Below are 55,804 nucleotides of genomic sequence, written 5' to 3' on the forward strand. Positions count from 1 at the left end.
TGGTCCACCCGCACCGGCCACGGCGACGCCCAGCACCTCGGCGACTTCGACCCCGCCAGGCCGGGCCTCGAATACTTCAAGGTCAGCGAGTCCACCTCCCAGCCCGGCTCCCTCTACATCAACCCGCGCAACGGCGGCATCCTCTGGTCCACCGCCTCGGGCAACGACAACGGCCGGGGAGTGGCCGGCGACATCTCGGCGGCGAGCGGGGCGGGCGAGTTCTGGTCGGCGGCAGAGTCGAACCTGCGCGGCGTCACCGGCGGCAACGTCGGCCGCAAGCCGTCCTCGGCGAACTTCCTGGCCTGGTGGGACGCCGACCCGGTGAGAGAACTGCTGGACCAGACCCGCATCGACAAGTACGGAACCGGCGGCGACACCCGCCTGCTCACGGCCTCAGGCGTGCACTCCAACAACGGCACCAAGGCCACCCCGTCCCTGTCGGGCGACATCCTGGGCGACTGGCGCGAAGAGGTCATCTGGCCGACGAGCGACGACCGCGCCCTGCGCATCTACGCCACCCCGCACGCCACCGCCACCAAGATCCACACGCTGCTGCACGACCCGCAGTACCGGGTGGCGCTGGCCTGGCAGAACACCGCCTACAACCAGCCGCCGCACCCGAGCTTCTTCATCGGCGCCGGCATGAGCACCCCGCCCAGGCCCGACGTGTACGTACGCTGAGCCGCTACGACGCCTCGCCGCCCACCGCAGCAGGGGTGGTGCGGCGGGTGTCGACGGCGGAGGCGAGGAAGGCGGCACAGGCGACGAACGCGAGCACGACCAGCATCGCCGGCCGCAGCCCCCAGTGATCCCCGAGGAAGCCGAGACCGGGCGGTCCGACGAGGAAGGCCACGTAGCCGATGGTGGCGACCAGGCTGACGCGGGCGGTCTCGTCGGGCCCGGTCTCGCCCGCCGCCGACAGCGCGACGGGGAAGCCGAGTGACGCGCCGAGCCCCCAGAACAGCACCGCCGCCCCGGCCAGCACGGCGCTGTCGGAGAAGATCACCAGCAGCAGGCCGACCGCACCCGACACGGCGCTCGCGCGGACCACGAGGGTGCGGCCGAACCGGTCGAGGACGTACGTGCCGCAGAACCGGCCGATCGTCATCGCGGCGGCGAACCCCGTGTAGACGAGCGACCCGGACGCGGCGTCCACGCCGTGCCCGTCCACCATGAGCAGCGGCAGCCAGTCGTTGGCCGCGCCCTCGGCCAGCGCCATCGCGAGCACGATCGCGCCGATCATGAGGAGCTTCGCGTCCTTCCACAGCTTCGGCCGCTCGCGGGGCCCGCCGTCCTGCGCGGCGGCGCGGCCGGTGCCGGCGGGGATGGCGCGGACGGCGTACAGCATCAGCACGACGGCGATCACCGTGACGGCGGCCAGGTGCCAGTGCACCGGCAGCCGGGCGGCGGTGGCCGCGATGCCGGCCCCGGCGCCGGCCACCGTGCCCAGGCTGAAGCAGCCGTGCAGCATGGGCATGGTGGTCCGGCCGGTGGCGCGCTCGATGTCGGTGGCATCGACGTTCACCGCGACCTCGCCGGCGCCCACTCCCATCCCGAACGTGAACAGCCCCGCCACCACCAGCGGCACCGACGACAGGAGGGTGCCGCCGCTCAGCATGGCCAGCGCGGCGACGAGCAGGGCGGTGCCCACCGCGATGACCGGGCGGGTGCCGAAGCGGGAGGTGAGCCGCCCCGAGCAGAGGATGCCCGCCATCGAGCCCAGCGAGAGCCCGAACAGGATCCACCCCATCTCGCCGGTGGAGGCCTCCAGCCGGTCACGGATGTCGGGGGTGCGGGTCACCCACGACGACAGGGCGATGCCGGGGAGGAAGAAGAGCAGGAAGAGGGCCTGCCGGCGCCGGCGGGTGGCGAGGTCCATACAGCGGGGGTCTCCTGTCCGTGGCCGGGGATACCCCTGCATGCTAAGGGTGATCTCTTTGGACAATTCGGGCGGGGTGGTCAGGAGGGCGCCGGACTCGTCGCGCGGGCCCGCAGCAGGTCCGCCACGTCCGCCAGGGCGAGCTCGACGCGTCCGTGGACGCGCGGGTTGAGGAGGAGTGTGCCGTCGAAGTCGCCGGCCGAGGCGAAGATCGCCACCGGGACGGTCAGCGCCTGGAAGAAGCCGAACAGCGGGCGCAGCGCGTGCTCCAGCATGAGCGCGTGGTGCTCGCCGCCGCCCGTCGCGGCCAGCAGCACCGGCTTGCCGGCCAGCGCGTACTGCTCCACGAGGTCGAAGAAGTGCTTGAACATCCCCGGGTACGAGCCCCTGAACACCGGCGCCGCCGCCACCAGCAGGTCGGCCTCCTCGGCCAGCCGCAGTTCGGACTCGACCTCCGGCGTGACGTCGTCGCGCTCGACCGCGCCGGTGAAGCCGGGGCCGAGCCGGTAGACGTCGATCCGCGCCACCTCGATCGGCATCATGCCGTCCAGCGTGGCGAGGACGACGTCCACCAGCCCCATCGTCTTGGACGGCTCGTTCGGGCTGCCGTTGACCACCACGACGCGCAAGGTCATGCCGCGCTCCTCTCCACCTCGCGGCGCACCAGGGGAGCCACCTCGGTGCCGAGGCGTTCGATGGCGGCCAGGTGCTCCTTCTGCGGCATGCCGCCGAAGCCCATCTGGATGATGGCCCGCGTCACCCCGTACAGCTCGTGGTAGGCGAGCAGCTTGTCGGCGACCTCCTGCGCGCTGCCGACCAGCAGCCCGGCCGCGGGCGTCGCCTGCGCGTCGAACACCGGCCTCGACAGCGGGAAACCGGCCCCGCGCTGGTGGTTGTTGTCCAGCATGCCCCTGGCGAAGTAGGGGTACATGGTGTCGCGGGCGGCCTGGCTGGTGCGGCCGACGTACCCGTGGGCGTTGATGCTGACGGGCATCGCGGCGGCGTCGTGGCCGGCCTCCGCCGCGGCGGCCCGGTAGAGCCGTACGGTCTCCTCGTGCGTCGTCATCGGCCCGAGCAGCAGGGCCAGCGCCATCGGCAGGCCGAGCCTGCCGGTGCTGATCGCCGACGCCGGTGACCCGCCGACCCCCACCCAGATCGGGATCGTGCCGCCGTCGGCGCGCGGCGCGACGTCCGCCTCGTACAGGGGCGGACGGAAGCGGCCCCGCCACGTGAGCGGGTTGCGGTCGCGGATGGCGAGCAGCAGGCCGAGCTTCTCGCGGAACAGCTCCGCGTAGTCGTTCAGGTCGTAGCCGAACAGCGGGAACGACTCCGTGTACGAGCCGCGCCCCGCGATGATCTCCGCCCGCCCGGCCGACAGCAGGTCGATGGTGGCGAACTGCTCCCACACGCGTACCGGGTCCTCCGAGCTGAGCACGGTGACCGCGCTGGTCAGCCGGATCCGCTCGGTGCGCTCGGCGGCGGCGGCCAGCAGGATCGACGGCGCCGAGCCGACGAAGTCGGACCTGTGGTGCTCGCCCACGCCGAAGACGTCGAGGCCCACCTGGTCGGCGAGCTGCGCCTGCTCGATCGTCTCGCGGACGCGCTGCCTGGGGGAGGGGAGCCGCCCCGTCGCGGGGTCCTCCGTCAGCTCGCCGAACGTCATGATGCCGATCTCGAACGACATGTCGTTCTCCTAGTCTCTGGGTTCGGTCATTGTGCTCTAATCTGCTTGCGCAAGCAATTATTCCGGGTGATTCCGCTGGTGGTCGCTTGGGCCGGTGGTGAGGCTCCTTGGTTGAGCTTTGCTGTGCAGGCAGGCAAGTGCGGCTGGCGCGGCCGCACGCGGGCCGATACGGTGCTGCCCATGGCGACGGAGAGGCTGTCAGAGCTCGAGGACTCGGCGTGGCGCGGGTTCCTGGTCACCCACGACCGCATCTGGCGCGAGATCGAGGCCGGGCTCGCGCCCCTCGGGGTGAGCATGGCCGAATACAGCGTGCTCGCGCTGCTCGGCGAGGCGGGCCGCAAGGGCATGCGCATGTCGGAGCTGGCGCAGCAGCGGCTGATGTCGAGCGGCGGATTCACCCGGCTCGCCGACCGGCTGGAGCGGCGCGGCCTCATCGAGCGGCGGCGCTCGGCCGACGACGGGCGCGGCTTCGAGGTCTACCTGACCAAGGAGGGCCGCGCCCTGACGCGCAAGGCGTGGCGCCGCCAGCACAGCGACCTGCGCCGGCTCTTCTTCGACCGGCTCGACGACGACGACCTCGAAACCCTCGCCGCCATCTGGACCCGCCTCACCCCGCCGGACGACGCCCGGTGACGCCGACGGGGGGAACATTCGTCCAATACGCCGCCACCCGGCCGGCGACACCGTGACGGCATGACTGTTTCCGACAGCGGGCCGCGCGTGCAGGGCGCGGGCCCCACCGAGAGATGTACGCCGTCACAGGACGCCGGATCCAGCGAGAGACATGCGCCGTCACAAGACGACTCCGGCGAGGGACATGCGCCGTCACAGGACGCCGGCACCACCGGGAGCCGCACGCTGTCGCTGGACGACGGGGACATCCACGTCCGCCAGGACGGACCGCGCGACGCGCCCGCGCTCCTGCTCGTCCACGGCTCGGCCTCCTCGCTCCGCTCGTGGGACGCGATGGTCCCGCTGCTGGCGGGGCGGCACCACGTCATCAGGATCGACCTGCTCGGACACGGCAGGTCGGGCAAGCCGGACGACCGCAGTTACGCGACACCCGACCAGGCCCGCCGCGTCGGCGAGGCACTCGACCGGCTCGGCATAGAGCACGCCGTCGTGGCCGGCCACTCCAGCGGCGGCGTGGTGGCCACCGCCCTCGCCGAGCTGCGGCCCGGCCTGGTGGACGCGCTCGCGCTCATCAACACGGGGCCGAGCCTGGAGGCGTACATCCCGCAGGAACCGCTGCCCCTGGATCCGGCGCGGTGGCCACCCGAGGACGAGCAGATCCTCCGCTTCGGCCGCACCGCGTTCAGCCGTCCCGGCTTCGAGGTGCCCCAGGAGCTCGTGGACGAGGTCCGCCTGATGACCTTCCACACCCTCACCACGACGATGCGGGAGACCACGGAGTACCTGCGGCAACGCGCACTGCCCGAAAGGCTGGCGAGCCTCGGCGAACCGCTGCTGGTGCTGTTCGGCGCGGACGACGGCAGATGGCGCTCGTCCTCCGCCGCCGACTACCGGAAGGTGCCGGGCGCGACGGTCGAGCTGCTGCCCGGCCTCGGACACACCCCCATCCTGGAGGACCCCCAGCGCACCGCCGCCCTCCTGCTGGACTTCACCACACGGAGGCGCTGAGAGGGCATAACACGCGCCTGCCGGGCAGGAGGACGGAGGCGACCGGCCACGCCGCCGGTCCACGAGGGGGACCCGACCGTCCGAAGGCTAGGAGGAGACACATGAATCCGTCAGGCCAGGAGACCGGCAAGGTCACCGGCACCCAGGACAAGGACTACAACCTCATCTGGTTCGTCGAGCAGTGCCTGAGCAACGTGCTGCGGCTGGAGAACTACATCGCCGACGCCGAGCGTACGGGCGACGACGAGCTGGCCGGCTTCTTCCGCCGCGCCCAGGCCGAGAGCCACAAGGGCGCGGAGCAGGCCAAGGAACTGCTCCGCAAACGCCTGGTCGCCTGACATTCCGCAGACGCCCCCGGCCGCGCCCGGGGGCGTCCTCATGCCGGCGCCGCGAGCAGGAGGTCACGCTCGGCGGCCCCATGCGTGCTTCTCGGTCACGCTTCAGCACGGCCGATGAGTTTCCGGGGCGTCGCCGGTCCGTACGGGTATGACGACTTTCGCTCTCATCCACGGCGGCGGTGGCAGCGCGTACGACTGGCACCTGCTCGAACCCGAGCTGCGCGCCCGCGGCCACGACACCGTCGCCGTCACCCTGCCCATGTCCGACCCAGAGGCGGACCTGTGGACCTACGCCGACGCCGTCGTCGAGGCGGTCGGTGAGCGGCGGCCACTGGTCGTGGTGGCGCACTCGTGGGGCGGCTTCGTGGGGCCCCTGGTCTGCGCCCGCCTCGAAGTGGCCGCGCTGGTGCTGGTCACCGCCATGATCCCGAGCCCGGGGGAGTCGCCAGAGGACTGGTGGGAGCGCAGCGGCCGGCCCGCGTCCGGCACCGACGACGAGTACGAGCTGTTCTGGAACGACGTCCCGCGCGACCTGGCCGACCGGGTGACCGCCGAGGACGCGGCGGCGGCCGGCGACCTCAGCATGGACCGGGCCACCGGCGCGCCGTGGCCGCTGCCCGCCTGGCCGGACGTCCCCACCCGGTACGCGCTCTGCCGCGACGACCGCCTCTTCACCCCCGACTTCGTCCGCCGGCACGTCAAGGAACGGCTCGGCATCGTGCCCGACGAGCTGCCCGGCGGCCACATGGTGATGGTCTCCCGCCCACGCGAGCTGGCCGACTACCTGGCCCAGGTCAGTGGCGAGCCGGCTCGCCCGGTGAGCGCCACTTGAGCGGGTCGTGGCGAGCCGGGTCGCTGGGTGCGCGCACTTGAGCGGGTCGTGGCGAGCCGGCTCGTTCGGTGGGCGTCACTTGAGCGGGTCGTGCCCCCAGTTCATCAGCGAGTAGCGCCACTTGGTCTCCTTGACGTCACCCGAGGGCCGCTGCGCCAGGTGCCGGTGGACGTAGCCGACCACCTTGCGCATGTGCGCGAAGTCGTCATCCGTCAGGTCGGACTTCTTGGCGCGCAGCAGCTGGACGATCCGCCGGCCCGACTCGTGGCCGGTGGACTCGCCGCCACCGTCCTTCTGCCCGACCGCCTTGGAGTCGTCGCTGTCCAGCCAGTGCTCCAGCTCCTTGGCGGTCATGTTCACCGCCTCGCCGAACTCCTTGGCGACCGTCTCGTGATCCTCGCTCACCGCGACCCCTTGCCCTTGCGCAGCGCCGACGGCTTGTGCACCGCCTTCTTGCCGCTCTTCTCGCTGCGGACGACGTACTGGGGCTCATCGGGCGAGGCGGCGACCGTGCGGCCCGCCTCCTCCTGCCTGCCGGTGACCTTCTTCTCGACCTTGCCGTGGGCGGTGGAGCCGTGGCTCTTCCAGGTGACCTCGTCGCCGACGGACGGCTCCTGCTTCCGCTTCTTCGTCATGAGCTGCGCCCTACCCGGCCAGACCTGCGCAGGCCCCACGGCGGGCACGGATACCGCCATGGCGAGGTCAAGCCCCCTCAGAACCGGACTCGGGGGCCGGGCTCGGGGGCCGGGCTCAGGGCCGGACTCAGAGCCGGACCATGACGGTCTTGGTCTCGGTGTAGGCGTCCAGGACTTCGAGGCCGTGCTCGCGGCCCAGCCCCGACTGCTTGAACCCGCCGAACGGCAGGCTCCCCGCGCTCATCTCGCCGAAGGTGTTGATCCACACGGTGCCGGCGCGCAGGCGGGCGGCGGCGCGGTGGGCGCGGCCGAGGTCCCTGGTCCACACCGACGCCGACAGGCCGTAGATCGTGTCGTTGCCCTGGGCGACGGCGTCGTCGAGGTCGGTGAAGGTCAGCAGCGCCGCGACGGGGCCGAAGATCTCCTCCCGTACGACGCGGGCGCCGGGACCGGCCTGCTCCACCAGCGTGGGCGGCATGTAGAGGCCATGGCCGAGCTCGCCGGCGGTGTGCAGGACGCCGCCCTCCTCCCTGGCCACGTCCAGGTACGCCGCCACCCGGTCGAAGTGCTCCCGCGTGGCGAGCGGCCCGGCCTTGGTCCCGGGATGGAACGGGTCGCCCAGCGCGTACGAGCGCATCTCCCGTACGAGCAGCTCCCGGAACCGCTCACGGACCGGCTCCTGCACGAAGATGCGGCTGCCCGCCACGCAGCCCTGGCCGCTGCCCTGCGCGAACCCCGCCACCGCGCCCTTCGCCGCCGCCTCCAGGTCGGCGTCGTCGAAGACGATGGTCGGCGACTTGCCCCCCAGCTCTAGCGTGACGCGCTTGAGGTCCCTGCTGGAGACCTCCAGGATGCGCCGGCCCACGGCGAGCGAGCCGGTGAAGGAGATCTTGTCGACGTCCGGGTGGCCGGTCATGGCCTCGCCCGTCGGGGCGCCGCCGGTGACGATGTTCACCACGCCGGCCGGCAGCCCGGTCTCCGCCAGCAGCTCGCCGACGCGCAGCGCGGACAGCGGCGACCAGGCGGCGGGCTTGGCGACGACCGTGTTGCCGGTCGCCAGCGCGGGGGCCAGCTTCCAGGCGAGCTGCAGGATCGGGCCGTTCCACGCGGTGATGGCGGCGACCACGCCGAGCGGCTGGCGGACGGTGTAGGCGAGGGTCGAGGGGTCCGACGGCCCGGACCGCCCGTAGATCTTCGTCGGCCAGCCCGCGTAGTGGCGGAACACCTCCACCGCGTGCTCCACCATCCAGCGCGTCAGCCACAGCGGCCCGCCCATGTCGAGCGAGTCGAGCACGGCCAGCTCCTCGGTGTGCGTCTCGATCACGTCGGCGATGCGCAGCAGCACTTTGCTGCGCTCGTACGGGGTGATGTCCGCCCACGAGGGCGCCTCGAAGGCGCGGCGGGCGGCGGCCACGGCGGCGGCGACGTCGTCGGGGCCGGCGGCGGACACGTCGGCCAGCACCTGACCGGTGGCCGGGTCGCGGGTCTCGAACGTCTCGCCCGACCGCGCGGGCACCCAGGCGCCGCCGATCAGCAGCCGCTTGGGGGTGCCGTCGCCGAGGAAGGCGGGCGCGGGACGCTCGGAGGGGCTCAGGGTGAGGGGAGCAGTCATCAGGGTTGTCTCTCCAAAACGAACTAGTTTGTTCTGATGCGACCGACCGTAACCCCATCCGGGCGGTTCGCGCAAACGAACCAGTTCGTTCTAGAATCGCCCGCATGGGGAGAGGAGAGGCCAGCAGGCGGCGCCTCCTCGACGCCGCCGCCGCCGAGTTCGCCGCCTACGGCATCGCGGGCGCCCGCGTCGATCGCATCGCCGCCGAGGCCAAGGTCAGCAAGGCCGTCATGTACGCCAAGTACGGCAGCAAGGAGGACCTGTTCGACGCCGTCCTGGCCGACCAGGTCCAGGGCGTGCTCGACGTCGCGCCGCTGACCCCCGACGACCTGCCCGGCTACGCCGTCCGGCTCTACGACGCCTACCTCGACCGGCCGCAGCTCGTCCGCCTGGCCACCTGGGCCAGGCTCGAACGCACCCCCACCGGCTACCTGTTCTCCGCGGCCGATGAGGTGCCCAAGGCCGGCGCCATCGCCGAGGCCCAGGCCGCCGGCCACATCGATCCCGCGTTCGACCCCGCCGACGTGCACGCCATGGTCATCGCCCTGGCCATGACCTGGTCGCCGGCCGGCATCATCTACACCGCGACAGAAGACGACCCCGAGGCGGAACACAACCGCCGCCGCGCCGCCCTCGCCGCCGCCGTCCACCGCGCCTTCACCCCCACCAAGAGGCCCTGACCAGCACCGCCCGCCGCGCCTTCGCCTCCGCTGGGGCCCTGATTCGCACTGCCCGCCGCGCCTTCACCCCCCATCGGGAGGCCCTGACCCGCGCTGCCTGCCGTGCCTTTGCATGCGCCGGGAGGTCCTGACCCGCACCGCCCGCCGCCCCTGGCCGGCCGCTGATTGCCTCAGCGCTCTCCCGCCGGCTCGCACGTGAGCCGAGGCCCGCGTCTCCTGCCGGTCGGCGTTCGTCATGTCGTGACGTGCGCCTCTGAGCAGGTGAGGCCGATGGGTCAGGTGTCGTGGCGGGCGGCCCACTGGAGGCGGTGGCGGGTGGCGGCGCGGTGGGCCAGCGCCGACGCCTCCGCCGGGACGCGTTCCGCTCGCCAGGCCGCGAGCGTCTCCAGCATGCCCTCGACGAAGCGGCGGCCGAGCGCCGTGACCGTGCCGCTGGTGAGCAGGGTCAGGCAGGCCTCGTGCGCCGCGTCCCGCCAGCGGGCGAACTCGCTGTGCGCCACCTCGGGATCGGCTGCCACGTGGCGCTCGGCCCGCCAGAACCCGGCCACCCCCATGTGTGCGTACGCACCCTGCAGCAGCGCCGCCGCCGGCCTCGGGTCGTCGCGCCAGGGCGCGTAGTAGTGGCCCCGCGCGCCCGGACGTACCAGGTCGAACAGGTCCATCAGCATGGTCAGCTTGGCGTGCTGCACCTCGTGGGCCAGCGTGAGCGCCGCCGACCGCGCGTCGTGCGGCCACGACATCGCGACACTCCCGTACGCGGTGCGCGCCGTCGCACTCCGCGTGCCCGCCTCAGGCGGCGCGATCGGCACCACGACCTTCGTGATGCCTTCCAGCGCCCGCGCCACCCCCGGATGCCGAGCCTTGAGCACTCCCCGGGCTTGATCGAGCACCGCCCCCCAAGCCTCCGCCTCGACGTCGGAGAGCCGCCCCAACGGCTGAATCGGCCCAGGAAACCGCCAGGGATCCACATCATCCAGCAGAAACCCGACGTCCCGCACCCCTTCCCACCGCGCCCCACCGACCGCCACGGTCACGCGTAGGTCATGAGGGAGAGGAAAGCGCTCACCGGCCACCTCAAGGCAGGCGGAAGGGGGACCGACCGGTCCGCCGATGGTGCTCGGCTGGTGGCGAGAGGTGGGGTCGGCTGGCCCGCTTGCGGCGGCCGCCGGCTGGTGGTGAGGGGTGGGGCTGGCTGGGGAGTCTGCGGCGGCGCGTGGCGGGCTGGGGGTGGGGATGAGCAGGGTGACCGGTTCGTTGGCGGGGACTCCTGGGAGGAGGAGGCGGCCGAGGCCGGGGAGCTCGGCCATTTCCGTGCTTGTGGTGAAGGAGGCTGTTACGGGGATGCCGGCCATGAGGGCGGCGGTGGCGGCGAGGGCGGCGAGGCGTTGGGGAGTTGCGTCTTCTCCGCGGTTCAGGGCTGCCACTGTGGTGGAGGCCCAGGTGCCGAGCAGAGGGTAGCCCAAAGCTTCCGCCGCTGCGGAAGGGGCGGCTTGCTGGATGCGGGCCAGGAGCCGGTAAGCGTCCGCGGTGGCCGGGGCGCCTGGGTGGTCCAGGGCGCGGCTGCGGGCGACGACCGCGTGCACGAGCAGGATGTTCTTGCCGCGCTCCATCGCGGCCGGGTCGCCGGGGACCGGGCCGCCGCGTGCCAGGTCGTCGAGTGCGGCGGGGGAGAGGGCGAAGCCGCGGATCATCCGCCGAGCCGGGCGAGGTCGCCGGTCACCCTGGAGCCGATGTGCCCGATCAGCCGGTACAGGTCGGGGCAGTAGACGCTGGGCCGGTCGAAGCCGGCCCCGTCGCGGTAGCGGTGCGCGACGTGCCCGCCGCCGCACACCCGTACGCGCGGGCAGGCCAGGCAGGCGGACGGAGGCGGCCGGCGGACGGCCACCCCGGGCAGGCCGAAGACGGCGTCGAAGGGGTCGGTGGCGACGTGCAGCCCGGTCGCGGCGGCCCCCTGGTAGGCGGACTTGAGCGCGTCGCTCTGCTCGATCGACCCGTCGCTCTCCACGACCACGACGGCCGCGGGCTCTGGCCCGATGCCCTCGGTGCCCGACCGGCCGCCCAGGTGCAGCACGAGGATCCCCTCCAGGAAGCGTACGGAGGTCTCCGGCGGGACCGCGCCGTACCAGCGGTCGAAGACGGCGATCAGCCAGTCCGCGTACGGGGTCCCGCCCCTGGGCACCCGTCCGGGCGGCGGCTGCGACCAGTTGCCGTGCGGCAGCAGGAAGTCGACGGCGGGCGGCCGGAGAGAGATGAGCTCCTCGTACACCTCGACGGGGTCGTTGCGCAGGTCGATCGTGCACAGTAGCCCGGCGAAGCGCCCCTCGCGGGCGGCCAGCGTCTCGACGGCGGCCCTGACCCGGTCGTAGCTGCCGCGCCCGGCACGCGTCCTGCGGTGCCGGTCGTGGGCGGCCCGCCCGCCGTCCATGCTGACGCCGACCCGGACGCGGAACTCGTCGAACAGGTCGAGGAAGGCGGGCCCGAGCCGCAGCCCGTTGGTCTGGACGGTGAGGTGGGCGCGGACGGACATCCCGGCGAAGGTGGCGAGCAGGGTGCGCAGGTGGGCGGGCCCGCACAGCAGCGGCTCCCCGCCGTGCAGGACGACGTTGACCGAGCGCAGCCCGTGGGCCGCCGCGTGCTCCTCGATGCGGGCCGCCGTCGCCGCGGCGGTGCGGGCGCTCATCATGAGGGGACGGTCACGCCAGCTCTGGTCAGCGGATTCGTAAATGTAACAGTGATCGCAGGCCAGATCACACCGGCTGTGGACTTTGAGAACGAATGTGCGAAAACTCTCCGGCATGGCTGCGGGAAATAAATGCACTGCTGTCCAATGCTCCGGGAAACGCTCAACGGATAATATCCGAGTAACCGGAAATTGACTACGATTTCGGTCCTGGGGGACAGGTGGATGAGATTCTCCGTTCAGAGCTGCCGGACCTGTCGGACCTCGACCTGGAAGCGGTGGCGCAGCTGCCCGACAGCGCACTCAGCCGCGCCGTGCGCAGGCTGCTGGCGGACACGGACGATCCATCGGAAACTTATTTCCTCGGCCACGACACATGCCTGCCCGGCGCAGGTAAGGATTAGGTCCGAGGGCGCGATGTCGGCATAGAGCGAAGGCGCGGGCGGTGGACACGATGACGAAAGCTCGTGTGATCGGTTTTTTCTCGACCCGGGCCGGCCTCGGCCGCACCATGGCGCTGTGCAACTGCGCACTTCTTCTCGCCGAGGCGGGAAAACGCGTCCTCGTGCTCGATGAAGAGCCGCAGGCGCCCGCGTTGCGCCATTACCTGAGCCGTTTCCTGCCGGAACGCCCTGGTGAGCCGCGTACGGCGGGCCCCGGCGACTGGTCGGGCCTGGAGATCGCCGTCGACCTGCCCGGCCAGGTCGTGCGGCACGCGGTGCTGACCGGCGAGGAGATCGACGCCGCCGCCCCCTACGACTACGTGCTGGTCAACCTCAGGCCAGGGGCGGAGCCGTCGCCGGTGATCCGGTCCTGCGACAGCGCCGTGGTGTGCTTCTGGCTCAGCCCGTACGGCATCGACGAGGCGGCGGCCACGGCCCGCCAGATGCGCGCGGCCGGCACCCCGGTCGTGCCGCTGCCCACGATGGTCTCCCACGAGGGCGAGGACCTGCTGCGCACGGCCAGGCAGCGGGCCACGGCCGGCTTCGGCACGGACATCGCCGTCGAGGTGCCCTACGACAGCGCCGCCTACTTCTCCGACGACCTCGCCGTCCTCACCGAGCCGCCGGGTTCGGGCGGCACTCAGCGGGCCGCCTACGAACGCCTGGTCGAGCTGCTGAGCGGCGGCGCGGTCACGACACTGCGCCACGTCTCCATCGTGTACGTCCCCGGCTACGACGTGTGGGCCGAGTGGATCGCCGCCCAGCTCGACCTGTGGGGCGTCAGGGCCGACAGCCTCACCAAGGCCGACTACCTCTCGCGCACGCCGGTCGACCTGCTGGCCGGCGACGCGCACACGGCCGTGCTGGTCGTCGGCCCGCCGGGCGAGCCGTCGGGCCTCGACTGGCAGCGCAGGGGAGGCCGGGCCGCGCCGCTGCCGGGCCGCGGCCTGATCCGCGTGCTGGTCGACGGCAAGGGCGCCGGCGCCGCACCGGCGGGCGAGGTGGAGCTGGACCTGCGTGGCCTGCACGAGGCGGAGGCCGCCGCCGAGCTGCAGGCCGCGCTCGGGGTCGGCGGCGCGTACGTCGCCGGCGGCGAGGGCACGGGCACCGCCCGCTTCCCCGGCCGCGGCCCCGCCCTGTCGGAGCTGCCGCAGCGCGACGAGGGTTTCACCGGCCGCCAGGCGCTGCTGACCCAGCTGCGCGCCCAGCTGGGACCCCGGTGGGACGGCACGGGACGCTGCGTGGTCACGGGCCCGGCAGGTCGCGGCAAGAGCGCGCTGGTCCTGGAGTACGCCCACCGCTTCCGCGGCGCGTACGACGTCGTGCACTGGCTGCACGCCGAGGACGTCTACTCCGCCCGCGAGGGGCTGCGCAGGCTGGGCCAGGAGCTGGGCCTGCCGCCCCGCGAGGACGCGGTGACCGTGCTGAAGGAGCACCTGGCGAGCCCCGAGTCCGGCCGCTGGCTGCTGGTGTTCGACGAGGCCGATCGCCCCGACGCCATCGCCGGCCTCGTCCCGCAGGGCCCGTACGGCCATGTCATCGTCACCTCCCGCGCGGCCGGCTGGCCCGGCGACTTCAGCCCCGTCGAGGTCGGCAAGCTCGCCGCCGCCGACGCCGTCGAGCTGCTGACCTCGGGCGACGAGCTGCTCAGCGAGAGCGGCGCGGCCAAGGTCGCCGCCACCGTCGAACACCTGCCGCTGGCCCTGTCCATGGCCAGGGCGTGGATGGAGCGCGAGCTGACCAGCGCGCAGCGCCCCCGCCGCACGATCGACGACCTGCGGACGATCACTGTCGACCGCTTCCTGTTCACCTACCAGCGGATCAGGCGCGACCTGCGCGAGCAGGGCCGCCCCGACGACGTGCACGCCGTCATGGTGGAGCTGATGCTCGACCTGCTGCGCGGGGTGCCGGGCGGCGAGGGCGCCCCGTGGCTGCTGGAGGCGCTGACGTTCGTCTCCTCCGACGGCGTCCCGCTGAGCCTGGCCCACTCCACCGCCTCGCGCGACTACGCGGTCGCGCTGATCGGCGAGTACGGCGACGGCCTCATGGTGGACGCCCTGCTGCGCCTGCTGCACGAGCACGCCCTGGCCAGGGCCGAGCCCGGCCCCGGCGGGCGGCTGCGCGTGCACCGCGTGACCGCGAGCCTGGTCCGCGCCCGCATGCCGGCCGCGCAGGTCGAGGAGCGCCGCCGCCAGGTGCTCGCGCTGCTGGCCAGGCACGCGCCCGCCGACACCGAGGGCCCCGACGCCGGGATGTACCTGGAGCTGGGCAGGCACGTGTTCCCGTCGGGCGCGATCGAGTGCGGCGAGGAGATGGTCAGGCGCTGGATCATCGGGCAGGTCCGCTTCCTGTTCCTGCTCGGCGACCGCAGCGCCTGGGACAAGGCGGTCGCCATCGGTGACCGCGCGCTGCGCAGCTGGACCGCGCCCGGCGCGGAGGCCAGGCCCGATCTGGTCAACCGGCTGCGCATGGAGCTGGCCAACGTCCACCGCGTGCTCGACCGGCCCGAGACCGCCTACGCGCTGTCCGGGCAGGCGCTCCAGGAGCTCAGCGGCGACCGGCGCGGCCATCCGCTCCGGTACATCGCCGCCCAGGTCCACGCGGCCGACCTGCGTGCCGTCGGCGACTTCGACGAGGCCTACCACTGGGACTCGGTGGCGTACGAGGGCATGCACCGCGTGTTCGGCCCCGACCACGAGTGGACGAGCAAGGTGCTCAACAGCCTGGCGCTGTCGGCCTCGCTCAACGGCCGGCCGCACCGGGCGTACGAGCTGGCCAGGCAGCGCATGGACCGGCGGCGGGCGCTGTTCGGCGAGAGCGACCTCGGGCTGTGGCGCACCGCGCTGACCGCCGGGGTGCTGCTGCGCGACCTCGGCCGCTACCAGGAGTCGTACGACCTGCTTCGCGCCGGGCTCGACCAGCTGGCGAGCAGGAGCGCCAAGGGCGACCCGCGCACCCTGCTCATGCTGCGCATGCAGAGCAGCCTCGCCGCCGCCGAACGCATGCTCGGCCGCCCCTTCGAGGCGCTGGCCCGCGACCGCGAGACGCTGGAGGAGCTGCGCTCCCTGGTCGGCGGCCGGCACCTGTACGCGCTGCTCTGCCAGGCCGGCTTCGCCGCCGACCTGCACGCGCGCGGCGAGCACGCGGAGGCGGCGGGCAACGCGCGGCACGTGGCCGACGGCCTGGCCGCCATGCAGGCCGAGCACCCCTTCACCCACGCCGCCCGGGTCAACCTGGCCACCTACCTGGCCGCCGCGGGAGCGGACGCCGAGGCGCTGGAGCCGGCCAGGCAGGCGCACGAGGCGCTGCGCAGGCGGCTCGGGACGCGGCACCCGTACACGCTGGCCGCCGCCGTGACGCTGGCCGGCCGGCTGGTGGCGCACGAGCCGGCCGAGGCCCTGGTCCTGGAGGAACGCGCGTGGGACTGTCTGTCGAGGACCTTCGGCCCCGAGCATCCGCGCACGCTGGCCGTGCAGGAGAACCTGACCAACACCCGGCGCCGCCTGGTCGGCCACCCGGGAGCCGAGGCGGGCGTCCGGCACGCCGTCGAGATCGAGATCCTCGGGAACTGACATGCGGGAGGCGGACTTGAGGACGACTCGCTCGCCCTTCGCCCACATCGGGCACGAACGACTGGTCACGCTCTGCGAAGAGGCGCTGCCCGGCCTGCCGGACATCGAGGTGCTCGCCTTCTACGACCGCGGCTTCCACGTGTTCACGATCGCCGAGGGCGACGACGAGGAGCGCAGGTCGCTCGAGCGGGCCTTCCGCCAGCTCGTCACCGAGAACGTCCGCCTCGACGGCCTGGTCCGCGACTTCGGCACCGGCGAGCTGATGCGGACGTTCGTCATGACCGAGGACGCGGCCGTGCAGTGCGGGCACGTCTTCGAGGAGGAGTTCCTCATCGGCATGACCCGCGACCTCGCCGCCGCCGAGGAGATGGACGAGCAGGTCGCCCGGCTCGTCAGCCGCATCAGGACCGAGGTCTACCTGCAGGCCGACCAGCTGCCCGGCGGGCGGCGCAGCCCGCGCGAGACGCCCGGCATCGAGCCGGCGGTGCTCAGGACGACGGCGGGCGAGGCGGCCGACCCCACACTGGTCGCCGACCTGGTGAGCTGCCTCGGCTCGCTCGTGGACGTCAACGACCTGCACTACGTGGCCGTCTACCGCGACTGGCGCTTCCTGTGCGCGGCCGACGTCATCGACAGCCCGGCGCTCGCGCCCTGGTTCGGCGGCGCCGAGGGCGGCGAGGGCGCGCGCAAGCTGTACCAGGACTTCGCCGCCCGGCTCCGCTCCGACCTGCCGGAGCTGGCGTACTCGCTGCGGCAGCTGTCGGAGGCGCCGATCACGCGGCTGGTCCTCGACGTCGTCTCCGGCGCGATCTACGTCTACCCGCTGCCCGGCTCCCGGGGGTTCGCGGTCGGGCTCACGGTGTTCCAGCCGGAGGTGTTCGTCGCCGAGAACCGGCTGCGTGAAGGGCTGGCCAGACTGTCGGAGCTGCTGGGGACGGGCTGATGTGGCGGCCCCGCTCATGGCCCGATGATCGGCAGGGGCTTATCGTCGTCCTTGACAGCCGCTGTGAGGAGGGGCCGTGCGCCCGTTGCTGACCGACCCTGCCGCCGACCGGCTGGCGAAGGGCGTCGGCGTGGCGCTGGCCGGCTGGGCCGTCGCCGCTCTGGGCCTCGGCAGCCCGAGCGGCCACCCGATCTTCCTGTACGGCGTGACGGCGCTGCTCTGCGTCGGCCTGTACGGCAGCGTGCACGGCATCGACAAGGAGTCGGCCTCCGGCGATGTCAGGACGGTCGTCATCGCCGTCACCGTGGGCGTGCTGCTGAAGACGGCGCTGATCGCGGGCGTGATGTGGCTGTTCTTCGGCCATCCCGCGGTCATCCTGCTGGCACTCGCGGTGGCCCAGATCGACCCGCTGTCGGTGGGCGCGCTGATCGGCCGGGCCCGCATGTCGCCGCGCGCCAAGTCCCTGCTGCTGGCCTGGGCCTCCTTCGACGACCCGATCACCGCCCTGCTGACCGTCTACCTGTCCTCGCTCGTGCTGGGCACGACGGGCGGGGGCTACGCCGGCTACCTGACGAACCTGGGGCTCAACCTGGTCTTCGCCGGCGCGGTTCTGGCCGCCGTCCTGCTGACCAGGCGCTGGGGGGCCGGTCACCGGGTGCGGCCCGGCATGGTGCGTACCGGCTCGCTGCTGCTGCTCATCGCGTTGCTGGCGGTCGCCACGGCGCAGTTCCTCGTCCTCGGGATGGCCCTCATCGGGCTGTTCTTCCGCCCCGAGCTGGGCAGGCTGCTGGACGGCGCGCTCACCGGCGCCTTCTACCTGGCCACGTTCGCGATGGGCACGCTGCTGGTCGCCGGCATCGAGCCGGTCATGGCGCTGGTGCTGGGCGTGGCGGCGTTCGCGGCGCAGGCCGTGGTCGGCGGCCTGCTGATCACCCGCGGCCTGCCGGTGCGCGACCGGGTGAGTCTCGCGCTCGGCCAGCAGAACGGCATCACCGCGATCCTGCTGGCACTTGCCCTGGCCCCGGCCTATCCGCAGGCGGTGGCGGTGATCGCGCCGGCCGTGCTCGTGGTCAACGTGCTGCACGTGGCCGCCAACACCGGCTGGCAGCGCGTGCTCACGGGCGGACTGCGGAGACCACTCCGTTCAGCACCCGACGCCCCAGCTCGTCCAGCACCTGGGAGCGTTCGTCCGGCCGTGGCGGATGCGCAGGACCCCGTTGGGGAGCCGCCGCGCTGAGCGGCGCCGACGGCAGCGACTGCACGGTCACCTCGAACGTGCGGCAGATCGCCTGCAGCTCCTCCTCCTGGCCTGGGCTCAGCCGCCCCGCAGGCGTGCCGGCCAGGAACTGCGCCACCCGCTCCTGGAACGCCCGCACCAGCAGCCGCCGCACCATCGCCGCGCCGGCCGCCTCCATCAGGTCACGCGAGGCCAGCCGGCGCCTGGCGCGCAGGCTGTGCTCGCTGCCCGCCGGGTTGTCGAAGACGTCGTGCAGCAGCCGGTCGAGCTCGCCGGTGGCCTCGGTGAGCGCGCCCGCCCGCTGGAACTGCTCGGCCACGGCCGGCGGCAGCACGCTCAGGTCGGGCTCGGCGGCGCCGGACGGCGGGGCCGACCTGAGCCCGGCGACCGTCTCGTGGAGCTGGTCGATCATGTTCTGGGTGGCGCTCTGCTGCCTGCTCAGCCGGTCCATCCGGCGGCGCAGCCCCTCCAGGACGTTCTCCTCGGCCGAGGCGGCCAGCCGGTTGAGCGCGACCTCCAGCGTCTGCCTGAAGCGCCCGCCGAAGTCCTGGACGTTGAACAGCAGAGGCTGGCGGCCGAGCAGGCTGGACACGCCGGCCCGCATCGACGTGGTGAGGTGGCCGTTGACGACCGCGATCAGCTCGCACGGCACCTGACTGGCCCGCGCCGCCGCCACCCTGCGCTCCAGCTGGGCATCGTCGCCCGCGCTGAGCAGTGACCTGGTGACGAGCACCGCGACCGCGGCCCGGCCGTCGGCGTAGCGGACCCAGAAGTCGATCGGGTCGGTGTCGGCGGCGAGCACCACGCCGGTGCGGAAGTCGAGCCCGCTCTCCTCCAGGATGCGCCGCACGGTGGTGCTCACCTCCCACTGCTCGAACTCGTGGCGCTGCCTGACGGCCTCCCTGATCGTGGCGGTGGTCACCGGCCTGCCGGTCGGCTCGACGATCGCCTGCGCCCGCCGGAACAGCGAGAGGATCTCGCGCGGGTTGCCGTCGGTCATCTGGACCAGCGCCTCGGCGACCGGCCCGCTCACCTCGTCGCCGCGCTTGCCGACGAGCTCGATCGCCTCCTCCCGGTCGAACGGCGAGGGCGTGATGACCCGGGTGCGTTGCAGCGTGCCCCGGCTGACCAGCGGCAGGCTGTCGGTGGGCCCGCAGTAGACCAGCAGCCCCCTGGCGTCGATGAACACCTTGACCAGCTCTTCGAGCGAGTTGATCGCGTCCTCCCTGGCCTGGCCCTCGCCCCCGAGCAGCTTCTCGAACTCGTCGATCACCAGGACCATGCGGCGGCGCATCCGGCCGCCGAGATAGACCAGCACCGACAGCGTGTGGTAGGCGTCGGCGGAGGTGACGAGCTGGCGGTGCACGCCCCTGGCCCGCAGCTCGGGGCTGGGCGGCGCGCCGCCCAGCCACTCCCAGACCGCGTCGGTCAGCTCGTCCATCACCATGAGAGCCAGCGCCGTCGCCCACACCGAGTGCTCGGTCAGGTGCCGCAGCATGTGGCGCAGCTCCTCCTGCAGCGCCCGCTTGGCCAGGTGGAAGTGCTCGACCACCTTGCGCGGGTCGAGCGTGCCGTCGCGCAGCCGCGACCTGATCTCGCCGGCCAGCTCGGGCCCCGCCTGCTCCTCGCCGATCTGCTCGGCGGTCACCCGGCCGTAGTAGTCGATGACCAGGTCGTGCAGCCGCTCGCGGCCGAACTGCTCCAGCAGGATGTTGCGGAACAGGTAGCCGAACTCGGAGTGGGGCGTGTCGAGCTTGAGTATGACGGCGTCCTCGTGGCTGCGCGCGATGCGGTGCAGCACCGACGTGGCCAGATGGGTCTTGCCCGACCCCAGGTCGCCGATCAGGGCCAGGGCCCGGCCCGACTCGCCGAGCTCGCCGCCGCCCGTCGACAGGTAGCCGTCGACGAACCGGTGGGCGCTGTCGAAGGCCGGGGTGACCACGGTGATCGCGGTGGGGTCGGCGTCGTCGCCAAGGCGCAGCGTGTAGGTGACGGGGACCTCGGGCTCGTGCGGTCCTTGGCTGCCCTTCATGACTTCTTGTCTTTCTCCAGCCGGGTGAGAAGGCGCATCACGATCTTCTCGCCGAACGCCTTGAGTTTCGCGGGAGTTATGTCCCTATGGCCATAATCCTCGAAGAAAAGGGCCAGCTGTTCGAGCGCCTGACTGGGTGTCTTGAAGGGGCGTACCGCTTCGGAGAGCTCGTGCATTTCCGCGTCCCCCAGGGAGACTCGACGTTTGACCAGAATTTCGCGGATGTCGCATCCCCCGCCGTCCAAAAGGCCGACCGGCAGGAAAATTGTATGGCAGGTGGGGTGCCTGCCGAACTGACCGGCGAGCTTGCCGGGGTCGTCCGTCAAGGACTCGGCGAAGAAGACCATCCGCCTGCGCGCCAGCTCCTGGAAGTTGCGCACCCACTTGAGCTGCAGGTGCTGCGGGAGGAGGACGACGGCCACGCCGCCGCGTTCGTTCAGGACGTCCCTGATCCGGCCGAACGCCACATACGGATCATCGGTCGCCTCCCGCAGCGATTCCACATCCTCGTGGAGGGTCCATTCCTCCTCCTCCAGGAGTACGGTCATCTGCCGGGCCAGCCACAGCGCCATCTCGGCGAACTCGGTGCAGTCCTCGTGGCCGGTCGACTGGCTGTAGTCGGCGACGCAGACCCGCTCGATCTCCCGCTCGCGGGCCAGCAGGTGGGCGCAGCGCTGGATGAACGTGCTCTTGCCGACCCCGCGCGGGCCGTGCACCAGGATCAGGTGGCCGCGGGCGGCGACCCGGTCCTTGGTGACGGCGGTGTCGAAGCGCTCGTACAGCAGGTCGTGCATGCCGTCGATGAACGCGAACAACGGCAGGTGGTCCACCCGCTCGTCGAAGAAGAGCAGCGGCCCCGTGTAGGGGGAGCCGTCGGGGCTCGGCGGATGGATGGGGTTGGTCATGCGCGCCGCACCCTCGGATGGGGCCGCCACGGCCGGCGCAGTGCCCTGTCGAAGCCCGCCAGCCGCTCCGACAGGGTGGTCAGGGCCGGCTCGATGTCGCCGTCGTGGGCCTGCTCGCGGGTGAGCCGCTCGGTGAGCAGGCGCCGGGCCTCGGGCACCTGGCGCCAGCCGGGACGGAACCTGCTCACCCTGGCGAGCTGGGCGGCGAGCTTCTCGTACGCCTCCTCGTACGGCCCGGCCTGCGGCGTCCTGCCCGCCTGCCGGGAGGCCCGGTATTCGCGGGCCGTCACGAGAAAGGCGTCGGCGGCGTCGCCCAGGTCGTCGGCGTGCTTGACGGCCACCGTCGAGGCGTTGCGCCACTCTGTGGAGACGAGCGCCACCAGCCCGCCGGCCAGCACCGGCAGCAGGATGGACACCACGGTCGGTAACGGGCCGTCGGCCGGTTTGGGCGGGGCGACGTACGTCATCGCCTGGCAGGCCCGGGTGAACGCGGCGCGGTTCTCCTTCGCCCACCGGCTCGGGTCGAGGGTGGCGGTGGGGGTGACGACGCGGCCCTGGGCAACGCTCAGCCGGTCGTCGAGCGCCGCCGCCGCGGCGGCCAGCTCGGGCTGCCGGGAGGGGGAAAGGCACTGGACGATCTGGTCGTCGCGCAACGGCGGGGCGGAATGCGAACATGCGGTCAGTGCTATGGGTGCGCCGAGGAGGAGTAACCAGCCGAACACCCACAAACGTCGCATACCAGGATTCCTCGCCTCGCCGGTAATTGCCACGATAACCGGCCCCTCCAGCGTTAGTGCGCGGTGGTCACAAGCTCGTCATATGACAGCACAGGAAACCCGCTCGCCGGAAGGCGGAATACGGACGAGGAGCCGGTGACCGCGACTTTTCGCACCGGGCGGAAGGCGCGAGCGGGAAATGGCGCCTTTCCCGGCGGTCAGGACGCGGTGGCGGTGGCGGGCTCCCTGTCGTCCCCGGGCACGGCGGGCCGCTGGGGGCCGCGGGCGAGCACGTACACGAACAGCACGGCCATCACCACGACGCCCGCCCACATCGCCTGCTGCCAGCCCGCCACGAACGACTCCCTGGCCGCCAGGACCACTGTGTCCGCGTACGGTCCCGCCGCGTCGATCGCGGTCGCGACGCCCTCGCGCGCCCGCCCGGCCACCTCCTCGGGCACACCGGACAGCCGCGCGCCGACCGCGTCGCGGTAGCCGGCCGACAGTAGCGCGCCGAGCAGCGCGACCCCGAGCGCGGTGCCGAACTCGCGGGTCACGTCGTTGAGCGCGGACGCGACACCCTGCCGCTCCCGTGGCAGCGCGGCGGTGATGGCCTCGGTGGCGGGCGTCATCGACAGCCCCATGCCGGCGCCCATCGCCAGCATGCCGGGCAGCACGGACAGGTAACCGCCGGGAACGGAGACGATGGAGGCCATCAGCGCCAGCCCGGCCCCGGCCAGCAGGATCCCGGTGGCCATGGTCGCCCGCGGCCCCACCCGCGCCGCTAGCCGCGCCGCCAGCCCCGAGCTGAGCATCATCAGCACCGCCATGGGCATCAGCGCCACCGTGGACAGCAGCGCCGTCCAGCCGAGCACCGCCTGCAGGAACGGGAAGAGCACCACGAAGATCCCCGCTTGGACGCCGAACACCGCCAGCAGCGTGACCGACCCTCCCGCCAGGCCGCGCTCCCTGAACAGCCGCACGTCCAGCAGCGACGCCTCCCGCCGGCGCAGCTCCCACGCGACGAACCCGGCCGCCGCCACGAGACCGGCGGCGAGCGCGGCCAGGATCTCGGGCGCCGCCCAGCCGCGTACGGGACCCTCCTGGAGCGCGAAGATCAGCCCCGCCACGGCCACGACGGAGGCCACCGCGCCCACCCCGTCGAAGCGGTGCCCGTGACGCTCGCGCGAGTCGGGCACCGACCGCACGGTCATGACCAGCGCCACCACGACCAGGGCCAGCGGCAGGACGAACGACCACCGCCAGGTCGCGACGTCCACCAGGGCGGCCGACAGGAACATGCCGAGGATGCCGCCGCCGCCCGCGACGCCCGTCCACACGCCGATCGCCCGGCCGCGCTCCTGGGCCGGGAAGGTGGAGGTGATGACGGCGAGCGTGATCGGCATGATCATCGCGGCGCCGACGCCGCTCGCCAGGCGGGCGGCCAGCAGCACCTCCGCCGTCGGGGCCAGCGCCGCAGCCGCGCTCGCCACCCCGAAGACGGCCAGCCCGGCGATCAGCATGCGCCTGCGGCCCCAGCGGTCGCCGATCGCACCGAGCGGCAGCAGCAGCGCGGCCAGGGTGAGGGTGTAGACGTTGATGATCCACAGGATCGTGCTCTGCGCGGCGTCCAGCTCGACGGCCAGCTCGGGCTGGGCGACGTTCAGGCCGGACACCGAGGCGATCACCGCCATCAGCGCGACGCAGACGGCCACGAGGATCGCGCGCAACCGGCGCGGCTCGTACGTGCTCATGAAAGGGTCCTTTCGCAGGTGGTCCTGCGAACGTAGCCGCGACTTGCCGCTGACGCATAAGCTGTTGCCCATGACGCAAGACGATGACGACCTCGACAGCCTGGTACGCAAGAGGATCCGCGCCCTGCGCGTCGCCCAGGGCTGGTCACTGGAGGAGCTGGCCGCCCGCGCCAAGCTCAGCCAGTCCACGCTCAGCCGCATCGAGAACGGTCAGCGCCGCCTCGCGCTCGACAGCCTCGTCACCCTCGCCCGCGCCCTCGACACCTCGCTCGACCAGCTCGTCGAGACCGCCGGCGACGACGTCATCAGCAACCCCATGATCGACGCTCCCCACCAGCTGATGCGCTGGCCGGTCAAGGCCGACCCCGGCCTGAGCGTCGTACGCCAGCGCATCACCGAGCCGCCCCCCGACAACCCCGCGCGCATGCGCGCCCACCCCGGCCGCGAATGGCTGGTCGTCCTGTCCGGCACCGCCGTGCTCCTGCTCGGCAACCGGCGGCTGCGCGTCGAGACGAACCAGGCGGCCGAGTTCCCCACGATGCTCCCGCACGCCATCGGCGCCGAGGGGCGGCCCTGCGAGATCCTCGGCATCTTCGACCGCGACGCCCGCCGCGGCCACCGCCCAGCCCAGGAGACCTGAGCCCCTACGAGGCGGGCGTCAGGCGGTAACGGATCGGCAGGCGCTTCAGGCCGCCGACGAACGTCGTCGCCGTCCACGCCGGCTCGCCGTCCAGCTCGACGCTCTCCAGCCGGGGCAGCAGCTCGGCGAACAGCGCCGCCACCTCCATCCTCGCCAGCGCCGCCCCCAGGCAGTAGTGCACGCCGGTGCCGAAGGCCAGGTGCCGGTTCGGGTCGCGGGCGACGTCGAAGCGGAACGGCTCGTCGAAGACGTCCTCGTCCCTGTTGGCCGACGGGTACGACAGCAGCACCGACTCGCCCGCCGCGATCGGGACACCGCGTACGTGGGTGTCGGCGCGGGCCGTGCGCATGAACGACGTGACCGGGCTCACCCAGCGGATCATCTCCTCCACGGCCGTGGGCAGCAGGCCGGGGTCGCGGCGCAGCAGGCCGAGCTGATCGGGGTGGCGGATGAGCGCCTCCAGCCCGCCCGCGACGGTGGAGCTGGTGGTGTCGTGGCCGGCGGTGGCGATGAGGATGTAGTAGGAGGCGATCGTGGTGTCGTCGAGCAGGCGGCCGTCGATGCGCGCGCCCGCGACGCAGGAGGCCAGGTCACCGGTCGGCCGCGCGCGGCGGGCCGCGGTCAGGTCGTGGAAGTACGCGAACAGCTCCTCCAGGGCGCCCATGTGCGCGCCCGGCGTGCCCGCCGCCGGGCTCCCCTTGTCGCGGTCGTCGTGGCCGAACAGCTGCTGGGTGAGCCGCAGCATCAGCGGATAGTCGGACTCGGGCAGGCCGAGCAGGGCGAGGATCGCGTACAGGGGGTAGGGCGCGGCGATCTGCCGGGCGAAGTCGCAGGTGGAGCCGTGCTCGGCCATGAGATCGACGTGCCTGCGGGCCAGCTCCCGCACCCGGTCCTGCAGCGCCCGCATGGCCTTCGGACGGAACCAGTCGGCGGCGATCGCCCGCAGCGGCCGGTGCTCGGGCTCGTCGAGGTGCACGAGACTGGCCAGCGCCTTGCCCTGCGCGCGCCGCTCCTGCAGGGCCGCGTCGAGCGCGGCACTGCGCAGCACGGGACGCGGCGCGTTGAGCCAGAGCGTGTGGTCACGTTCGACGGCCTGCACGTCGTCATGCCTGGTGACCGCCCAGAACGGGTTATAGCCGTCAGCCTGCACATAGTGGACGGGCGCCTCCCGCCGCAGCAGCGCGAGCGCCGCGTGCAGCAGCCCCTCATCGGCGTACGCGGCGGGCGTCGCCAGCACCCGCCCCGCCTCGGCGACGGTCAAACCGTGGACGCGTTCGTGTGTGAGCGGGTCGGTGGGTGATGGCGATGGCATGATGGCGGGCTCCTGGTCGGCGGGTGTGCGGACGGTGGTGCGCCGCCTGCTGGGGAGGACGCTCCCGAGCCGCGGTGGAGCCCGCCCCCCGGCGGACCGGCCCCCGCCTGCATTATGACCCCCAGAACGCCGGGCGCGCCGGAGCCCGAGGGCCCCGGCGCGCGCTTTCCCGCTGCCGACTCAGCGGTTGGAGACCTCGGCCACCAGGCGGGCCAGCTCCAGGCGGTCCACGTTCGGGCCCGGGGCGGTGGCGTTGCCGATGGTCAGTGCTCCGTCACCCGTCTTGAGGGTGAGCGGGGTGGCCTGGGGCCAGAACTCGTCCCAGGCGTAGTTGTGACGGAACACGCCGCGTGTCGTCGTGCCCCCTGCTTCCGCGATGTCGAGGTGCCGGCTGATCACATCCGTGTTGTAGGGGTGTCCGGTGTTCCTGTCGGCGTTGGCGTAGTGGACGACCAGCACGTACGCGCCGGGGCCGAAGCCGTCGGGGCGGGCCAGGGTGAGGGTGCCGGCGGAGGCGCCGCCCAGGTCGGTGACGTACGCGCCGCCCGAGGCGTTGGACGCGCTCGTCCCGGGGACGGTCACCGTCTTCGCGGCCCCGCCGAGCGGCGCCCGCTCGGCCTCCACCCGGTGCACGGTCCCGTCCGACGCGGTGGCCCTGACCGTGGTCAGCGCGCGCAGCTCCAGCCGGGCCGGGCCGCCCACCTCGACCTTGGAGATCCCGGCAGGCAGGTAGACCCGCGCCCGCGACGCGCCCTCACCGGGCCGCGTCGCGCGCAGGCCGGGGATCTCCCGGCCGTCCACGGAGACCCGCAGGTCACCACGCCCGCCGGCGTGGTAGGAGAAGGTCAGGTCGTGGTAGCCGTCCGCACGTGCGGCCACGAAGTACGTCGCCCGCGCCTTGCCGCCGAGCACCACGGCCGGCCCCTTGCCGCCCCTGGTGATCCGCGCGCCGCCGGACAGCCGCGCCTCGTCGGCCCCGTGGACCGCCCGATGCGGCCCGCGCACCTCCGTCAGGTCGAACCTGTCGAGCGTCACGTCACTGCCCGGCAGCCGCGTCCCGTCGCCGGTGCTCGTGCGCAGCGACAGCTCGTGCGTGCCCGCCTTCAGCTCGATCTCGACGTCGGTCCTGCCCCGGTAGGTCCACCCGAGGTCCGCCGAATACTGGACGATCCGGTCGAGCTTGCCGTCCACGAAGAGCGCGTGCCGTCCAGGCGCCTTGTTCGTGCCCTGGTAGACGCCCAGCCGGTAACGCCCGTCGCGGGGCACCGTGACCGGGAACGTCACCGCGGAATCGTCCTGGTTCATGCCGCCGACGTCGCGCTTGCCGGACGTGGCGTACAGCTGCGGGTCGGCCGTCGTGTCCTGGTCGAAGACGCGGGCGGCCGTGAGCGTGGCCGACTCGGCCTCCACCGACACCGACCACGGCGCGTCCGCGGCGGGCGCGGGGCCGCTCGACGGCACGACCGTCACCCGGTACGCCGCCATCACGTCACCGCCCGGCACGTCCACCGTGATCGCGCCGCCCGACACCTTGGCCCGCGTCGCGGCGACGACCGGCGGCTCGGCCGCGTCGCCCTCGTACCCGGTCCAGGTCGTCTTCGACACCACGACGTCCACCCGGTCCCCGAAGACACGGCGGTCGAGCCCGGACACGTCCAGCCTGACCGGCGCGGCGCCGCCGCCGACCAGGATCGTGCCGCGCCGCGCGGACTCGTCGAGCGCCGCGACCGCCTGCACGGTGTCGGCGGCGTTCAGGCGCGGCGGGGTCACCTTGACGGTCTGGCCGGTCAGGTCCGCGTACCACTTGAGCAGCCACCAGCCGCCGTTCGCCTGCCGGGTGCGCACCGCGTGGTCGCCGAGGTTGCCGGCGTACGTCCAGTACGCCATGTCCGCGTCCACCTTGGTGTCCTCGAACAGGGAGATCCACTGGATCATCTGGCCGGGCACCGACATGTCGCGGCGGTTGCCGTACTCGTCGATGTTGATGGGCAGCGGGCCGATGCCGAGCTCGCGCTCCATCGCGCGGTAGTGCTCGTAGTGCGAGCGGTAGTCGGCGAGCCGCTCGCGCTGCAGCTCGTGCCAGGCCATGATGTCCGGCAGGCAGTCGTCCTGCCCGGCGCAGGGCGTCTCCTTGGCCCAGGTGAGGAAGTCACGCAGCCGCTCCGGACGGTAGAACGCCTCGTTGGGGCCGACGATGCGGGCATCCGGGTCGATCGAGCGGATGCGCTCGAACACCGCCTTCCAGTCAGAGAAGAAGCGCTCCCTCTGAGTGGCCCAGTCCTCGTACCAGATCCAGTCGGGCTCGTTGAACGGCACCCAGACGAATCTGTCCTTGTCGCGGGGCCGCTCGCGGACGACCTTGCGCACCATCGTCTCGACCTTGGCCAGGTAGTCCTCGATGCCGAGGTCCTGGTACGGCCAGCGGCTGTAGACGTCCTGCATGTAGATGACGACCTCGTCGCCGCCGGCGGCGAAGAACCCGTCGGCGACGGTCAGCGCGTCGCCGTTGGGGTGCTGCTCGCCGTCCGGGGCCTTCTGCGCGACCGTACGCGGACGCGCGCCGGCCACCAGGCTGTCCCCCGGCACGCCGGGGTCGGACAGCGCGTAGAGACCGCCGGTAGCGCCGCCGTGCACGGGGCCGGTGCGCTGCGCGAAGTCCACGGCGACCACGTCAGGCCCCGCCGCCGTGGCGGGCGCCGACGTCAGCGCGGCCAGCGTCACAAAGGCGACGGCGGACGCGAGGGCCTGCCGTCCTAACCGGTGTCTGGGCATGGGACAACCTCCTGTGAAAAGGGGGGCTACTTGACGGCACCGCCGGTGATGCCGGAGATGATCCTGCGCTGGGCGACGGCGAACACGACCAGCAGCGGCAGGCTCATGAGGATGATGTAGGCGAAGATCAGGTGCCAGTTGCTGAGGTACAGCCCGGCGTTGGCCACCTGGAACAGGTTGAGCGGCAGCGTGTCCAGCCGGCCGCCGACGACGAAGAAGGCGTAGAAGACGTCGTTCCAGACGTACAGGCAGATGAGGATGGTCGCGGTGGCCAGCACCGGGCGCAGCAACGGCAGGATGACGGAGAAGAACACCCGCAGCGGGCCCGCGCCGTCCATGCGGGCGGCCTCCTCCAGCGACAGCGGCACCGTACGCACGAAGCCCGTCACGAAGAAGATCACCGTGGACAGGTAGATGCCGACGTAGACCCCGACCATCCCGACCAGGCTGCCCGCCAGGCCGAGCTGGCGCAGCAGCAGCACGATCGTCACCACGGCGGGCGGCAGCACGATGCCGCTGATGGCCAGCGCGTACAGCACGGCGACGAGCCGCGAGGCGCGGCGGGCGAGGATCCACGACGCCATCGACCCCAGCGCCAGCACCAGCGCCACCGACGGCGCCACCACCAGCACGCTGCCGACGAACGCCTTCGGCACCTCGCCCTGCTCCCAGACCTGGGCCAGGTTCTCCCACAGGTGCCAGCTCGACGGCAGGGACAGGTCCGGCGAGAGCGCCTCGGCCTGCGACTTGCCCGCCGTCACCACGACCAGCCACAGCGGCACGCCCATCACGAGCAGGACGAGCACGACGACCGCGACGGGACGCAGCCGCGCGGCCAGGCCCCGCGAGAGCGGCGGGCGGGCGGCACGCGCGCGGGCCGGACCGCCGAAGACAGGCGCCGTCACAGGATCTCCTCCCTCTTGCGCAGGATGCGGATCACCGGGAAGGCCAGCAGCGTCACCATCAGGAACAGCACCAGGCTCATGGTCGTGGCCTGCGCGAACAGGCCCTGACCGAAGGTGCGGTAGATGAAGATGTTGAGGATCTCGGTGCTGCGGGCCGGGCCGCCGCCGGTGAGCGCCTGCACGATGTCGAAGCCGTTCATCGAGCCGAGCAGCGCGGTGGCCACGTTGAACGTGATCGCCGGCGCCAGCAACGGGAAGCGCACCGCCCAGAACGCCTGCCACGGCGAGGCCCCGTCCATGCGGGCCGCCTCCGCGACGTCCTCGGGCACCGACTTCAGCCCGGCCAGGTAGATGAGCATCGACAGGCCCATCCACTTCCAGGCGTGGATGACGGCGGCCAGCACCAGCGTCCACGTGGTGCTGCCCAGCCAGGCGACCTCCACCTGCTGCGCGGTCAGCGCCGACAGCAGCCCGTTGAGGCTGCCGTCGGGCTTGAGCAGGGCCTGGAAGAGGTAGCCGACCGCCAGCGCGGACATCAGCACCGGGATGACGAACACCACCCTCGCCGCCCTGTTGAGCCAGGTGTCCCGCTCCAGCAGCACCGCCAGGCCGAAGCCGAACAGGTTCTGGAACACCGCCACCAGCACCGCGTAGATCAGGGTGACGCGCAGCGCGCCGAACAGCGTGCCGTCCGACAGCAGCGCGGCGAAGTTGTCCAGACCCACGGGCCGGATCTCGCTCTTGAAGCTCGACCAGTCCGTGAACGCGTAGATGAAGTTGAACAGGGTCGGCAGGAAGAAGAAGACGAACAGGATCGCGAAGGCCGGGACGAGGAACCACATCGGGTGCGTGCGGTTCCTGCCCGCCCCGGCGGGCGGGCGGCGCGTCCCCTGGGCGGACCGCTCTCTGGTCATGAGCACTGCTGCTCCCAGGTCAGAAGCCGGGCGCGCCGGCGGCCTTGGCGAGCTGCGCGAACTGCTTCTGGGTGGCGGCCGCCACCTGCTCGGGCGTCAGGCTGCCGGTGATCATGTCGGCCAGGTTGAGATAAAGGTCGGGGTTCGCGACCGCGAGCGACTGCATCGACCCCACCGACTCGCCGAGCGAGGCGTGCACGTCCTTCAGCGCCTGCGGCACCCCGTCGGGCGTCGGCACGTCAGGACGCAGTGACACGGTCTTGCGGTCGGCGACGAACGTGCCGTAACCCGGCCCCATCCAGTACGCCAGCAACTGCCGCGCCGCCGCCTCCCGCTTCTCGTCACCGGTGCGGAAGGCCACCAGCGCGTTCGACTGGTCGGGGATCGACGTGCCCACGTTGCCGGACGGCGAGATCGGGAAGAAGCCGATCTTCTCATCCAGCTCGGCCGTGTCCGCCTTGGCCTGGAGCTGCCCGAAGAACGAGTTGACCTGCACCGCCATCGCCGCCTTGCCCGACAGCAGCGCCTCGCCCTGGTCCTCGAACGCCGCCGTCTTGATGTCGGCGTTGAACAGCCCCTCGTCGATCAGCCCCTTGTAGGTCTTGATCGCGTCCAGGACCGTCTTGTCCTCGAACGTCTCCTTGCCGGTGTTGATCCGCTCCCACAGACCGTCCCTGGCGGCGTCGGCGAGCTGGACCTGCACCCACCACTGGGTGGCCCACTTGTCGCCGGCCATCTCGAAGAACGGGGTGACGCCCTTGCCCTTGAGCGTGCGGGCCAGCTCCACCATCTCGTCGAACGTCTTCGGCGGCTCCTTGACGCCGTTGGCCGCGAAGACCTCCTTGTTGTAGTAGACGCCCTCGACGGCGGGGCTGGTGATGAGCGCCGCGTACCGCGTCCTGTCCAGGATCCCGGTGATGTCGCGCAGCTCGGGCGAGAGCCTCTCGATCCACGGGGCGCCGTCCAGCGGCTGCAGGTTGGCGCGGGCGTTCAGCGCGGTCAGCATCGACGCCGTCGGCTGCCAGAACGCCAAGTCCGGCTTGTCGCCCGTGGCGACCTTGGTCTGCACGCCCTGCTCGTACGGGTCGGGGACGGTGACGACCTCCACCTTGGCCCCGGTGGCCTGGGAGAAGGCGTCGGTGACCGCCTTGGGGACGGTGGTGCTGTTCTGGGCGGCCCAGATGGTGAGCGTCACCCCGTCCAGGCGGGCACTCGGGTCGGGCCAGGTGGCCGGGGCGGCCCCGGCGGTGGCCGCCGGCCCGGCGGCGGGATCGCTGCAGGCGGTGAGCGCCAGGAGGGCGGCTGCCGCGACCATGATCGCGGTACGGGGGGCGGTTCGCACGATAACGTCCTTCGGTCTCGTCACGCTGTCGGCCGGTTCTGGGGGACTAGCGGGGGCGGAGGTGCAGGATGCGGGCGGTGGGCGGCGGTACGTCCGCCGTGACGGTCAGCGCGGCGGCCCCCGGATCCCAGGCGAGCCGCCAGCCCTCGGCCGCCTCCGGGTAGGCGACCGTGGCGTCCAGGTCGCGGTCGCGCAGGTGGGGGAGGGAGAGCACGGCACTGTCCGGCGCCCCCGGCCGCCGCCAGACGGTCAGGTAAAGGTCGCCGGCCGAGGAGCCGTCGGCCGGGGCGGTGTGGGCCGGGGCGGTGTCGGTCGGGGCGGCGGCGCTTGAGGCGGCGCCGGTCGAGCGGGCGTTGTCGGGATGGGCGGTGTCGCGGAGGCCGAAGGCCAGCCAGGGGTCGTCCCAGCCGGGCAGGCCGAGCGGCCAGCACGCGGTCGCGCGCGGCAGCACCGGGCGCAGCCGTCCGTGCACCGCCACGCCCTCCCTGACCAGGGCGAGCCGGCGCTCGTCCATGAGGTGCAGGTTGCCCGACAGATAGAGGCGGCCGAGAATCCCGGTGCACATCGCGAACACCACCTCCTCCTCCGTCATGTCCGGCTGCGGGTACGCCCAGTTGGCCGCCTGCTCGGGCAGCACCGACAGGGGAGCGGCGGCCGCGATCGGCGGGTAACGCAGGAAGTCCTGCTGGTCGCTGGTCGACTGCAGCTGCAGGCGCGAGAGCATCGCGTAGTCCATCCGCATCGCGCCGGACGCGCAGTTCTCCAGCACCAGGTGCGGATGGCGGTCGAGGACCGACTCCAGCCAGGCCAGGTGAGCCCGGTTGTGCGCGAGCAGCCCGGCGCCGGCGCTGGGCGCGTCCACGTCGGTGCCCGCGCCCGGGTTGATGTTGTAGTCGAGCTTGAAGTAGCCCACTCCCAGCTCCGTGACCAGCCGGTCCACCACCTGGTCCAGGTGCGCGACGGCGGCCGGATGGCGCAGGTCGAGGTGGTGGCGGCCGTGCTCGGCCACCCGTACGCCGCCGCGCCGCAGGAACGCCTCGTCCGGCAGCTTCCCGGCCATCGGGCTGCGCACCCCGATCACCTCGGGCTCCAGCCACAACCCGGCCGTCATGCCGCGCTCGGCGATGCGGGCCAGCACCTCCTCGATGCCGCCGGGGAACCGGGTGCTCGACGGACGCCACTCGCCGACGCTGTCCCACCAGTCGCCGCCGTCGTCGTACCAGCCGGCGTCCACGCAGAACACCTCCGCGCCCGCCGCGGCGGCGGCGTCCACCAGCGGCAGCAGCTTGTCCGTCGTCGGGTCGCCCATCGTCGTGTTCATGTAGTCGTTGAACACGACCGGCAGCCGCTCCCGGTCCGGATGCGGACGCCGCGACGCGCGCCGGTGCGCGGTCAGCGCCGCAGCCGCGCCCGTCAGGCCGTCGGCCGACACCGCGACCGAGACCGGCACCGTGGTGAACGACTCGCCGGGTGCCAGCGGGTGACTCCACTGGTGGTCGAGGTCGGTGGGGCCGGACAGGGCGGCGTAGACGCCGTCCAGCCGGTCGCCGACCTCCCAGCGCCAGGGGCCGTTGTGCTCGATCTGCCACAGCCACGTACGGCCGGAGCCGCGCTCCGACAGGCCGCCCATCGGGACGTACCGGCCGCTCGACCACGTGCCGGAACTGGTCAGCGCGAACGCGCCCCGGCCATGGCCGTGCCCCTCCAGGCCCAGGTCGGGCAGGTGGTCGGCGAGCGGGCGCCGGGTCCAGCGGCTCTCGCCAAGCCAGGCGCTGTCGGCGTACAGGACGTCGAGGTCGCTCGCCGGACCGCCGTGGAAGCCGGCCGCGAACGAGGTCACCGCCAGCAGCGGCACCGGGGCCGTGCCCAGGTTCGTCACCCGGACCGACGCCCGCACCGCGGGCACACCGTCGTACGACTCCAGCAGCAGCTCGGCGCCCAGCTCCGACGCCTCGTCCCGCAGCCGCACCCGCAGCTGGTGCCGGCCGTCGTGCGACGAGCGGTCCGCGCCCGCGTACCGCAGCCTGAGGCCCACCGCCGTCTCCGACAGCCGCTGCGAGGCGCGCGCCCGGCCCTCGCCCGGCACCAGCACCTCCACGACGGGCTGGGACGTCCGCGGGGGCGCCGCCGCCTGGCCAGGCGACAGCTCGCGCAGCGTCACCGGGCGATCCGGATGGATCTCCAGCGCGAGCGCGAGCCCCGAATGGCCCCAGCGCAGGGTCTCCACGACATCAGCAGGCATGCAAGCTCTCTCTTTCGCGCACTCCACGGAGCCGGCCGTGATGTGACCGGTCACATGCCCGCCAGTGTGAACGGTCACACGCCTCCGGCGAAAGCCTCCTTTGCCGGATCGTTACCTGCGTGTTTCGAGCGAGCCCGCCTCTGACGGCCGGTGGCGGCGTGTTCGAGCGGGCTCGCGGCGGAGGGGCCGGGAGTGGGGAGTGTTCGGAGTGAGCCCGCGTCAGGTGGCCGAGGGCGTGTTTCGGGGGAGGCCGCGTCAGGTGGCCGGGGGCGGGGCGGTGGATTCGCGGATCATCAGGGCCGGGGGGACCAGGCGAGGGGTCGGCTGGGGGTGGCCGGAGAGCTCGGCCATGGCGGCGTCGAAGCAGGCGCGGCCGAGCCCTGGGAAGTCCATGCGTACGGTGGTCAGCGCCGGCGTCCAGTAGGCGGCGCCGGGGATGTCGTCGAAGCCGACGATGCTGACGTGACCCGGCACGTCCTTGCCGGCGTCGTACAGCGCCCGCCGCACCCCCTGCGCGATGTCGTCGTTGCCGCACAGGATGGCCGTGACCTGCGGGTCGGCGGCGAGCTCGCGCCCGGCCGCGTACGCGGAGGCGATGTCCCACCCGCAGCCCAGCACCTCGGGGACGGCGGCCCCGGCGGCGTGCAGGGCGTCGCGCCAGCCGGCCAGGCGGCCGCCCTGACCGCCCTCGGACGGGATCGCCACGTGGTGCACCGTGCGGTGGCCCAGGTCGAGCAGGTGCCGGGTGGCGTCGGCCGCGGCGCCCCGCTCGTCCAGCGCGATCGCGACCCTGCCACGGTCGGGCGCGGCCGGCTCGGCCACCGCCACGGCCGGTACGTGGGCCGGCAGCGCCTCCAGCACCGTGACGCCGGTCGTGTCGAAGGCGATCACCACCACGGCCCCGGCGCTGGCGTCGCTGACGTATTCGACGGCCTGCCGCACCTCGGCCGGCTCCGCCGACTCCACGACCCGCACGCCCACGGACATCCCGGCCGTGCGGGCCGCCTCCTCGATGCCCTGGAGGGTGGCGGCGTAGCCGTAGAGGACGGTGTCGGAGGTGACCACGGTGATGCCGCGCGCCCGGCCGAGGCTCAGCGCGCGGGCCGTGCGGCTGGGGCGGAAGCCGAGCTGCTCGATGGCGGCGAGGACGGTGGCGCGGGTCTCGGGGCGCACCCTGGGCGAGTCGTTGAGCACCCGTGAGACCGTCTGGTACGACACTCCCGCCGCTGCGGCGACGTCCCTGATGCTGGGTACGGCGGCGTCACGGGACGCGCGCGGGGAAGTCGGAGCCACCTCCCCATCGTATGACCTGATCATCCGCCCCCAACCCGGCCCGGTCCCCGCACGAACGCCCTTTCCGCGCGGCAGCCGTCTCGACGGAGAACGCGCTCTCCCGCAACGCGAACGGGAATTGATTGCGGCCGGGTAAGGACCGACGCCCGCCGAAACGGTGTTTCGGCGGGCGGAGGGAATGGCAGGCGGGTCGGGGTGAAGGGTCAGGTGCGGGTCCAGCGTTGGTTGGTGCCGCCGGAGCAGTCCCAGATCTGCAGGCGGGTGCCGTTCGCTGAGCTGACGTCGGTCGCGTCGAGGCACTTGCCCGACTGCGGGTTGACGATCTGGCCGGTGCCGGAGTTGTAGGTCCAGCGTTGCGCGCCGGTGCCGTTGCAGTCGTAGAGCTGCACCTTCGCGCCGTTCGCGGTGGAGCCGGCGGTCACGTCCATGCACTTGCCGAGCGCGCGGACCGAGCCGTCGCCGTTCCAGCTCCAGCTCTGGGCGCCGGTGCCGTTGCAGTCCCAGAGCTGGACGGGGGTGCCGTTGGCGGTGGCGGCGCCGGCCACGTCGACGCACTTGCCGCCGATGCCGGTGATCTGGCCGCCGCCGCCCGTGGTCGGCGGGGCGTAGACGCGGACGTAGTCCACGGTCAGGGTCTGCGGGAACGTGGTGCTGCCGTCGGGGTAGCCGGGCCAGTTGCCGCCGACCGCCACGTTCATGATCATGAAGAACGGGTGGTCGAAGACCCAGCGGTTGCCGCCCAGGTCGGCGGGGGTGCGGCGCTGGAATTCGACGCCGTCCACGTACCAGACGATGAGGTTCGGCGACCAGTCGACGGCGAAGGTGTGGAAGGCGTCGGCGAACGGGGCGCCGATCGTGTAGCCGGCGCCGATGCCGCCGCCCCCGCTGTAGCCGGGGCCGTGGATGGTGCCGTGGACGGTGTTCGGCTCGCGGCCGATGTTCTCCATGATGTCGATCTCGCCGTTGTCCGGCCAGCCCGACGTGCCGCCGAGCATCCAGAAGGCCGGCCAGATGCCCTGCCCGCGCGGCAGTTTCATGCGCGCCTCGAACCGCCCGTACGTGCGGGTGAAGGTGGCGGCGGTGAGCAGGCGGGCGGAGGTGTACTGGCAGGTGCCGTAGTGGCACTGGTAGTTGGCCGGGTTCTCGCGGCGGGCGGTGATCACCAGGTTGCCGTTGCCGTCCTTGGCGGCGTTGCGGGTGCTGTCGGTGTAGTACTGGTGCTCGTTGTTGCCCCAGCCGCCACCACCGATGTCGAAGCGCCACTTCGAGGAGTCGACGGCGCTGCCGGCGGGGCCGTCGAACTCGTCGGACCAGACGAGCGGGCCTGGAGCGGGTGCGGCGCTCGCGGTGCCGGTCATGGGAGCGACCAGAGCGGCGATCGCGGCGAGGGCGGTACCGATGGCGAGCAGCGTTTTGGAACGGGGGGTGCGTGCCAAGTGGGTTACCTCATCGGATCCATGGGTGTGAGTTTACGGAAACCTTCCGACAAGGTGAGTGCTCCTGTCAAGAGAGCGCTCTCTCACTTTTCCCCAACGGATTTCTGCCGCTGGTAATGGCGGGCGACGCGCACCCGGTTGCCGCAGCGGGCGGCGGCGCACCAGCGCCGGCGGGGGTGCGCGGGCAGGAACAGCGTCACGCAGTCGTCCGCCTCGCACGCGCGGACGGTGGTCACCGCCGGGTCGGCCAGCAGCTCGGCCGCCGCCTCGGCGAGCCAGGCCGCCAGCCGGTCGGCCGCCGAGCCGGCGCGCCGCCGGGTGGCGGTCGCCGCGGCGCCGTCCCAGGCCAGCTCGCTGATGGCGGGCGCGGCGCGCTGGGCGCGGTTGAGCGCGTCGAGGGCCTCCTGGGGCGGCTGCTCGCCCCGCCGTACGCACTCCAGCGCCCGAGCCGTGTGCTCGCGCACCTCGCGAACGGCGGCGAGGCCGGCGTCGGAGACCGCGAGGTCCCGGACGTCGGGGAACCGCGCGGCCTCCAGGTCCAGCCACCCGCGCAGGGCCTGCGGCGTGGCCAGGTGGTCGCCGTCTGCGTTGCGGGTGTTGACGAGGTCGAGCGCGAGTGGCTCGCCGACGAGGGGACCGGGATCGCTCATGTCCCTAATGGTATCCGACGGGTTTGACACATTAGGAAGCGCCAGGTTGTATCTAATGCATCAGCTACGAAGGAAGGCATTAGAAATGACTGCACCAGCCCGCACCGCGCACCGCCACGTCGACGTCGAAGGAGTCCGCGTCTTCTACCGCGAGTCCCTTCCGGACCGCGCAGACGCGCCCGTCCTGCTGCTGTTGCACGGCTTCCCGTCGGCCTCGCACCAGTACCGCGGCCTGTTCGACCGGCTCGCCTCCCGCTACCGGCTCATCGCCCCCGACCACCCGGGCTCCGGCCACACCGAGGCCCCGGCCGGCTACACGTACACCTTCGACCGGCTCGCCGACCTCACCGAGGGCTTCGTCCGCGCGCTCGGCCTGACCCGCTTCGCCCTGTACGTCTTCGACTTCGGCGCCCCGGTCGGCTTCCGCGTCGCCGAGCGCAATCCCGAATGGATCGCGGGCCTGATCGTCCAGAACGGCAACGCCTACGCGGACGGCCTGTCGGACGCCGCGATCGAGCTGCTCTCACAGCGCCCGGACATGCCAGGCGCCGAGCAGCGCGTGCGCGCCGAGCTGACCCTGGACGCCGTCCGCGCCCAGTACGTCACCGGCGTCCCCGACCAGGCCCTGGTGGCCCCGGACGGCTGGACGCTCGACCACCACTTCCTGGAGCGGCCGGGCCGCAGGGACGCCCAGGCGGCGCTGCTGTTCGACTACCACACCAACGTCGAGAGCTACGACCGCTGGCAGGCATGGCTGCGCAAGCACACCCCGCCCGCCCTCATCGTGTGGGGCGAGCACGACCCGTTCTTCACCGAGGCGGGCGCCCGCGCGTACCTGCGTGACCTGCCCGATGCCGAGCTGCACCTGTTCGGCACCGGGCACTTCGCGCTGGAGACCCACGTCGCGGAGATCGCCCCGCTCGTGGCGGCCTTCCTGGACCGCACTCAGTGAAGGATGGCGGTGAACGTCCGGCCGTAGGCGTGCCGGGTCGCCGCCCGGACGAGGGTGCCGCCCGGCACGCGCCGTACGGTGACGCCCTCGCCGGCCTCCGACACCCGCAGCGGCCGGCCGGGCACGAGCACCGAGACGTGGTCGCGCCGCATCGTCGGGTCGGACAGGGCGACCTCGGTGCGCCTGCCCGACTGCCGCACGATGAGCGCGGCCGGGCCGTCCACGAGCAGGCGGCCGGCCAGGCGCGGCCCCTTCGCGAAGACGGTGCAGGCGGTGATGCCGAGCCCCTCGTGCCGGACGGCCTGCACGTCGCGGGTGTTGGCCACGACGCTGACCGGGCCGCGGGCGTAGCGGCGCAGCGCGGCCTCGGTGGCGTGGGGGACCAGCGCGTACGCCAGCGCGTCGTCGCCCGCGACGGTGGCGGTGAACACGTTCTTGGTGACGGCCGTGTCGGGGTTGCCGGTCCTGACGACCCTGCGGCTGCGGGTGACCGTCTCCAGCCCCGCCGCGACCGGCCGCCTGGCGAGGAAGGCGTAACCGACGGAGGTGCCCCGGGTGCCGTTGGCGTAGCGCAGCCACCGCAGGGGCGTGGCCGCGCCGCCGGCCTGCCAGGCGCGCCCGTCCCAGCGCTCGCCGGTGAGCGCGACCGCGTCGCCCGGCGCGGCGATACGGCTGTCGACGGTGGTCACCACGTCGCGCCCGCCCTGCCCTGAGATGCCGGCCGCCAGCACCACGATCTCGTCGTCGAACATGAACCACGACTTGGTGGCGCGCGCGTTGCGGTAGGCCACGAAGTCGTCGGGCAGCAGGCCCTCCTGCTTGGCGGTGTAGGCCACGTCGTCGGACTGCACCATGCCCGCCACGCCGTACGCGCCGAGCGTGGCCCCGCCGGAGAAGGCGTTCTCGCCGCGCGGGAAGTACACGTAGGTGTTCTGCGACTCCGACGAGGACGTGAAGTTCAGCGGGTGGCCGGGGTTCTCGTACCACAGGCGCCCGTACAGCTCGGGGATCGTCCGCCGCTCCTCCACCGGCGCGGTGACCCCGGCCAGCCGGTACGGCGACACGGTCGTGTAGTAGTCGACCCCGTAGACCTCCCGCTGGTCCTCGCCCGTCAGGTAGAGGTAGTAGGCGCCGTCGCCCTGGAACCAGGGCATGAGGTTCTCGCCGCTCATGTACTCGTACTTGCTGATCCGCTCCGAGCTGCGCGCGAGCGCGAACGCGTAGCCGGGACGGCGGTGCACAGTGCGGTCCATCGCGTTGAACGCCACCGACCGCGCGGCCGGGTTGAGGTCAGCGGCGGGGACGGACGCGTCGGCGCGTACGGCGGCGTAGCGGGCGATGCCGCCCGGCGAGACGAACGTCGTGGTGTCGGCGGCCGGCAGGAACCGCAGGTACTTCTTCAGCGGCAGCGGGTCATCGACGTGCTCGGCCAGGTCGGCGATGGCCTCCACGATCACGTTGAGGTCGGTGTAGCCGCTGGTGGTACGCGAGACCGCGCGCCCCTTGACGATCTCCATCATCCAGCCCTCGAAGATCAGCGGGGCGAAGCCGTCGCTGATCCACCGGTACACCACGGCCGGCAGGTCGGCGAAGCCGGTCGTGGCGCCCTGGAGCATGTTGAGCGTCTGCACCACGCGGGTCAGCAGGGCGCGGCCGTACGAGCCGGTGTAGGCGACCGAGTGGTGCTGGATGAAGGAGCCGTCGGCGTAGTAGCCGTCGGTGTTGCCGTGCCGCAGGTCGTACGGGTCGATCGTGGCGAAGACCGTCGACTGGTCGGCGATCGCCTTGGCGACCCGGGCGTCGTCGCCGGTGAGCGCGCCCTGCAGGATGCGGTTGGCGGTGATGTCGGCCAGGTTCGCGCCGGTGTGGAAGCGGGAGTCGAGATCGACGTCGCCGTCCTTGCCGTTGCGCAGGTAGGCGTCCATCGAGGCGAGGTAGGGCGGGGTGAGGTCGCCGCGCAGCTCGTCGGGCAGCAGGGCGAGGGTCCTGCTGACGTGGGTGGGGATGGCGATCTCCCAGTTGTGCCAGTTGCCGTAGTAGCCGGCCGACTGGTCGCCGAAGTACCGCTCGTGCAGCCAGGCCAGGCCGTCGGCGGCGCGCCGCGCGGCGGTGGCGTCGCCCTCCAGCGCGCTGCCGGGGGTGCGGGTGGCCAGCGCGATCTCGTACAGGTACTGGTAGGCCAGGCGGAGGTTGACGTCGTCGGCGCCGAGCGCCAGACCGGCGAACAGCTCGCCGTCGCCCGCCTGGTCCATGGCGGTCAGCCGCTGCCTGGCGGCGTTGACGATGGCGGTGAGCTTGCCCGCCACCTCCGGACGGGCGTTGACCTCGGGGGTGCCGGCGAGGATGGCGACGGTGTTGGCGAGCAGGCGGCCGTGATCGACGGCCTGCACGGCTCCTGACGCGGCTCCTGACGCGGCTCCTGCCACGGCTCCTGACACGGCGGCTGGACCGGGTACGGCGGCGCGGGCCGGGGCGGCAACGCCCAGCAGACCGGCGGCGGGGACGAGGGAGAGCACCTGACGGCGGGACATGTGCGGCACTGCTTACTCCAGGCCGTTAGGGGGATACGGCTGGGGCTCACCGTACATGATCGCCGATCGGCTTCACAGGAAGAGCCTCGCCCGTCACCACCAGTGCTGGAGGCCGAAGGCCGTCACGACGATCGCGAGCACCGCCATGAAGGTGATCACGATCGCGGCCGCCACGACCGACGCCCGGCGCAGCGCCCTGTTCACCCGCCGCTTGTGCCTGAGGGCGCGATGGACCGCTCGCTCAGCTCTCATCCGGGAGATGTCCGTACGATCCACAACGCCACTCTCTCGCCGGGCACCGGTCGTGCGCAAGCCTAGGCCGAGGGGCTCATGGCCTGGCGGAAGAACTCCTCCGCGCCGGTCGGGCGGACGCCGGGGTAGCGGTGGTTGTCGAGCGGGTCGAGCTTGCCCTTCCCGCTCACCATGGCCCAGGTGTACTGCAGCAGCAGCCACGCGAACGGGTCGGCCCCGTCGGCCTGGAGGCGGTCGATCTCGGCCTTCAGCTCCCGGACCCCGCCGAGTCTGCGGGCCTGCAGCCGCCGGCCCGAGCCGCGCTCCATCGCCTGGTGCAGCTCCTTCACCGTCAGCACGTCTCCCGCGACCCGCACCGTGCGGCCGGCGGTGGCCGGGTCGAGCGCCGCCTCGGCCGTCCACTCGGCGGTGTCGGTCATGGTGGAGAAGTCGACCGGCTGGTCGCCGTCGCCCCAGTAGCTGAAGGTGCCTGCCCGCCAGTCCACCCAGTTGTAGAAGGGCTGGTTGAGCACCTCCAGGAAGGCGCCGCAGAGCACCGACGTGGTCGCCACGGGGCTGCCCGCGAACGACTCGGCGGCCTTCTTGCGCAGGTCGGCGAAGTCGTTGTCGCCGTGGTCGAGCCGGTCGATGGCCAGCGAGAAGTCGGACGGGATCAGCCGGGGGACCCCGGCCCGCTCGGCCGCGCTCAGGAGGTTGGCCTGGCCGTCGATGATGACGTCCGCGCCGCCCTGGACGGCGGAGACGATCACGTCGGAGCCCTCCAGCGCGCGGGCGAGCCGGTCGGCGGGGTCGCGGATGTCGCCTTCGACGATCTCGACGTCCTGGCCGAGCGCCCTGCGGCCCTCGGTGTTGCCCGGCCTGACGAGGGCGCGGACCGTGGCGCCGCGCCGCTGGAGGCTGGCGATGACGAGGCGGCCGAGCGTGCCGGTCGCTCCTGCCACGAAAACGGTGGACATGCGTGTCTCTCCTTCCCGGCCGGCGGCGGTCGCCACCGGCCGTGTACGTCGCCGAACAACATGGTTGCGCAGGCAACTATTCCATGTAATTGCTTGCGCAGCTAAATTTCTGGGATTGATACGAGCCCGCGCGGCGACCGATACACGATGGATGGGCAGGCCGTCCAGGATGTCCCGAGTGCGCCGCACGGCGTGCCCCGCGTGCCGGGCGGCGCGCGGGCGGCACCACGGAAAGACACGACGATGCCCAGCACCAGAAACCTCGCCCACGCCGCGCTGGCGGGGGCGGCGGTCGCCTGCCTCACCGCCCCACCGGCGGCCGCCGCGGCCGGCGGCTCGCCGCTGGCCGGCGTGAACGCCGCTCCTGGCAAAGGCGCGGAGGCGCTCACCTGGCGGCCGTGTGCCACGACGGCCAAGGACTGGCCGGCGCCGGAGGACACCAAGTCGGAATGTGCGCTGGTGACCGTTCCGATGGACTACGCGAAGCCGGACGGGCGGAAGATCAGGATCGCGGTGAGCCGGCTGAAGGCCGCAGACCCCGCGAAGCGGCGGGGCGTGCTCGTCATCAGCCCCGGCGGCCCCGGCATCTCCAACATCACCGCCCCGTCGAGCTACGCCGCCAACGGCCTGGCCCCGCTGGCCACCGACCACGACCTGGTCGGGTTCGACCCGCGCGGCGTCGGCTACAGCGACAGGATCGACTGCGACGAGGGCACGTTCGAGCCACCGGCGAACGCGTCGGCCAAGGCGCAGGCGAAGGCGCTCTTCGACCACATGGCCGCCGCCAACAAGCGGTGCACCGCCCTGGACCCGGCCTTCGCCAGGCAGCTCACCACCAGGAACATCGCCCGGGACGTCGACGCGATCAGGGCGGTGCTCGGCGTACCGAAGATCAGCTTCTACGGCGTCTCGTACGGCACCGCGGTCGGGCTCAACTACCGCTCGCTGTTCGACACCCGCGTCGAGCGGATGTGGCTGGACTCGGTGATGCCGCCCGTCATGGACCTCGCCGCGATGGACGCCGCCGCGGACGCGGTCGCCGAGCGCAACTTCGACGGCTTCGTCACCTGGCTGGCCGGGCACGACCCCGAATACCACTTCGGCGCCACCCCGCAGCGGGCCCGCGAAGCCGTCTTCGCCCTGCGCGACCAGCTGACCAGGAAGCCGCGCCCGGCGGGCAAGGGCGCCAGGCTGGACGGCGAGTGGGTCAGGAGCCTGCTCGGCCTCGACGCGACCGGCTGGGCCACCGCCGCCAGAGACCTGGCGACCGCGCGCGACGGCGGCGTCCCCCGCTCGGCGCGCCCGAGCTCCGGCACCGCCCCGGTGTACGGCTTCGATGACGCGCCGCTCGGCCTGAACTCCACCCAGTACAACGGGGTCTTCTGCAACGAGGGCACCGGCGGGCGCGACTTCGACCGGCTGTGGGCCGACGCGGAGGCCAGGCGGCGCACGTACCCGGCGACCGGGGGCGGCATCCAGTTCGGCAGCTGGTGCGCCGGCTGGCCGTGGCCCGCGCAGCCGTGGCGGCCGGTCAGGGGCGCGAGCCCGCTACAGGTGTCGGGCCACGTCGACGAGGCCACCACGCCGTACGCGTGGGCCGTGGACACGGTCAAGGCGGCCGGCGGCACCCTGCTCACCGTCCAGGACAACGCGCACGCCTCGCTGGCCAAGCTGCCGTGCGCGGACAAGGCCGTCGAGTTCTTCCGCACCGGCCGCACCGCCACGGGCACCTGCCCCGGCATGCAGTGACCCCTCCCAAAGAACGGACCCCCAGATGCGCATCCTCATGCTCCTCGCCGCCCTCCTCGCGCCGGTGTCGGCGCCGTCGGGCCTGGCCGGCACCGCCGAGGTGAACGGCTGCTCGGGCGCCCTCGTACGCACCCCGGCCAGCACCCCCGACGACCCCGCACTCGTCCTGACGAACGGGCACTGCTACGAAGGCGCCTGGCCGGTGCCCGGCGAGGTGCTGGTGGACCGGCCATCCCACCGCCTCATCCGGCTGCTCGACGACGCCGGGCGACCGGCCGCCGCCGTGCACGCGGAAAGGGCCGCGTACGTCACGATGACCGGCACCGACGTCGCCCTCTACCGGCTCGGCACCACGTACCGGCAGCTGGAGCGCGACCACCAGGTGCGCCCGCTCACCCTCGCGGCCGCCCGCCCCGCGCCGGGCACCCGGATCAAGGTGCTCTCCGGCGGCCTCAAGAAGGTCTTCACCTGCGCGATCGACCGGCTCGCCTACCGGGTGCTTGAGTCGGGCTACGTCACCGAGGACGTGCTGCGCTACACCAAGGCGTGTCAGACCGGGCCGGGCAGCTCCGGCTCCCCGGTCGTGGACGCCAAGAACGGCCAGGTCGTCGGCATCAACAACACCAGCAACCGCGACGGCGGCGCCTGCACCCAGGACAACCCGTGCGAGATGGACCGCGACGGCGTCATCACCAAGCACAAGTCCATCGCGTACGGCACGCAGACGTACTGGCTGACCACCTGCCTCACCACCGGCAACCGGCTCGACCTCGACCGGCCGGGCTGCCTGCTGCCGAGGCCCGATCCGCGGCGCGCCTGAGGCGGTCAGGCGATGGAGCAGGCGTCGCCGTCGGGCGGCCCGAGGCTGGCCAGCAGCAGGAGGGCGGTGTCCCTGCCGAAGGCGGCGATCGCCGCCTCGCCCACCCGTTCGAGGCCGGGGGTGGGCGGGCTGCCCGGCTCGAACGTCGACGCGTCACGGACCAGCGCCTCGGCCTCGTCCAGCACGCCGCGCTGCTCCGCCGTCAGCTCGGGGTTGCCGGCGCGGAAACGGAGCAGCTGCTCAAGCCAGAGATCGCTGCGCTCCTGCGCGGACAGGTCCTGATAGAGCCGCCGCCTCTCGGCCACGGGGCGGGCGATGAACGCGTCGTACGTCTCGTCCATGGGGCTCCTGCCGCTCGGGACGGGTGGACTCTCCCCCCGGGGGAGACCTCATGCTACTCCTCAGCCCCACCACGCCCTGAGGAGATTTCGAGCATGACCATCGTGACCGGCGTCGAGCCCCGCGGCCTGCACCACTGCGAGACCACCGCGCTCGGGGTGCTGCTCCGCCACGAAGGGCTCGACCTGCCGGAGCCGCTGTTGTTCGGGCTCGGCGCCGGCCTGTCGTTCGTCTACTGGGACGGCAAGGCGATGCCGGTGCCGTTCGTCGGGGGCCGGGTCAAGCCGTTCGAGCTGACCAGGAACCTGGCCGCCAGGCTGAACCTGACGCTGACCGTGCAGGAGACCTCCTCACCGCGCCGGGCCTGGCTGAACGTGGCCGCGCCCCTCGACGCGGGCCGTCCCGTCGGCCTGCAGCTCGACTGCTACCACCTCGACTACTTCCGCTCGAAGGTGCACTTCGGCGGGCACGTCGTCGCCATGTACGGCTACGACGGCCACGACGCCTACCTCGTGGACACCGCGCAGCAGGGCGGCGACGTGCGTACCGGGCTCGCCGGCCTGGCCCGCGCCCGCGCGGAACGCGGCCCCATGACCGCGAGGAACCGCTCCTTCACCATCGCCCTGCCCGCGCACCCGGTCCGCTGGCAGGAGCACCTGGTCCCCGCCGTCAGGGACTGCGCCGCCGCCTTCCTCGCCGCGCCCATCGCGAACCTCGGACACCGCGGCATCGCCAAGGCCGCCGCGAAGGTGCCCACCTGGTGGGACCGCGCCGAGGACCCGCGCCGCGACCTGCCGCAGGCGGCACTCCTCATGGAGCAGGGCGGTACGGGCGGCGGCCTGTTCCGCGCGCTCTACCGGGACTTCCTCGCCGCCTGCGCCGAGCTGGTGGGGGGTGCGGAGCTGCGTACCGGTCACCGGCTGTACGCCGAGGCCGCCGGCCTGTGGACCGACGTGTCGGCGCTGATCGCCAAGGCGGGGGAGAGCGGCGACCCCGGCCACCTCGCCCAGGCCGGGGCGCTCCTGCGCGACCTGTCCCGCATCGAACGCGAGGCCATGGAGGTGCTGATTACCCTTTCCTAGGGGTATTAGGTATAGCCTAGTGCAGTAAGTTTTATGCCTAGGAAGGGTCGGTGACCTATGGCGCGTGCCGGGCTGACCGTGGAACGCGTGACGCTCACCGCCGCGGACCTGGCCGACGAGGTCGGGCTCGACCACGTCACCATGTCGGCGGTGGCGCGCCGGCTCGGCGTCAAGGACGCCAGCCTCTACGCGCACGTACGCAACCTGGAGGACCTGCGCGGGCGGATCGCGCTGCTGGGCGCGGACGAGAAGACCATCCGCATCGCCGAGGCCACCGCGGGGCGGGCCGGCAAGGACGCGCTCGTCGCGTACGCCGACGCCTGGCGGTCCTACGCCCACGACCATCCGGGCCGCTACACCGCGACCCAGGTCCCGATCCCCATCGACCCCGAGCTGGCCGCCAAGGCGGCGGGGCCGCGGCGGGCGGTCGAGCTGACGTACAGCATGTTGCGGGCGTACCGGCTGGAGGAGCCGGACCTGACCGACGCCGTCCGCCTGATCCGCAGCGCCCTGCACGGCTTCGTCAGCATCGAGGCGGCCGGCGGCTTCGCCCACGCACGCCCGGCCACCGACTCATGGCCCCGCTGCATCGAGGCCCTGCACAACGCCCTCGAACACTGGCCCACCCGCGAAGAGGAAACCCCGAAATGACCACCCCACCCACCGACCGCCCGCGGAGAGAAGGCACAACCCCGCCCACATCACGACACCGCGCGGACAGCACCACGCCGACGACGGGCCGGCTGCCCGTGGACGACGCCACGCCGACGACCGGACGGCTGCCCGTGAACGGCGCCACGCCGACGACCGGACGGCTGCCCGTGGACGGCCTCGCCCCGACGACGGGGCGGTTGGGTGTGGACGGCGCCACCCTGCACTACGAGGTGCGCGGCAGCGGGCCGCTCGTATTGCTGATCCCCGGCGGGACGGGCGGCGCCGCCTCCTTCGACGCCGTCGCCGACCGGCTCGCCACCGCATACACGGTCGCCTCCTACGACCCGCGCGGCCTGACCCGCAGCCCGCTCGACGACCCCGACGCGCCCCAGCGGGTCGAGCAGCACGCCGAGGACGCCTACCGGCTACTGGACCTGCTCTCCCCGGACGCCCCCGCCCGCGTGGCAGGCTGCAGCTCCGGTGCGATCACCGCCCTCCACCTGCTCGCCACCCACCCCGGCCGCGTGCAAAAGGTGGTGGCCCACGAACCCCCGCTGCTAGAGGTCCTCCCAGACGCCCCCCAACACCGAGCCCTCCTCATCAGGGTCCAGGACACCCTGCAAAGGGAGGGCCTGATGCCCGCAGCAGCCATCTTCGCCGCCGGCCTCCAAGCGGCGTCCACCTCACCTGAGTCACCCGCCGGCCTCCAAGCGGCGCCCACCTCACCTGAGCCACCCGCCGACCCCGACGCGAGCCACGCCACACCCACGCCGACCCCTGCTGGGGGTCCGCGGGTGGGCTCTGCCTCGCCTGCGCCCGATGCCGGTGTCCAGGCCGACCATTCCGCCTCATCTGCGCCGGCATCTGCCCCGGGTGCCGAGGCCGGACCCTCCGCCTCACCTGCGCCGGCGCCCGCTGCCGGTGCCGAGGTCGGCCGTTCCACCCCCTCCACTTCCTCCGCCGTACCGGTGGAGAGGAGTGGGTTGCCGCCGGAGGCCGCTGCGAGGGTGGAGCGGACGATGGGGGATATGCCGTACTTTCTCGGGCGGATCGTGCCGAGTTTCATGGGCTATGTGCCCGACCTCGACCGGCTTCAGGCCCTGTCCGAGCGGCTGGTGCTTGCAGGTGGCGTCGAGTCGCGGGGAGAGGTGCCCTACCGGCCGGCGGCGGTCATGGCGGAGCGGTTCGGCACAGAGCTGGTGCACTTTCCCGGTGGGCATACCGGGCTCAGCACGCACCCCGACGAGTTCGGTGAGCTGCTGGCCGAACTGCTGCGGTGACCGACGCTAGCTCCCGCTGAGCAGGTCGGTGAAGCGTTGTGCGTCGACGTTGCCGCCTGAGGCGATGAGGCCCACGCGGCGGGGTGCGGCGTCCAGGCGGCCGGACAGCAGGGCGGCGAGCGGGGTGGCACCGCTGGGCTCGATGACGACCTTGAGGTACTCGAACGCGAACCGCATCGCCTCCACGATCTCCGCGTCGCTCACCAGGACGACCCCGTCGGCCAGCCGCCGGTTGATCGCGAACGTCAGCTCGCCCGGCGTGGGCAGCGCCTGCCCGTCGGCGATCGTCCTGGGCACGGGGATGGTGACGCGCTCCCCGGCCTCCAGCGAGCGCTTGGTGTCGTCGCCGCTCTCCGGCTCGACGCCGATGACCCGGATGGCCGGGTGCGCTGAAGCGGCGGCGATCGCGGTGCCGGCCAGCAGCCCGCCCCCGCCGACGGGCACGAGCAGGGCGTCCAGCCCGCCGGTCTCGGCCAGCAGCTCAAGGGCGGCGGTGCCCTGACCGGCGATGACGTCGGGATGGTCGTAGGGAGGGATGAGGGCCAGGCCGCGCTCGTCGGCCAGGGCGCGGGCGAGCGCGGTGCGGTCTTCGGTGTAGCGGTCGTACGTGACGACCTCGGCCCCGTAACCGGCGGTGGCCGCGCGCTTAGAGCGGGGCGCGTCCTCGGGCATGAGGATGACGGCCGAGGTGCCGAGCTCACGCGCGGCCAGCGCGACGGCCTGGGCGTGGTTGCCCGAGGAGTAGGCGGCGACGCCCCGCGCCCGCTGCTCGGGGGAGAGCAGCGCGATGGCGTTGTAAGCGCCGCGGAACTTGAACGCCCCGACGCGCTGGAGGTTCTCGCACTTGACGAACACCTCGGCGCCGGCGCGCTCGTCGAGTATGCGGGAGGTGAGCACGGGCGTGCGGTGCGCGATGCCGTCGAGCCGGGCGGCGGCGGCACGGACGTCGTCGATCGTGACCGACGTGGCGGTGTCCATGAGGCTCCTCGGGCGCGGGTGGATCAGCTGCTCTCCGATCTTAGGCGGTGGCGGTTTCGAGAGCGGCGCTGTGCCGGACGAAGCCGGTGATCTGCAGCGCCCAGATGAGCGCGGCGGTCGCGATCATGGCGCCCCACACCCCGGCCAGCCCCCAGGCGGTGGCCGCCGGGACCATGGCGAGCGCGAGCAGGCCGTAGCCGGTGCCGACCGCGGCCAGCTGCCAAGAGGAGCGCTTGAGCCCGACCAGCCCGTACGCGGTGACGATCGCGCAGTTGCTCACCAGCGAGAACGCCACGAGCAGCGGCGCCAGCCCAAGAGCGAGGGAGTACACGGTGGCGTCCTGCGTGAACAGCCGCAGCACCACGTCACCGGCGACGAGCACCACCACCCCGCCCGCGACCACCCCGCCCGCCGCGACCGTGACGGCGGCGAGGATCAGCCGCCTGGCCTCGCGAGGGGACGACGCCCGCGCGACCTCCGGCGTCACCGCCTGCGCGGCGGCGAAGGCGGCGAGCCCCAGGAGTCCGTCCAGGGACAGCAGGATCGCGTGCGCGGCGGCCTGGTGCACGCCGGTGCGCGCGGCGGCGTACGCGACCCCGCCCGTCACCGTGAACTTGACGATCAGCGTGGCGGACAGGGGCAGGCCGACCCTGGCCATGCGCAGGATCCGCCGCCCGCGCGGCCGTCCCGGCCACCACGACTGCCCGGCCAGCTCGGGCAGCCGCAGCAGCAGCACGTTCGCGACCACGACCTGGACGGCGGTGGCGGTGACCATCGCGACGCCGGTGCCCTGGACGCCGTACGCGGGCACGAGCGTGAGCAGCAGGACGACCTGCGCCGCCGTACCGGAGAGGCCGGACCACAGCACCTTCCTGCTGTGCCGTAGCGCGATCAGCATGCCGCCCGCGCCGCTGCCCGCCGCCGACAGCAGCACCTGCCCGGCGAGGAGCGCGGGCAGGGCGCCCAGCTCGGCGATCGCCGCCTCGGGCGCCCCGCCGGCCCGCGCGATGAGAGGTACGGCCAGCACCACGCCGGCGCCCGCCGTCCCGAGGGCGAGCGTGAGCCAGCGGGCGTCCTTCAGGATGGCGAGCGCCTCGGCGGGACGGTCACGGCAGGCGGCGACGAACGGCGACATCCCGCGCAGACCGCCCGCCACGGCGGCCGTCACCGGGCTGAGCACGGCGCTCGCCAGCGTGAACGCGGCCAGCTCGGCGGTCGCCTGGCGGCCGAGCAGGGAGGTGCCGAGAAGCTGCGCGACGACGCCGGCGCTCATGGACAGCAGCAACGGCAGCGCCGCGCTCAGGACGACGCGAAGAGAAGAGGACATGAAAAGCAAAATCCCGGGCGGGCGACCGCTCGGGACGTGATCATTCTATCGCATCAGCGCCGCACCCGGCGTGGGTTCGCAGGCAGGCAGAGCTTCTCAGGGTGGGGAGTCCGCGGCTCCTACGACCGGGTTGCGGCGACAGAACGCCTCGGGGTGGGGCTGGAGGTGCGTCCGCGGCTCACACGACGTGGTTGCGCAGGCGGAGGTCCTCTGGGTAGGGCTGGAAGTACGTCTGTTCCTCCACGTACGTGGCCGCGGCGCCGCGTGCGTGGTGGAGCAGGAGGGCGAGCGGCACGCTCAGCGCCACCCGGCGTGCCTGGTAGGAGGCGATGACCTCGGCCACGTCGGCGCGGCGCACCGGGTCGAGCCCGTCGCCGATCATGCCGAGGCAGTGCTGCAGCACGTTGACGTGCCGCCCGACCGTCGTCGGCGCCGCCATCGCGGTGCGGAACGCGATGCTGTAGGCGGCGGCCACCTCGTCGCGCGGCCGGGTGCCCGCCTGGGCGGCCAGGCGGCCGGTCTCGCGGTAGCCCTCGGTGGTGTGGGCGAGCAGCTGCATCTTGTGCCGGGCCTGGAAGGCCATCAGGTCGCGGGGCTTCCATGGGCTCTCCAGCAGTTCACGCAGCCGGGCGTGGGCGAAGATCCGCTCGGTGAACGCCTCCCGCCGTACGGCGTCGTTGAGCCGGCCGTCGTCCTCCACGGGCAGCAGCGGGTGCGCCTCGATCACCGCGTCGGCGAACATGCCGCGCTGCTGCCTGGTCACCGCGTTCTCGCCGGCGTAGAGCGGGATGCCGTGGATGCCGCAGCTCGGGCTCTTGGCCTTGAACACGTACCCGTCGGCGGCCAGCTCCGCGGTGCGCTCGGCGGCCAGCACCGCCATGGCGGGGGTGAGGTCGCGGCGGCTGCGGCGGGTCATCAGCCGGGGGCCTTCGGGGGAGCGTTCGAGGCGCAGCGCCTCGCGGGGCGCGCCGAGGCCGATCGCCATCTCGGGGCAGAGCGGCAGCCAGTCCACGAACGGCGCGAGCTCGTCGGTGAGGTAGCGGCTGCGGCTGTGGCCGCCGTTGTGCCGTACGGGCTCGCCGAGCAGGCAGCTCGACACCGCCACCCGGGGTCTGCCGCATCCCTGACCTTCCTCCATGCTGGTCAGCTGCCCAGGAGCGCAGGTCGCACGCCTGCCCTCGTAACCTGAAGGTCGGCTTTTCGGAGTTACACTGGAGGAATGCCCGCCGTTCCCGTCCTCGACGTGAGACACGTGGTCGCGTTCGTCAACGAGTACGCCGACCCGCCGCGCGAGGCCGCGGGGGAGCAGGAGACACCGTATCCCCACGCGTACGATCTCCTGGCCTGGCCCCCCGGGCTGGCGTTGCCCGCGACCGGCGGCCTCGTCGCGGCGGCGAACGCCGTCTTCCCCGTCTTCGCCGCGGCGCGCGACGGCCGGGCCCTGGAGGAGCTGAACGCCCTGCTCCGCGCCGTCCGCCCGCTGCCCGTGGCGGCCCCCGACGGCCTGCGCTGGACGGTCGGCGACGCCGCCGACCTGCTGCCCGCCGCGCTGGCCACCTGCCTGCTGGCCTGGCTCATGACGCACGAGCAGGCCAGGCTCGGCACCTGCCACGCCTCCCGGTGCGTCGACGTCTACACCGACGCGTCCCCGGCGGGCCAGCGCCGCTTCTGCTCCGCCACCTGCCTCAACCGGCACAAGGTGGCCGCCTACAGGAAGCGCGCGTCCGCCCGCAAGGTCACCTGATCGTGAGCGCCGAGCGGCCGGCGTAGCGGGCCTCGGCGCCGAGCTCCTCCTCGATGCGGATGAGCTGGTTGTACTTGGCGGTCCGCTCGGAGCGCGACAGGGAGCCGGTCTTGATCTGGCCGCAGCCGGTGGAGACGGCGAGGTCGGCGATCGTGGTGTCCTCGGTCTCGCCGGAGCGGTGCGACATGACGACGCCGTAGCCGGCCTCCTCGGCGGTCCGTACGGTGGTCAGCATCTCGGTCAGCGTGCCGATCTGGTTGACCTTGACCAGGATGGAGTTCGCGACGCCGGCGTCGATGCCCGCCCGCAGGAGGGCGGCGTTGGTGCAGAACACGTCGTCGCCGACGAGCTGGCAGGTCGCGCCCAGGCGCTCGGTGACGAGCCGCCAGCCCTCGGCGTCGTCCTGCGCCATGGGGTCCTCGATGGACACGATGGGGTAGGCGGCGACCAGCCCGGCCAGGTAGGCGGCGTGCTCCTCGACGCCGCGCCGGACGCCCTCGCCGGCGTAGTGGTAGGCGCCGTCGCGGTAGAACTCCGAGGCGGCCGGGTCGAGCAGGACGGCGATGTGCGTGCCGGGGGAGTAGCCGGCGTCGGAGATCGCGGTGCCGATCAGGTCGAGCGCCTCTTCCGCGGTGCGCAGGTCCGGGGCGAAGCCGCCCTCGTCGCCGACGCCGGTGTGGTGGCCGGCCTTCTTGAGCGTGGCGCGCAGGGTGTGGAAGACCTCCGAGCCCATCCGTACGGCGTCCGCGAAGGTCGTCGCCCCGATCGGCGCGATCATGAACTCCTGGAAGTCGAGCGGGTTGTCGGCGTGCGCGCCGCCGTTGATGACGTTCATCATCGGCAGCGGCAGCAGCGCGGCGTCCGGGCCGAGATAGCGGTAGAGCGGCAGCCGGTGCGAGGCGGCGGCGGCCTTCGCCGTGGCCAGCGAGACGCCGAGCACCGCGTTCGCCCCGAACCTCGCCTTGCCAGGGGTGCCGTCGAGCGCGATCATCGCCTCGTCCACGGCCGCCTGGTCCTCGGCGTCCATCCCGGTGACGGCCGCGGCGATCTCGCCGGTGACGGCCTCGATCGCCTGGCGCACGCCCTTGCCGTGGAAGCGGCGCGGGTCGCCGTCGCGCCGCTCCACCGCCTCGTTGGTGCCCGTCGACGCGCCCGACGGTACGGCCGCGCGGCCCAGGGAGCCGTCCTCCAGGACGACGTCCACCTCCACGGTGGGATTGCCGCGGCTGTCGAGGATCTCCCTGCCCGCCACCCGGACGATTGCTGTCATGTCTGCCTTCCCCGTACGAATTCCAGATCGGAACTCACTAAGTTCCAAGATGGAACTTACACTGGTCCGGGACGCGGGCGCCATCCCGCGAGCGAGGAGAAGCGTGGTGACCCGAGAGCTGCGGGAGCAGGACGCCGGTTGCGCGATCGCGCAGGCCGCCGCGGTGGTGGGGGAGTGGTGGAGCCTGCTGATCGTGCGCGAGGTGACCCGCGGCCGCTACCGCTTCGACGACCTGCACGCCGAGCTGGGCATCTCGCGCCGGGTGCTGGCCGAACGGCTCAAGCACCTGCTCGACCACGGCGTCCTGGAACGGCGCCCGTACCAGCAGCGGCCCACCCGCTACGAATACCGGCTGACCGCCGCAGGGCACGCCCTGGCCCCGTTGCTGGCCGGCCTCCAGGACTGGGGCGAACGCTTCCTCCTCGGCGACGGCACACCGACCACCGCCCCCACCGAGACGGAGACCGCCCGCCTCCACGCGCTGCCCGGCACTCCCATCCCGCATCCCCTGCTCCTCCGGGCGGCGAACGGCGACGACGTGGACGTCGTCGCCCCCGACGCCCGCGCCACCGTCGTCCTCGCCGGTGACGCCTTCGCCGGCGGTGACCCGGGCGCGTTCGCCGAGGCGGGGGTGGCGTTGCGGGGCGTCACCACGCGGGAGCCGGGAGAGCAGGCATTGCGGGGCGTCACCACGCAGGGGCTAGACGAGGAGGCGTTCCCGGTGCTGTCGGACGCCGAGCTGACGCTGTGCGCCGCCCTGGGGTTGCCGACCTTCCGCACCGGGCACACGCTGCACCTCAAGCCCGTCGTCATCGTCGCCGACGCCCACCGGACGATCCGCCACGTGCTCTACCCGGTCACCGACGCCACCGCCGCGATGAAGGAGGCGCTCCGCCTGGCGGCCGGCGTGACCAGCCGCTTCGTCCGCTGAGCCGTTCGCCGGAATGCGATCAGGATGCGGTGTGTTGCGCGATGCGTCCCGAATGACGCACCGGATGAGAGGTCACCGATGAGCCGTCAGCAGCGCCAGGACCTGGACGACATGCTGCGCAACGCCCCCAAGACGGCGGGCGACACCGTCGAACAGGCCCGTACGGACTTCGCCACGCTTTTCGACGTGCCCGCCCCCGGCGGCGTCACCGTCCGCGACACCACGCTCGGCGGCCGCCCGGCCCTGGAGCTCACGCCCGACGGCGCGGACGGGGACACGGTGGTGCTCTTCCTGCACGGCGGCGGATACGTCGTCGGCTCCCCGCGTACGCACGCCGCCCTGGCCGGCGACCTCGCCCGCCGCGCCCGCACCAGAATCATCTCGCTCGACTACCGGCTCGCCCCCGAGCACCGGTTCCCCGCGGCGGTCGACGACGGCCTGGCCGCCTATCGCGAGCTGCTGGAACGGGGCACCAGCCCGGCCGCGATCGCGCTGGCGGGCGACTCGGCGGGCGGCGGGCTGGCCGTCGCCACGCTGCTCGCGGCCCGTGAGGCGGGGCTGCCGATGCCGGCGGGCGCCGTGCTGTTCTCGCCGTGGGCCGACCTGACGCTCACCGGGGCCAGCATGGAGGGCAAGCTGGGCGCCGACCCGATCTTCGTCAGGGCCGACATCGAGGGCTACCGCACGCACTACCTCGGCGGAGGCGACCCGGCCGCGCCGCTGGCCAGCCCCGCGCTCGCCGACCTCACCGGCCTGCCGCCGCTGCTCGTCCAGGCCGGGTCGAACGAGCTGCTGCTGGACGACTCGGTACGCCTGGCCGCCGGGGCGGGCGCGGCCGGCGTGGACGTCACGCTGCGCGTCTGGGGCGGACTCCCGCACGTCTTCCAGCACCACACGGCGCTGGTGGAGGAGGCGGGACAGGCGCTCGACGACGCGGCGCTCTTCCTCGCCCACGCCTACCGCACGGCAGCCGCGGAACCGGCGACCGCCTGAGCCGGGCGGGTGCGTCAGCGGCAGCCGACGCCGATGACGTCGCGGCGGCCGTTGCAGCCGGGCTTGCCACCGCCGGTGTGGTCGGCGTGGCCGGTCCGGATGGTCACGGAGGGACGCGTCAGGCGCCCGCGCGGCGGAGGCGTTCGGCGGCCTGGGTGGCGACGGCGTCGCCGGAAACCGGCCGCTGGCCGTACAGGGCCTCGTAGCGGGCGTTGTGCGACGCCGTCCACAGGCTGGCCGCCCACGCGACCTCCAGCTCCACGTCCGTGAACACCCGCCCCCTGGCCTCCTGATACGCCTCCAGGAAGGCCGCCGAGCTCGCGACCGGCGCCAGCGTCGGCTGGCCCGAGCTGGCGAACGCCCCGCTCGCCGCCCCCACCAGCGCCGCCTCCGGCTGCCAGGCCAGGCTGTCCCAGTCGTGCACCGTCCACAACCGCCCGTCACGCCAGCGCAGGTTCTGCGCCTCGAAATCGGCGTGACCGAGCACGCGCGGCAGCCCGGCCGCCAGGATGCGCCTGCGCGCCCGCTCAGCCGTCTCGACGACGTGCATAGGCACCCGGCTCTGATCCTGCTCGTCCAGGTAGGGGATGGCCGGCCAGGTGCCGGCGCCGGCGTGGTCCCAGCGCGCCCAGCGCGGGCTCGGCAGCGGCGGCTCCACGCTCACCTCGGCCAGCTCCGCCATCAGCCGGGCGAACATCTCCGCGCAGCGTACGGCCACTTCCGGCGAGTCGCCTGCGAGCACCTCGCCACCCGGCCTGAACTCCTCGGCGTGCACGGCCAGCGACCCCACCTCGGTCACCGGCGTCAGCGGACGCGCACACGGGAACCCGCGCTCGGCCAGCCGGGCCTGCGCCGTC

Annotated in this window: 49 protein-coding genes (1 of these 49 cut by a window edge); 19 read left to right on the forward strand and 30 right to left on the reverse strand. The window is 72.8% G+C overall.

Features of this window, described 5'->3' with window-relative positions; genetic code table 11:
- Positions 1-681: rhamnogalacturonan lyase family protein (locus ACFFR3_RS49725; RefSeq protein ID WP_446686074.1), on the forward strand; the 681-nt coding region annotated here is incomplete at its 5' end.
- Positions 682-685: 4 nt separating this feature from the next.
- On the opposite strand, the gene ACFFR3_RS49730 is transcribed toward ACFFR3_RS49725, so the two are convergent.
- The 3 genes from ACFFR3_RS49730 to ACFFR3_RS49740 all read right to left on the reverse strand — a co-directional run bounded on the left by ACFFR3_RS49730 (position 686) and on the right by ACFFR3_RS49740 (position 3,563).
- Complete coding sequence (locus tag ACFFR3_RS49730; protein WP_364382647.1) at positions 686-1,879, reverse strand: MFS transporter; 1,194 nt, start codon at positions 1,877-1,879, stop codon at positions 686-688.
- Positions 1,880-1,959: 80 nt separating this feature from the next.
- Positions 1,960-2,514: an NAD(P)H-dependent oxidoreductase gene (locus ACFFR3_RS49735; RefSeq protein WP_379485484.1), complete on the reverse strand. Its 555-nt coding sequence runs from the start codon at positions 2,512-2,514 to the stop codon at positions 1,960-1,962.
- Complete coding sequence (locus tag ACFFR3_RS49740; RefSeq protein ID WP_379485485.1) at positions 2,511-3,563, reverse strand: LLM class flavin-dependent oxidoreductase; 1,053 nt, start codon at positions 3,561-3,563, stop codon at positions 2,511-2,513. The genes ACFFR3_RS49735 and ACFFR3_RS49740 overlap by 4 nt, the downstream gene beginning before the upstream one ends.
- A 180-nt stretch (positions 3,564-3,743) precedes the next feature.
- Here ACFFR3_RS49740 and ACFFR3_RS49745 point away from each other — a divergent pair, with 180 nt between their 5' ends.
- The 4 genes from ACFFR3_RS49745 to ACFFR3_RS49760 all read left to right on the forward strand — a co-directional run bounded on the left by ACFFR3_RS49745 (position 3,744) and on the right by ACFFR3_RS49760 (position 6,374).
- Positions 3,744-4,196 carry a MarR family winged helix-turn-helix transcriptional regulator gene (locus tag ACFFR3_RS49745; RefSeq protein ID WP_345385317.1) on the forward strand — a complete coding sequence of 151 codons (453 nt, stop codon included), beginning with the start codon at positions 3,744-3,746 and terminating at the stop codon, positions 4,194-4,196.
- Positions 4,197-4,256: 60 nt separating this feature from the next.
- Positions 4,257-5,204, forward strand: coding sequence for an alpha/beta fold hydrolase (locus tag ACFFR3_RS49750; RefSeq protein ID WP_379485486.1), 948 nt, complete (start codon positions 4,257-4,259; stop codon positions 5,202-5,204).
- 101 nt (positions 5,205-5,305) lie between these two features.
- A complete protein-coding gene (locus ACFFR3_RS49755) occupies positions 5,306-5,542 on the forward strand; it encodes a hypothetical protein (protein WP_345385315.1) in 237 nt (78 codons plus the stop codon).
- Positions 5,543-5,690: 148 nt separating this feature from the next.
- Positions 5,691-6,374, forward strand: a complete 684-nt coding sequence (locus tag ACFFR3_RS49760; RefSeq protein WP_379485487.1) for an alpha/beta fold hydrolase — start codon at positions 5,691-5,693, stop codon at positions 6,372-6,374.
- Positions 6,375-6,449: 75 nt separating this feature from the next.
- Here ACFFR3_RS49760 and ACFFR3_RS49765 read toward each other — a convergent pair whose 3' ends face one another.
- The 3 genes from ACFFR3_RS49765 to ACFFR3_RS49775 form a co-directional block, all read right to left on the reverse strand.
- A complete protein-coding gene (locus tag ACFFR3_RS49765) occupies positions 6,450-6,779 on the reverse strand; it encodes a DUF3140 domain-containing protein (protein WP_345385313.1) in 330 nt (109 codons plus the stop codon).
- Complete coding sequence (locus ACFFR3_RS49770; protein WP_345385312.1) at positions 6,776-7,009, reverse strand: hypervirulence associated TUDOR domain-containing protein; 234 nt, start codon at positions 7,007-7,009, stop codon at positions 6,776-6,778. The genes ACFFR3_RS49765 and ACFFR3_RS49770 overlap by 4 nt, the downstream gene beginning before the upstream one ends.
- A gap of 127 nt (positions 7,010-7,136) precedes the next feature.
- On the reverse strand, positions 7,137-8,621 hold the full coding sequence (locus ACFFR3_RS49775; protein WP_364382669.1) for an aldehyde dehydrogenase family protein: 1,485 nt from the start codon (positions 8,619-8,621) through the stop codon (positions 7,137-7,139).
- Between the two features lie 104 nt (positions 8,622-8,725).
- On the opposite strand from ACFFR3_RS49775, the gene ACFFR3_RS49780 reads away from it, so the two are divergent.
- Positions 8,726-9,301 carry a TetR/AcrR family transcriptional regulator gene (locus ACFFR3_RS49780; RefSeq protein WP_364382672.1) on the forward strand — a complete coding sequence of 192 codons (576 nt, stop codon included), beginning with the start codon at positions 8,726-8,728 and terminating at the stop codon, positions 9,299-9,301.
- Positions 9,302-9,576: 275 nt separating this feature from the next.
- Here ACFFR3_RS49780 and ACFFR3_RS49785 read toward each other — a convergent pair whose 3' ends face one another.
- Positions 9,577-10,992: an aKG-HExxH-type peptide beta-hydroxylase gene (locus ACFFR3_RS49785; RefSeq protein WP_379485488.1), complete on the reverse strand. Its 1,416-nt coding sequence runs from the start codon at positions 10,990-10,992 to the stop codon at positions 9,577-9,579.
- Positions 10,989-12,098 (reverse strand): FxsB family cyclophane-forming radical SAM/SPASM peptide maturase, encoded by a 1,110-nt coding sequence (locus ACFFR3_RS49790; RefSeq protein WP_379485489.1) that lies wholly within the window; start codon positions 12,096-12,098, stop codon positions 10,989-10,991. Before ACFFR3_RS49790 ends, ACFFR3_RS49785 begins: the two co-directional genes overlap by 4 nt.
- Before the next feature lie 104 nt (positions 12,099-12,202).
- On the opposite strand from ACFFR3_RS49790, the gene fxsA reads away from it, so the two are divergent.
- Genes fxsA through ACFFR3_RS49805 form a run of 3 tightly spaced genes read left to right on the forward strand, consistent with a single transcriptional unit; the run spans position 12,203 to position 16,939 of the window.
- Positions 12,203-12,385 carry an FxSxx-COOH cyclophane-containing RiPP peptide gene (fxsA, locus tag ACFFR3_RS49795; RefSeq protein WP_345385306.1) on the forward strand — a complete coding sequence of 61 codons (183 nt, stop codon included), beginning with the start codon at positions 12,203-12,205 and terminating at the stop codon, positions 12,383-12,385.
- 50 nt (positions 12,386-12,435) lie between these two features.
- The gene (fxsT, locus tag ACFFR3_RS49800; protein ID WP_379485490.1) at positions 12,436-15,996 is read left to right on the forward strand and encodes an FxSxx-COOH system tetratricopeptide repeat protein; all 3,561 of its coding nucleotides are present in this window, start codon (positions 12,436-12,438) and stop codon (positions 15,994-15,996) included.
- A 16-nt stretch (positions 15,997-16,012) separates the two neighbouring features.
- A complete protein-coding gene (locus tag ACFFR3_RS49805; protein WP_345385303.1) occupies positions 16,013-16,939 on the forward strand; it encodes a hypothetical protein in 927 nt (308 codons plus the stop codon).
- A 1,115-nt stretch (positions 16,940-18,054) separates the two neighbouring features.
- Here the strand turns inward: ACFFR3_RS49805 and ACFFR3_RS49810 are convergent.
- From ACFFR3_RS49810 to ACFFR3_RS49825, 4 genes are all read right to left on the reverse strand, one after another.
- Positions 18,055-20,208, reverse strand: coding sequence for a hypothetical protein (locus ACFFR3_RS49810; protein WP_345385302.1), 2,154 nt, complete (start codon positions 20,206-20,208; stop codon positions 18,055-18,057).
- Positions 20,205-21,113, reverse strand: a complete 909-nt coding sequence (locus tag ACFFR3_RS49815) for a P-loop NTPase family protein (protein WP_364382690.1) — start codon at positions 21,111-21,113, stop codon at positions 20,205-20,207. The genes ACFFR3_RS49810 and ACFFR3_RS49815 overlap by 4 nt, the downstream gene beginning before the upstream one ends.
- Complete coding sequence (locus ACFFR3_RS49820; RefSeq protein WP_379485491.1) at positions 21,110-21,850, reverse strand: hypothetical protein; 741 nt, start codon at positions 21,848-21,850, stop codon at positions 21,110-21,112. Before ACFFR3_RS49820 ends, ACFFR3_RS49815 begins: the two co-directional genes overlap by 4 nt.
- 197 nt (positions 21,851-22,047) lie before the next feature.
- On the reverse strand, positions 22,048-23,583 hold the full coding sequence (locus tag ACFFR3_RS49825) for an MFS transporter (protein ID WP_345385299.1): 1,536 nt from the start codon (positions 23,581-23,583) through the stop codon (positions 22,048-22,050).
- Positions 23,584-23,653: 70 nt separating this feature from the next.
- On the opposite strand from ACFFR3_RS49825, the gene ACFFR3_RS49830 reads away from it, so the two are divergent.
- Complete coding sequence (locus ACFFR3_RS49830; RefSeq protein WP_345385298.1) at positions 23,654-24,223, forward strand: helix-turn-helix domain-containing protein; 570 nt, start codon at positions 23,654-23,656, stop codon at positions 24,221-24,223.
- 4 nt (positions 24,224-24,227) lie between these two features.
- Here the strand turns inward: ACFFR3_RS49830 and ACFFR3_RS49835 are convergent, their stop codons facing one another.
- The 9 genes from ACFFR3_RS49835 to ACFFR3_RS49875 form a co-directional block, all read right to left on the reverse strand.
- Positions 24,228-25,535, reverse strand: coding sequence for a cytochrome P450 (locus tag ACFFR3_RS49835; RefSeq protein WP_379485492.1), 1,308 nt, complete (start codon positions 25,533-25,535; stop codon positions 24,228-24,230).
- A 180-nt stretch (positions 25,536-25,715) separates the two neighbouring features.
- The gene (locus tag ACFFR3_RS49840; RefSeq protein WP_345385296.1) at positions 25,716-28,307 is read right to left on the reverse strand and encodes a CBM35 domain-containing protein; all 2,592 of its coding nucleotides are present in this window, start codon (positions 28,305-28,307) and stop codon (positions 25,716-25,718) included.
- 26 nt (positions 28,308-28,333) lie between these two features.
- Positions 28,334-29,212, reverse strand: a complete 879-nt coding sequence (locus ACFFR3_RS49845) for a carbohydrate ABC transporter permease (protein ID WP_345385295.1) — start codon at positions 29,210-29,212, stop codon at positions 28,334-28,336.
- Positions 29,209-30,126 carry a carbohydrate ABC transporter permease gene (locus ACFFR3_RS49850; RefSeq protein ID WP_345385294.1) on the reverse strand — a complete coding sequence of 306 codons (918 nt, stop codon included), beginning with the start codon at positions 30,124-30,126 and terminating at the stop codon, positions 29,209-29,211. The genes ACFFR3_RS49845 and ACFFR3_RS49850 overlap by 4 nt, the downstream gene beginning before the upstream one ends.
- A 19-nt stretch (positions 30,127-30,145) precedes the next feature.
- Complete coding sequence (locus ACFFR3_RS49855; RefSeq protein WP_379485493.1) at positions 30,146-31,468, reverse strand: ABC transporter substrate-binding protein; 1,323 nt, start codon at positions 31,466-31,468, stop codon at positions 30,146-30,148.
- Positions 31,469-31,514: 46 nt separating this feature from the next.
- Positions 31,515-33,710: an alpha-galactosidase gene (locus ACFFR3_RS49860; protein WP_379485494.1), complete on the reverse strand. Its 2,196-nt coding sequence runs from the start codon at positions 33,708-33,710 to the stop codon at positions 31,515-31,517.
- A gap of 255 nt (positions 33,711-33,965) precedes the next feature.
- Positions 33,966-35,003 carry a LacI family DNA-binding transcriptional regulator gene (locus tag ACFFR3_RS49865; protein WP_364382714.1) on the reverse strand — a complete coding sequence of 346 codons (1,038 nt, stop codon included), beginning with the start codon at positions 35,001-35,003 and terminating at the stop codon, positions 33,966-33,968.
- A gap of 203 nt (positions 35,004-35,206) precedes the next feature.
- A complete protein-coding gene (locus ACFFR3_RS49870; protein WP_364382717.1) occupies positions 35,207-36,439 on the reverse strand; it encodes an RICIN domain-containing protein in 1,233 nt (410 codons plus the stop codon).
- 83 nt (positions 36,440-36,522) lie between these two features.
- On the reverse strand, positions 36,523-37,089 hold the full coding sequence (locus ACFFR3_RS49875; RefSeq protein WP_345385291.1) for a CGNR zinc finger domain-containing protein: 567 nt from the start codon (positions 37,087-37,089) through the stop codon (positions 36,523-36,525).
- An 85-nt stretch (positions 37,090-37,174) separates the two neighbouring features.
- Here ACFFR3_RS49875 and ACFFR3_RS49880 point away from each other — a divergent pair, with 85 nt between their 5' ends.
- Entirely contained in the window at positions 37,175-38,041 is an 867-nt protein-coding gene (locus ACFFR3_RS49880) for an alpha/beta fold hydrolase (RefSeq protein WP_364382720.1), read from the forward strand.
- On the opposite strand, the gene ACFFR3_RS49885 is transcribed toward ACFFR3_RS49880, so the two are convergent.
- The 3 genes from ACFFR3_RS49885 to ACFFR3_RS49895 form a co-directional block, all read right to left on the reverse strand.
- Positions 38,035-40,572 (reverse strand): polysaccharide lyase family 8 super-sandwich domain-containing protein, encoded by a 2,538-nt coding sequence (locus ACFFR3_RS49885; protein ID WP_364382723.1) that lies wholly within the window; start codon positions 40,570-40,572, stop codon positions 38,035-38,037. The two genes, ACFFR3_RS49880 and ACFFR3_RS49885, sit on opposite strands and share 7 nt — an antisense overlap.
- Positions 40,573-40,665: 93 nt before the next feature.
- Positions 40,666-40,824, reverse strand: a complete 159-nt coding sequence (locus ACFFR3_RS49890; protein ID WP_345385290.1) for a hypothetical protein — start codon at positions 40,822-40,824, stop codon at positions 40,666-40,668.
- 62 nt (positions 40,825-40,886) lie between these two features.
- Complete coding sequence (locus ACFFR3_RS49895) at positions 40,887-41,780, reverse strand: NmrA family NAD(P)-binding protein (protein ID WP_345385289.1); 894 nt, start codon at positions 41,778-41,780, stop codon at positions 40,887-40,889.
- A gap of 243 nt (positions 41,781-42,023) precedes the next feature.
- Here ACFFR3_RS49895 and ACFFR3_RS49900 point away from each other — a divergent pair, with 243 nt between their 5' ends.
- Together ACFFR3_RS49900 and ACFFR3_RS49905 are read left to right on the forward strand one after the other, a co-directional pair.
- Positions 42,024-43,529 (forward strand): alpha/beta fold hydrolase, encoded by a 1,506-nt coding sequence (locus ACFFR3_RS49900; RefSeq protein ID WP_345385288.1) that lies wholly within the window; start codon positions 42,024-42,026, stop codon positions 43,527-43,529.
- A gap of 25 nt (positions 43,530-43,554) precedes the next feature.
- Positions 43,555-44,349: a trypsin-like serine peptidase gene (locus ACFFR3_RS49905; protein WP_364382727.1), complete on the forward strand. Its 795-nt coding sequence runs from the start codon at positions 43,555-43,557 to the stop codon at positions 44,347-44,349.
- 5 nt (positions 44,350-44,354) lie between these two features.
- Here ACFFR3_RS49905 and ACFFR3_RS49910 read toward each other — a convergent pair whose 3' ends face one another.
- The gene (locus tag ACFFR3_RS49910; RefSeq protein ID WP_345385287.1) at positions 44,355-44,690 is read right to left on the reverse strand and encodes a bacteriocin fulvocin C-related protein; all 336 of its coding nucleotides are present in this window, start codon (positions 44,688-44,690) and stop codon (positions 44,355-44,357) included.
- Between the two features lie 93 nt (positions 44,691-44,783).
- Between ACFFR3_RS49910 and ACFFR3_RS49915 the strand changes: the two genes are divergently transcribed.
- From ACFFR3_RS49915 to ACFFR3_RS49925, 3 genes are read left to right on the forward strand one after another with little or no spacing between them, the layout of a single operon-like run.
- Entirely contained in the window at positions 44,784-45,770 is a 987-nt protein-coding gene (locus ACFFR3_RS49915) for a BtrH N-terminal domain-containing protein (RefSeq protein ID WP_364382730.1), read from the forward strand.
- Between the two features lie 57 nt (positions 45,771-45,827).
- Positions 45,828-46,421 (forward strand): TetR/AcrR family transcriptional regulator, encoded by a 594-nt coding sequence (locus tag ACFFR3_RS49920; protein ID WP_345385286.1) that lies wholly within the window; start codon positions 45,828-45,830, stop codon positions 46,419-46,421.
- The gene (locus ACFFR3_RS49925) at positions 46,418-47,704 is read left to right on the forward strand and encodes an alpha/beta fold hydrolase (protein WP_364382736.1); all 1,287 of its coding nucleotides are present in this window, start codon (positions 46,418-46,420) and stop codon (positions 47,702-47,704) included. The genes ACFFR3_RS49920 and ACFFR3_RS49925 overlap by 4 nt, the downstream gene beginning before the upstream one ends.
- 6 nt (positions 47,705-47,710) lie before the next feature.
- Here the strand turns inward: ACFFR3_RS49925 and ACFFR3_RS49930 are convergent, their stop codons facing one another.
- The 3 genes from ACFFR3_RS49930 to ACFFR3_RS49940 form a co-directional block, all read right to left on the reverse strand.
- Complete coding sequence (locus ACFFR3_RS49930) at positions 47,711-48,682, reverse strand: threo-3-hydroxy-L-aspartate ammonia-lyase (RefSeq protein ID WP_379485495.1); 972 nt, start codon at positions 48,680-48,682, stop codon at positions 47,711-47,713.
- Positions 48,683-48,722: 40 nt separating this feature from the next.
- Positions 48,723-50,009 carry an MATE family efflux transporter gene (locus ACFFR3_RS49935; protein WP_364382742.1) on the reverse strand — a complete coding sequence of 429 codons (1,287 nt, stop codon included), beginning with the start codon at positions 50,007-50,009 and terminating at the stop codon, positions 48,723-48,725.
- A 178-nt stretch (positions 50,010-50,187) separates the two neighbouring features.
- Entirely contained in the window at positions 50,188-51,147 is a 960-nt protein-coding gene (locus tag ACFFR3_RS49940) for a YbgA family protein (RefSeq protein ID WP_364382745.1), read from the reverse strand.
- 81 nt (positions 51,148-51,228) lie between these two features.
- Between ACFFR3_RS49940 and ACFFR3_RS49945 the strand changes: the two genes are divergently transcribed.
- A complete protein-coding gene (locus ACFFR3_RS49945) occupies positions 51,229-51,753 on the forward strand; it encodes a CGNR zinc finger domain-containing protein (protein WP_379485496.1) in 525 nt (174 codons plus the stop codon).
- Here the strand turns inward: ACFFR3_RS49945 and eno are convergent.
- On the reverse strand, positions 51,746-53,023 hold the full coding sequence (eno, locus tag ACFFR3_RS49950) for a phosphopyruvate hydratase (RefSeq protein WP_345385281.1): 1,278 nt from the start codon (positions 53,021-53,023) through the stop codon (positions 51,746-51,748). The two genes, ACFFR3_RS49945 and eno, sit on opposite strands and share 8 nt — an antisense overlap.
- 106 nt (positions 53,024-53,129) lie before the next feature.
- Here eno and ACFFR3_RS49955 point away from each other — a divergent pair, with 106 nt between their 5' ends.
- Positions 53,130-53,954 carry a winged helix-turn-helix transcriptional regulator gene (locus ACFFR3_RS49955; RefSeq protein WP_364382752.1) on the forward strand — a complete coding sequence of 275 codons (825 nt, stop codon included), beginning with the start codon at positions 53,130-53,132 and terminating at the stop codon, positions 53,952-53,954.
- Between the two features lie 78 nt (positions 53,955-54,032).
- Positions 54,033-54,947 (forward strand): alpha/beta hydrolase, encoded by a 915-nt coding sequence (locus ACFFR3_RS49960; protein WP_345385278.1) that lies wholly within the window; start codon positions 54,033-54,035, stop codon positions 54,945-54,947.
- Positions 54,948-55,065: 118 nt separating this feature from the next.
- Here ACFFR3_RS49960 and ACFFR3_RS49965 read toward each other — a convergent pair whose 3' ends face one another.
- Positions 55,066-55,804 carry the 3' portion of a phosphotransferase gene (locus ACFFR3_RS49965; protein WP_364382846.1) on the reverse strand. Its footprint extends 176 nt past the window's final position, so the window shows 739 of its 915 coding nt (coding positions 177-915); the start codon falls outside the window, past its right edge; the stop codon is at positions 55,066-55,068.

This window comes from Nonomuraea salmonea, from assembly GCF_042428605.1.
Taxonomy (GTDB): domain Bacteria; phylum Actinomycetota; class Actinomycetes; order Streptosporangiales; family Streptosporangiaceae; genus Nonomuraea; species Nonomuraea salmonea.

Excerpts from the sequence above, each read along its gene's own strand:
- ACFFR3_RS49730 (WP_364382647.1), bottom strand. The coding sequence starts at position 1,879 with ATGGACCTCGCCACCCGCCGGCGCCGGCAGGCCCTCTTCCTGCTCTTC.
- ACFFR3_RS49735 (WP_379485484.1), bottom strand. The coding sequence starts at position 2,514 with ATGACCTTGCGCGTCGTGGTGGTCAACGGCAGCCCGAACGAGCCGTCC.
- ACFFR3_RS49740 (WP_379485485.1), bottom strand. The coding sequence starts at position 3,563 with ATGTCGTTCGAGATCGGCATCATGACGTTCGGCGAGCTGACGGAGGAC.
- ACFFR3_RS49745 (WP_345385317.1), top strand. The coding sequence starts at position 3,744 with ATGGCGACGGAGAGGCTGTCAGAGCTCGAGGACTCGGCGTGGCGCGGG.
- ACFFR3_RS49750 (WP_379485486.1), top strand. The coding sequence starts at position 4,257 with ATGACTGTTTCCGACAGCGGGCCGCGCGTGCAGGGCGCGGGCCCCACC.
- ACFFR3_RS49755 (WP_345385315.1), top strand. The coding sequence starts at position 5,306 with ATGAATCCGTCAGGCCAGGAGACCGGCAAGGTCACCGGCACCCAGGAC.
- ACFFR3_RS49760 (WP_379485487.1), top strand. The coding sequence starts at position 5,691 with ATGACGACTTTCGCTCTCATCCACGGCGGCGGTGGCAGCGCGTACGAC.
- ACFFR3_RS49770 (WP_345385312.1), bottom strand. The coding sequence starts at position 7,009 with ATGACGAAGAAGCGGAAGCAGGAGCCGTCCGTCGGCGACGAGGTCACC.
- ACFFR3_RS49775 (WP_364382669.1), bottom strand. The coding sequence starts at position 8,621 with ATGACTGCTCCCCTCACCCTGAGCCCCTCCGAGCGTCCCGCGCCCGCC.
- ACFFR3_RS49780 (WP_364382672.1), top strand. The coding sequence starts at position 8,726 with ATGGGGAGAGGAGAGGCCAGCAGGCGGCGCCTCCTCGACGCCGCCGCC.
- ACFFR3_RS49785 (WP_379485488.1), bottom strand. The coding sequence starts at position 10,992 with ATGATCCGCGGCTTCGCCCTCTCCCCCGCCGCACTCGACGACCTGGCA.
- ACFFR3_RS49790 (WP_379485489.1), bottom strand. The coding sequence starts at position 12,098 with ATGCCGGAGAGTTTTCGCACATTCGTTCTCAAAGTCCACAGCCGGTGT.
- fxsT (WP_379485490.1), top strand. The coding sequence starts at position 12,436 with ATGACGAAAGCTCGTGTGATCGGTTTTTTCTCGACCCGGGCCGGCCTC.
- ACFFR3_RS49810 (WP_345385302.1), bottom strand. The coding sequence starts at position 20,208 with ATGAAGGGCAGCCAAGGACCGCACGAGCCCGAGGTCCCCGTCACCTAC.
- ACFFR3_RS49815 (WP_364382690.1), bottom strand. The coding sequence starts at position 21,113 with ATGACCAACCCCATCCATCCGCCGAGCCCCGACGGCTCCCCCTACACG.
- ACFFR3_RS49820 (WP_379485491.1), bottom strand. The coding sequence starts at position 21,850 with ATGCGACGTTTGTGGGTGTTCGGCTGGTTACTCCTCCTCGGCGCACCC.
- ACFFR3_RS49825 (WP_345385299.1), bottom strand. The coding sequence starts at position 23,583 with ATGAGCACGTACGAGCCGCGCCGGTTGCGCGCGATCCTCGTGGCCGTC.
- ACFFR3_RS49830 (WP_345385298.1), top strand. The coding sequence starts at position 23,654 with ATGACGCAAGACGATGACGACCTCGACAGCCTGGTACGCAAGAGGATC.
- ACFFR3_RS49835 (WP_379485492.1), bottom strand. The coding sequence starts at position 25,535 with ATGCCATCGCCATCACCCACCGACCCGCTCACACACGAACGCGTCCAC.
- ACFFR3_RS49840 (WP_345385296.1), bottom strand. The coding sequence starts at position 28,307 with ATGCCCAGACACCGGTTAGGACGGCAGGCCCTCGCGTCCGCCGTCGCC.
- ACFFR3_RS49850 (WP_345385294.1), bottom strand. The coding sequence starts at position 30,126 with ATGACCAGAGAGCGGTCCGCCCAGGGGACGCGCCGCCCGCCCGCCGGG.
- ACFFR3_RS49860 (WP_379485494.1), bottom strand. The coding sequence starts at position 33,710 with ATGCCTGCTGATGTCGTGGAGACCCTGCGCTGGGGCCATTCGGGGCTC.
- ACFFR3_RS49875 (WP_345385291.1), bottom strand. The coding sequence starts at position 37,089 with ATGAGCGATCCCGGTCCCCTCGTCGGCGAGCCACTCGCGCTCGACCTC.
- ACFFR3_RS49880 (WP_364382720.1), top strand. The coding sequence starts at position 37,175 with ATGACTGCACCAGCCCGCACCGCGCACCGCCACGTCGACGTCGAAGGA.
- ACFFR3_RS49885 (WP_364382723.1), bottom strand. The coding sequence starts at position 40,572 with ATGTCCCGCCGTCAGGTGCTCTCCCTCGTCCCCGCCGCCGGTCTGCTG.
- ACFFR3_RS49890 (WP_345385290.1), bottom strand. The coding sequence starts at position 40,824 with ATGAGAGCTGAGCGAGCGGTCCATCGCGCCCTCAGGCACAAGCGGCGG.
- ACFFR3_RS49895 (WP_345385289.1), bottom strand. The coding sequence starts at position 41,780 with ATGTCCACCGTTTTCGTGGCAGGAGCGACCGGCACGCTCGGCCGCCTC.
- ACFFR3_RS49900 (WP_345385288.1), top strand. The coding sequence starts at position 42,024 with ATGCCCAGCACCAGAAACCTCGCCCACGCCGCGCTGGCGGGGGCGGCG.
- ACFFR3_RS49905 (WP_364382727.1), top strand. The coding sequence starts at position 43,555 with ATGCGCATCCTCATGCTCCTCGCCGCCCTCCTCGCGCCGGTGTCGGCG.
- ACFFR3_RS49910 (WP_345385287.1), bottom strand. The coding sequence starts at position 44,690 with ATGGACGAGACGTACGACGCGTTCATCGCCCGCCCCGTGGCCGAGAGG.
- ACFFR3_RS49915 (WP_364382730.1), top strand. The coding sequence starts at position 44,784 with ATGACCATCGTGACCGGCGTCGAGCCCCGCGGCCTGCACCACTGCGAG.
- ACFFR3_RS49920 (WP_345385286.1), top strand. The coding sequence starts at position 45,828 with ATGGCGCGTGCCGGGCTGACCGTGGAACGCGTGACGCTCACCGCCGCG.
- ACFFR3_RS49925 (WP_364382736.1), top strand. The coding sequence starts at position 46,418 with ATGACCACCCCACCCACCGACCGCCCGCGGAGAGAAGGCACAACCCCG.
- ACFFR3_RS49930 (WP_379485495.1), bottom strand. The coding sequence starts at position 48,682 with ATGGACACCGCCACGTCGGTCACGATCGACGACGTCCGTGCCGCCGCC.
- ACFFR3_RS49935 (WP_364382742.1), bottom strand. The coding sequence starts at position 50,009 with ATGTCCTCTTCTCTTCGCGTCGTCCTGAGCGCGGCGCTGCCGTTGCTG.
- ACFFR3_RS49940 (WP_364382745.1), bottom strand. The coding sequence starts at position 51,147 with ATGGAGGAAGGTCAGGGATGCGGCAGACCCCGGGTGGCGGTGTCGAGC.
- ACFFR3_RS49945 (WP_379485496.1), top strand. The coding sequence starts at position 51,229 with ATGCCCGCCGTTCCCGTCCTCGACGTGAGACACGTGGTCGCGTTCGTC.
- eno (WP_345385281.1), bottom strand. The coding sequence starts at position 53,023 with ATGACAGCAATCGTCCGGGTGGCGGGCAGGGAGATCCTCGACAGCCGC.
- ACFFR3_RS49960 (WP_345385278.1), top strand. The coding sequence starts at position 54,033 with ATGAGCCGTCAGCAGCGCCAGGACCTGGACGACATGCTGCGCAACGCC.